This window comes from Vibrio diabolicus (genome assembly GCF_011801455.1).
In the GTDB taxonomy this organism is placed as follows: Bacteria; Pseudomonadota; Gammaproteobacteria; order Enterobacterales; family Vibrionaceae; genus Vibrio; species Vibrio diabolicus.
In genome coordinates this window covers 57,672-115,342 of the sequence record NZ_CP042451.1, presented here as the reverse complement: position 1 = coordinate 115,342, position 57,671 = coordinate 57,672, and the positions used below count along the sequence as shown (strand labels likewise).

The 57,671-nt window shown below is 47.0% G+C and carries 41 protein-coding genes, 9 tRNA genes, 6 rRNA genes and 1 riboswitch (1 of these 57 only partly in view); of the genes, 17 read left to right on the top strand and 39 right to left on the bottom strand.

Annotation, left to right across the window (positions count from 1 at the left end):
- The 3 genes from dapF to lptM form a co-directional block, all read right to left on the bottom strand.
- Window positions 1-556, bottom strand: the 5' portion of a protein-coding gene (dapF, locus tag FR741_RS00580) for a diaminopimelate epimerase (protein WP_006743008.1). The gene continues 275 nt to the left of window position 1, outside the view; 556 of the gene's 831 nt are visible here — the first part of the coding sequence; it begins with the start codon at window positions 554-556; its stop codon lies beyond the left edge, outside the window.
- A gap of 10 nt (window positions 557-566) precedes the next feature.
- Window positions 567-1,820 carry a diaminopimelate decarboxylase gene (gene lysA, locus FR741_RS00575; RefSeq protein WP_006743007.1) on the bottom strand — a complete coding sequence of 418 codons (1,254 nt, stop codon included), beginning with the start codon at window positions 1,818-1,820 and terminating at the stop codon, window positions 567-569.
- A gap of 61 nt (window positions 1,821-1,881) precedes the next feature.
- Window positions 1,882-1,998 carry an LPS translocon maturation chaperone LptM gene (gene lptM / locus FR741_RS23770; RefSeq protein WP_005378746.1) on the bottom strand — a complete coding sequence of 39 codons (117 nt, stop codon included), beginning with the start codon at window positions 1,996-1,998 and terminating at the stop codon, window positions 1,882-1,884.
- Between the two features lie 74 nt (window positions 1,999-2,072).
- Here lptM and cyaY point away from each other — a divergent pair, with 74 nt between their 5' ends.
- The gene (gene cyaY / locus FR741_RS00565; protein ID WP_012841286.1) at window positions 2,073-2,387 is read left to right on the top strand and encodes an iron donor protein CyaY; all 315 of its coding nucleotides are present in this window, start codon (window positions 2,073-2,075) and stop codon (window positions 2,385-2,387) included.
- A 69-nt stretch (window positions 2,388-2,456) separates the two neighbouring features.
- On the opposite strand, the gene FR741_RS00560 is transcribed toward cyaY, so the two are convergent.
- On the bottom strand, window positions 2,457-4,985 hold the full coding sequence (locus FR741_RS00560) for a class I adenylate cyclase (RefSeq protein ID WP_005393844.1): 2,529 nt from the start codon (window positions 4,983-4,985) through the stop codon (window positions 2,457-2,459).
- Between the two features lie 346 nt (window positions 4,986-5,331).
- Between FR741_RS00560 and hemC the strand changes: the two genes are divergently transcribed.
- The 4 genes from hemC to FR741_RS00540 are packed head-to-tail and all read left to right on the top strand — an operon-like array spanning window position 5,332 to window position 9,411.
- Entirely contained in the window at window positions 5,332-6,270 is a 939-nt protein-coding gene (gene hemC / locus FR741_RS00555) for a hydroxymethylbilane synthase (protein WP_005393847.1), read from the top strand.
- Between the two features lie 2 nt (window positions 6,271-6,272).
- Window positions 6,273-7,001, top strand: coding sequence for a uroporphyrinogen-III synthase (locus tag FR741_RS00550; protein ID WP_046874396.1), 729 nt, complete (start codon window positions 6,273-6,275; stop codon window positions 6,999-7,001).
- A gap of 17 nt (window positions 7,002-7,018) precedes the next feature.
- A complete protein-coding gene (locus FR741_RS00545; protein WP_134648313.1) occupies window positions 7,019-8,230 on the top strand; it encodes a uroporphyrinogen-III C-methyltransferase in 1,212 nt (403 codons plus the stop codon).
- The gene (locus FR741_RS00540; protein ID WP_005393852.1) at window positions 8,230-9,411 is read left to right on the top strand and encodes a heme biosynthesis protein HemY; all 1,182 of its coding nucleotides are present in this window, start codon (window positions 8,230-8,232) and stop codon (window positions 9,409-9,411) included. The genes FR741_RS00545 and FR741_RS00540 overlap by 1 nt, the downstream gene beginning before the upstream one ends.
- 769 nt (window positions 9,412-10,180) lie before the next feature.
- Here the strand turns inward: FR741_RS00540 and FR741_RS00535 are convergent.
- The 12 genes from FR741_RS00535 to trxA all read right to left on the bottom strand — a co-directional run bounded on the left by FR741_RS00535 (window position 10,181) and on the right by trxA (window position 21,810).
- A tRNA-Ser gene (locus tag FR741_RS00535) sits at window positions 10,181-10,271 on the bottom strand.
- A gap of 70 nt (window positions 10,272-10,341) precedes the next feature.
- Window positions 10,342-10,458: ribosomal RNA gene (rrf, locus tag FR741_RS00530) — 5S ribosomal RNA — on the bottom strand.
- Window positions 10,459-10,551: 93 nt separating this feature from the next.
- A 23S ribosomal RNA gene (locus tag FR741_RS00525) occupies window positions 10,552-13,441 on the bottom strand.
- Window positions 13,442-13,705: 264 nt separating this feature from the next.
- Window positions 13,706-13,781, bottom strand: a tRNA-Ala gene (locus tag FR741_RS00520).
- Window positions 13,782-13,823: 42 nt separating this feature from the next.
- Window positions 13,824-13,900, bottom strand: a tRNA-Ile gene (locus FR741_RS00515).
- Between the two features lie 66 nt (window positions 13,901-13,966).
- Window positions 13,967-15,519: ribosomal RNA gene (locus tag FR741_RS00510) — 16S ribosomal RNA — on the bottom strand.
- Together the 16S, 23S and 5S rRNA genes with 3 tRNA genes alongside form the textbook arrangement of a ribosomal RNA operon.
- Window positions 15,520-15,990: 471 nt before the next feature.
- Window positions 15,991-16,704 (bottom strand): NAD(P)H-flavin reductase, encoded by a 714-nt coding sequence (gene fre, locus FR741_RS00505; RefSeq protein WP_074190854.1) that lies wholly within the window; start codon window positions 16,702-16,704, stop codon window positions 15,991-15,993.
- A gap of 14 nt (window positions 16,705-16,718) precedes the next feature.
- On the bottom strand, window positions 16,719-16,988 hold the full coding sequence (locus FR741_RS00500) for a 2Fe-2S iron-sulfur cluster-binding protein (RefSeq protein WP_012841284.1): 270 nt from the start codon (window positions 16,986-16,988) through the stop codon (window positions 16,719-16,721).
- A complete protein-coding gene (ubiD, locus tag FR741_RS00495; protein WP_167426133.1) occupies window positions 16,985-18,838 on the bottom strand; it encodes a 4-hydroxy-3-polyprenylbenzoate decarboxylase in 1,854 nt (617 codons plus the stop codon). The genes FR741_RS00500 and ubiD overlap by 4 nt, the downstream gene beginning before the upstream one ends.
- A 92-nt stretch (window positions 18,839-18,930) precedes the next feature.
- The gene (locus FR741_RS00490; RefSeq protein ID WP_167426132.1) at window positions 18,931-19,923 is read right to left on the bottom strand and encodes a hypothetical protein; all 993 of its coding nucleotides are present in this window, start codon (window positions 19,921-19,923) and stop codon (window positions 18,931-18,933) included.
- A 104-nt stretch (window positions 19,924-20,027) separates the two neighbouring features.
- Window positions 20,028-21,287 carry a transcription termination factor Rho gene (rho, locus tag FR741_RS00485; RefSeq protein WP_005378757.1) on the bottom strand — a complete coding sequence of 420 codons (1,260 nt, stop codon included), beginning with the start codon at window positions 21,285-21,287 and terminating at the stop codon, window positions 20,028-20,030.
- Window positions 21,288-21,483: 196 nt separating this feature from the next.
- On the bottom strand, window positions 21,484-21,810 hold the full coding sequence (trxA, locus tag FR741_RS00480; protein ID WP_004745500.1) for a thioredoxin TrxA: 327 nt from the start codon (window positions 21,808-21,810) through the stop codon (window positions 21,484-21,486).
- Window positions 21,811-21,921: 111 nt separating this feature from the next.
- Here trxA and rhlB point away from each other — a divergent pair, with 111 nt between their 5' ends.
- Both rhlB and gppA read left to right on the top strand, forming a co-directional pair.
- Window positions 21,922-23,241 (top strand): ATP-dependent RNA helicase RhlB, encoded by a 1,320-nt coding sequence (gene rhlB, locus FR741_RS00475; protein ID WP_005397003.1) that lies wholly within the window; start codon window positions 21,922-21,924, stop codon window positions 23,239-23,241.
- A gap of 19 nt (window positions 23,242-23,260) precedes the next feature.
- Window positions 23,261-24,754, top strand: coding sequence for a guanosine-5'-triphosphate,3'-diphosphate diphosphatase (gppA, locus tag FR741_RS00470; RefSeq protein ID WP_167426131.1), 1,494 nt, complete (start codon window positions 23,261-23,263; stop codon window positions 24,752-24,754).
- A 180-nt stretch (window positions 24,755-24,934) separates the two neighbouring features.
- Here gppA and FR741_RS00465 read toward each other — a convergent pair whose 3' ends face one another.
- From FR741_RS00465 to recQ, 3 genes are all read right to left on the bottom strand, one after another.
- Window positions 24,935-25,603, bottom strand: coding sequence for a 7-cyano-7-deazaguanine/7-aminomethyl-7-deazaguanine transporter (locus FR741_RS00465; RefSeq protein ID WP_005397008.1), 669 nt, complete (start codon window positions 25,601-25,603; stop codon window positions 24,935-24,937).
- Window positions 25,604-25,885: 282 nt separating this feature from the next.
- On the bottom strand, window positions 25,886-26,191 hold the full coding sequence (locus FR741_RS00460) for a DUF3630 family protein (RefSeq protein ID WP_047010220.1): 306 nt from the start codon (window positions 26,189-26,191) through the stop codon (window positions 25,886-25,888).
- A gap of 9 nt (window positions 26,192-26,200) precedes the next feature.
- Entirely contained in the window at window positions 26,201-28,036 is a 1,836-nt protein-coding gene (recQ, locus tag FR741_RS00455; protein ID WP_005397012.1) for an ATP-dependent DNA helicase RecQ, read from the bottom strand.
- Between the two features lie 174 nt (window positions 28,037-28,210).
- Here recQ and rarD point away from each other — a divergent pair, with 174 nt between their 5' ends.
- The 4 genes from rarD (at window position 28,211) to ggt (ending at window position 32,637) form a co-directional block, all read left to right on the top strand.
- Window positions 28,211-29,128: an EamA family transporter RarD gene (gene rarD, locus FR741_RS00450; RefSeq protein WP_167426130.1), complete on the top strand. Its 918-nt coding sequence runs from the start codon at window positions 28,211-28,213 to the stop codon at window positions 29,126-29,128.
- Window positions 29,129-29,201: 73 nt separating this feature from the next.
- Entirely contained in the window at window positions 29,202-29,999 is a 798-nt protein-coding gene (locus tag FR741_RS00445; protein ID WP_167426129.1) for an AraC family transcriptional regulator, read from the top strand.
- A 101-nt stretch (window positions 30,000-30,100) separates the two neighbouring features.
- A complete protein-coding gene (locus FR741_RS00440; RefSeq protein ID WP_006743073.1) occupies window positions 30,101-30,772 on the top strand; it encodes a LysE family translocator in 672 nt (223 codons plus the stop codon).
- A 98-nt stretch (window positions 30,773-30,870) separates the two neighbouring features.
- On the top strand, window positions 30,871-32,637 hold the full coding sequence (gene ggt / locus FR741_RS00435; protein WP_167426128.1) for a gamma-glutamyltransferase: 1,767 nt from the start codon (window positions 30,871-30,873) through the stop codon (window positions 32,635-32,637).
- 758 nt (window positions 32,638-33,395) lie between these two features.
- On the opposite strand, the gene uvrD is transcribed toward ggt, so the two are convergent.
- Window positions 33,396-35,570 carry a DNA helicase II gene (gene uvrD, locus FR741_RS00430; RefSeq protein ID WP_005397027.1) on the bottom strand — a complete coding sequence of 725 codons (2,175 nt, stop codon included), beginning with the start codon at window positions 35,568-35,570 and terminating at the stop codon, window positions 33,396-33,398.
- 280 nt (window positions 35,571-35,850) lie between these two features.
- Between uvrD and FR741_RS00425 the strand changes: the two genes are divergently transcribed.
- From FR741_RS00425 to FR741_RS00410, 4 genes are all read left to right on the top strand, one after another.
- Window positions 35,851-36,111 (top strand): BufA1 family periplasmic bufferin-type metallophore, encoded by a 261-nt coding sequence (locus FR741_RS00425; protein WP_031780600.1) that lies wholly within the window; start codon window positions 35,851-35,853, stop codon window positions 36,109-36,111.
- Between the two features lie 82 nt (window positions 36,112-36,193).
- Window positions 36,194-37,063 carry an MNIO family bufferin maturase gene (gene bufB / locus FR741_RS00420; RefSeq protein WP_047010215.1) on the top strand — a complete coding sequence of 290 codons (870 nt, stop codon included), beginning with the start codon at window positions 36,194-36,196 and terminating at the stop codon, window positions 37,061-37,063.
- Window positions 37,060-37,818 carry an HvfC/BufC family peptide modification chaperone gene (locus FR741_RS00415; RefSeq protein ID WP_167426127.1) on the top strand — a complete coding sequence of 253 codons (759 nt, stop codon included), beginning with the start codon at window positions 37,060-37,062 and terminating at the stop codon, window positions 37,816-37,818. Before bufB ends, FR741_RS00415 begins: the two co-directional genes overlap by 4 nt.
- A 10-nt stretch (window positions 37,819-37,828) precedes the next feature.
- Window positions 37,829-38,284 carry a DoxX family protein gene (locus FR741_RS00410; protein ID WP_012841278.1) on the top strand — a complete coding sequence of 152 codons (456 nt, stop codon included), beginning with the start codon at window positions 37,829-37,831 and terminating at the stop codon, window positions 38,282-38,284.
- 27 nt (window positions 38,285-38,311) lie between these two features.
- On the opposite strand, the gene tsrA is transcribed toward FR741_RS00410, so the two are convergent.
- On the bottom strand, window positions 38,312-38,596 hold the full coding sequence (gene tsrA / locus FR741_RS00405) for an H-NS-like global regulator TsrA (RefSeq protein WP_005397034.1): 285 nt from the start codon (window positions 38,594-38,596) through the stop codon (window positions 38,312-38,314).
- A gap of 91 nt (window positions 38,597-38,687) precedes the next feature.
- Window positions 38,688-39,848, bottom strand: coding sequence for a multidrug effflux MFS transporter (locus tag FR741_RS00400; RefSeq protein ID WP_031780601.1), 1,161 nt, complete (start codon window positions 39,846-39,848; stop codon window positions 38,688-38,690).
- A gap of 140 nt (window positions 39,849-39,988) precedes the next feature.
- On the opposite strand from FR741_RS00400, the gene FR741_RS00395 reads away from it, so the two are divergent.
- Both FR741_RS00395 and FR741_RS00390 read left to right on the top strand, forming a co-directional pair.
- Window positions 39,989-40,930: a LysR family transcriptional regulator gene (locus tag FR741_RS00395; RefSeq protein WP_005397044.1), complete on the top strand. Its 942-nt coding sequence runs from the start codon at window positions 39,989-39,991 to the stop codon at window positions 40,928-40,930.
- Window positions 40,931-41,132: 202 nt separating this feature from the next.
- Window positions 41,133-42,923 carry an aminopeptidase P family protein gene (locus tag FR741_RS00390; protein ID WP_167426126.1) on the top strand — a complete coding sequence of 597 codons (1,791 nt, stop codon included), beginning with the start codon at window positions 41,133-41,135 and terminating at the stop codon, window positions 42,921-42,923.
- Window positions 42,924-43,044: 121 nt separating this feature from the next.
- Here FR741_RS00390 and thiH read toward each other — a convergent pair whose 3' ends face one another.
- From thiH to FR741_RS00305, 17 genes are all read right to left on the bottom strand, one after another.
- Window positions 43,045-44,157 (bottom strand): 2-iminoacetate synthase ThiH, encoded by a 1,113-nt coding sequence (thiH, locus tag FR741_RS00385; RefSeq protein ID WP_167426125.1) that lies wholly within the window; start codon window positions 44,155-44,157, stop codon window positions 43,045-43,047.
- A 34-nt stretch (window positions 44,158-44,191) separates the two neighbouring features.
- The gene (locus FR741_RS00380) at window positions 44,192-44,959 is read right to left on the bottom strand and encodes a thiazole synthase (RefSeq protein WP_167426124.1); all 768 of its coding nucleotides are present in this window, start codon (window positions 44,957-44,959) and stop codon (window positions 44,192-44,194) included.
- Between the two features lie 5 nt (window positions 44,960-44,964).
- Window positions 44,965-45,219 carry a sulfur carrier protein ThiS gene (gene thiS, locus FR741_RS00375; protein WP_124009022.1) on the bottom strand — a complete coding sequence of 85 codons (255 nt, stop codon included), beginning with the start codon at window positions 45,217-45,219 and terminating at the stop codon, window positions 44,965-44,967.
- Window positions 45,220-45,257: 38 nt separating this feature from the next.
- A complete protein-coding gene (gene thiF / locus FR741_RS00370; RefSeq protein WP_167426123.1) occupies window positions 45,258-46,031 on the bottom strand; it encodes a thiazole biosynthesis adenylyltransferase ThiF in 774 nt (257 codons plus the stop codon).
- Window positions 46,018-47,433: a thiamine phosphate synthase gene (locus FR741_RS00365; RefSeq protein WP_167426122.1), complete on the bottom strand. Its 1,416-nt coding sequence runs from the start codon at window positions 47,431-47,433 to the stop codon at window positions 46,018-46,020. The genes thiF and FR741_RS00365 overlap by 14 nt, the downstream gene beginning before the upstream one ends.
- A complete protein-coding gene (gene thiC / locus FR741_RS00360; protein ID WP_005397069.1) occupies window positions 47,433-49,373 on the bottom strand; it encodes a phosphomethylpyrimidine synthase ThiC in 1,941 nt (646 codons plus the stop codon). The genes FR741_RS00365 and thiC overlap by 1 nt, the downstream gene beginning before the upstream one ends.
- A 164-nt stretch (window positions 49,374-49,537) precedes the next feature.
- Window positions 49,538-49,636: riboswitch (TPP riboswitch) on the bottom strand.
- A 60-nt stretch (window positions 49,637-49,696) separates the two neighbouring features.
- Complete coding sequence (gene crcB, locus FR741_RS00355) at window positions 49,697-50,080, bottom strand: fluoride efflux transporter CrcB (protein ID WP_145533217.1); 384 nt, start codon at window positions 50,078-50,080, stop codon at window positions 49,697-49,699.
- A gap of 123 nt (window positions 50,081-50,203) precedes the next feature.
- Window positions 50,204-51,586: a multicopper oxidase family protein gene (locus tag FR741_RS00350; protein WP_167426121.1), complete on the bottom strand. Its 1,383-nt coding sequence runs from the start codon at window positions 51,584-51,586 to the stop codon at window positions 50,204-50,206.
- A 219-nt stretch (window positions 51,587-51,805) separates the two neighbouring features.
- Window positions 51,806-51,882: transfer RNA gene (locus FR741_RS00345), tRNA-Trp, on the bottom strand.
- 61 nt (window positions 51,883-51,943) lie between these two features.
- Window positions 51,944-52,020: transfer RNA gene (locus FR741_RS00340), tRNA-Asp, on the bottom strand.
- Window positions 52,021-52,066: 46 nt separating this feature from the next.
- Window positions 52,067-52,183: ribosomal RNA gene (gene rrf / locus FR741_RS00335) — 5S ribosomal RNA — on the bottom strand.
- A gap of 85 nt (window positions 52,184-52,268) precedes the next feature.
- Window positions 52,269-55,159: ribosomal RNA gene (locus FR741_RS00330) — 23S ribosomal RNA — on the bottom strand.
- Between the two features lie 266 nt (window positions 55,160-55,425).
- A tRNA-Val gene (locus tag FR741_RS00325) sits at window positions 55,426-55,501 on the bottom strand.
- Window positions 55,502-55,515: 14 nt separating this feature from the next.
- Window positions 55,516-55,591: transfer RNA gene (locus FR741_RS00320), tRNA-Ala, on the bottom strand.
- A gap of 32 nt (window positions 55,592-55,623) precedes the next feature.
- A tRNA-Lys gene (locus FR741_RS00315) sits at window positions 55,624-55,699 on the bottom strand.
- Between the two features lie 2 nt (window positions 55,700-55,701).
- A tRNA-Glu gene (locus FR741_RS00310) sits at window positions 55,702-55,777 on the bottom strand.
- 90 nt (window positions 55,778-55,867) lie between these two features.
- Window positions 55,868-57,420 (bottom strand): 16S ribosomal RNA (locus FR741_RS00305).
- Window positions 57,421-57,671 lie beyond the last annotated feature (251 nt).

Genomic DNA, 57,671 nt, shown 5'->3' with positions numbered 1-57,671 from the left:
GCTCGTGCGACTCAAGCAGCGGGCCTAATGTATCGACATCAGCAGTATCCACGTCATCGACCACCGTCACCACATGCGGGTTACCCATGCTTACCGCGCCACAGAACAGCGTTTTTTCACCAGCGCGCATGATGTAGGTTTTCTCTTTTTGCTTGGCTTTAAAAGGAATTTTGTTCGGCTCAAACTCTGGAACGCCCATGTTGACCGTCACTTCTCCATCATCTTCGATGTTGAGAATCATCTTTCCTTTTTTGGTGCTTACGCTGATGCTGTATTTATTGGTCAACCCTTTTAAGCGAACAAAACGCGCGAAGCAGCGCGCGCCATTCCCGCACTGCTCGACTTCACTACCATCGGCATTGAAAATCCGATAATGGAAATCAGTTTCAGGGTCGTAAGGGGCTTCTACCACGAGCAATTGGTCAAAACCAACGCCGGTATGACGATCCGCCAAACGGCGGATCAGGTCTTGCGAGAAAAACACGTTCTGGGTAATACAGTCGACGACCATGAAGTCGTTGCCCAAACCGTGCATTTTGGAAAAGTGGAAATGCATTTGTTGTGTGTTACTCCGGTAGAATCTGTTCCAGCTGCCACAAACTGGTCAGCTCCTCACGCTGGCGAACTAAGTGGCTTTGTTTACCATCCACCATTACTTCTGCCGCTCGGGTACGAGTATTGTAGTTCGAAGACATCACAAAACCATAGGCACCTGCTGAACGAACCGCGAGTAGATCACCTTCTTGCAAAACGAGTGCGCGATCTTTACCCAAGAAGTCGCCGGTTTCACAAATAGGGCCAACCAAATCGTAAGTCTGTGCTTCACCCGTGCGCGGCGAAACTGGCACGATATCTTGCCATGCTTGGTATAGTGCAGGACGCATCAAGTCGTTCATTGCCGCATCGATGATGGCAAAGTTCTTGTGCTCAGTATGTTTTAAAAACTCAACACGCGTTAGCAAGATACCTGCATTCGCAGCAATTGCTCGGCCCGGCTCAAAAATCAGCTCCAAGTCTTGGTGATTTTCAAGACGACCAAGTAACGCTTTGGCGTAATCTGAAGGCTGAGGTGGTAATTCATCACGATAGACCACACCCAAACCGCCGCCGACATCAAGGTGACGAATGTTAATGCCTTGCGCTTTTAAATCATCAATCAGGGCTAATAAACGGTCTGTCGCGTCGATAAATGGGTCGATATTGGTCAGCTGAGAACCAATGTGGCAGTCGATGCCTTGCACATTCAAGTTCGGCAGGCTTTGCGCGAATTTATAAACATCTGGCGCACGATCAAATGCAATGCCGAATTTATTGTCGCGAAGACCAGTCGAAATGTAAGGGTGTGTTTTCGCGTCGACATCTGGATTGATACGCAGAGAAATTGGCGCAATCACACCAAGCTCACCCGCAACCTTATTCAAACGTTCTAGCTCAGGCTCAGATTCAACGTTGAAACATTTGATACCTAGCTCAAGAGCACGCTTCATTTCTGCAGGTGTTTTCCCAACACCAGAGAAGACGACTTTCTTCGGATCACCGCCTGCGGCAATCACACGCTCAAGTTCACCACCTGATACGATATCAAAGCCCGAACCCAAACGCGCCAGTGCGTTCAATACGCCTAGGTTTGAGTTCGCTTTCACCGCGTAGCAAACTAGATGAGGATGTTGACCCACAGCACTATCAAACGCCTTCCAGTGGCGCTCTAGCGTGGCTCGAGAATATACGTAAAGAGGAGTGCCATATTGCTCTGCAAGAGCTTGAAGTGGGACGTCTTCGGCCCAAAGCTGGCCATCATCCTGATAGTTGAAGTAATCCAAAATTCGCTTCCCTTATTTTATTCGACTGCTGAACCCTAATTTCACCCTAAGGCGCGGTTATTTATTGTGATTGCTCATTCTGTTGAGTGTCATCTGGAATGTATAGTGAGCCAGACTGGCCACATCCCGCTAACGTCGCGGCAACCATCACAAACAACACAGTAACTAATTTTTTCATTTCGCATATCGTGATTATTGAATCAATGCCCCCTATAATCGCACCACACTCAGGAAAAGCAATAGGATAGACGGATGAACGATACTGAATTTCATCAACTGGTGGATGCGCAGATGCAAATCATCGAAGAATCCATCGATGATTCAGGCGCAGACATTGATTACGAAGTCACTGGCAACGTAATGACATTGGAATTTGAAGACCGCAGCCAAATCATCATTAACCGCCAAGAGCCGATGCATGAGATCTGGCTAGCGTCCAAATCTGGTGGTTTCCACTTCAAGCTTATTGAAGATAAATGGACCTGCTCAAAAACGGGCATGGAGCTATTTGAAATGGTGAAGCAAGAGTGTGAAAAGCACGCGGGCGAAGCCATTGATTGGGCATAATGCTGGTCAATCGTCACCAAAACAAAAAGAGCACTTCGGTGCTCTTTTTGTTTTTTGATACGGGTTTAATTACGCGTTCACCGCTTTCGTCGGACGATGCGGCGAGCAACCATCATTACGATAAGGGATGATATAAGCATTGCCCTCTTCAGGATGGATAATCTGGTAGTACTGCGGCAGGTTAAAGTTGATAAATTTCGACGCAACACGACTGTCATCTTTAACTGATGTGTAAAAGCTGTTCACGGACGAAATCATCTCGTCTTTGGAGCCACTGAATTGGTGATACACTTCAACTTGGTTTGACTCATCCAACACATAAATATTGAAGCCATCTTCATTATCTTCAAAGAAGAACTGCACCAGACCTTCACTGGCAAAACCATCCACCGCTTCTGGCATTTGATACTCTTGCTCACGATCGAGCATTAATAGCGGCGAGCCTTTAAGTTTGTTAGTAGAAATGCTGCGATAGAAATCAATGGAGTTTTCTAACTTCTGCACCGACACGCCACGACGTTCAAAGAACAGCCCGTAAGTTTGGTTACCGAGGCGCATCGCTTTAAAGCGGCGACGTTTTTCTTGCTCTACTGGCTTCAAGCGTAAGTCGATACATTCCGCTAAAAGCTGGTAGACCATATTACGCATAACACCACGCATGTTCTTCGCATAACAGAACACATCCACCGATTCTGGTGGCAACGCGTCTTGGTGCATTTTGCCCAGAATAGTTTTCAGTGCGTCCAGCATCGCCGTTTCCCCTTTGAAATGCAGCGTACGCACTTCATGCCAGGAGTTACGGTAAACCAAGTCGACACTGCCGACTAAGTTTTTATGTTCCGGACCAAAACTGAAGATATCGGTATTTTTCACATCCACTTTCAGTGAACGGCCCGAAAGCTCTGACGTAGGATCATTTTCAAAGTTGATGAACATCGCTAGCTGGCTGATCTCACATGGGCTAGCTAATGCCTGCATCGTCGGACGGCGCTTACGCAGCGCAAAGGTATTTCGTAAGTCGCTCACCATTTGGTAGAACTTATCGATATCCAGTTGTGCTTCACGCACCACCGCGTGCAAACGAGTCGACTCGGTGATTAAACCATTAAAGAATGCCCAAGAGACTAACTTGCTCAAGTATTCATGATGTTCTAAGTATGGCTGCCCCAAAATGCGGTGCGCGATCAGAGGTTGTTTATAGAGATACCAACCAGACTTGTTCACACCACCATCTTTCACTTCGATGAAGCTTAAATCCGGTTCATGCAAATCAGGGGAAATCTGCGGGTTGAGCAACGTCACTTTGCCCGGCAATACTTCAAAAGCGGCGTAAAGCTTACGAGCCAAAATACTGATGTCTTGCGGGCTGATAGCGGAGGTAATGTCGTTGCGACGCGCAAATTGAATCAAATTACGGTAGCTCTGCATCAACGCATCCAGCAACGCATGATGCACCACTTTTACCTGTTCAACTTTCCAGTTGCGGCGATCATCGAGCTCAGCAACAACGCTGGCATCCCAATCCCATTTTGCAATCATGTCGCTCAGCGCTTCACGGCGCCAAGCCACTGAACCAACATCCGGTTCACGCGACAACTTTTCATGGGTTTTGAGATAGAAGCAACGGCGCACCAAATCCAAACGAGTGTCGTCTTGGATTCGCTCTAAATAGCGAGTCACTTTTTCCAGCATTAAGTAGTACGCATCCATACCGTAGAGATCTGGCTCATGGGCAAAGAAACGACGTTTGGTGTCGATGCTTAGCAGCTGCGTATGCGGGTATTCCCACGAATAAGCTTCAAGCAGAATGGCTTTTAATACCGATTTGTAGGGAGAATCGATACTTTTGTATAGCTGCCACAAGTTCGAGCCGAAGTACTCTTCAGCAGGAATGCGGTTCAATTTACCAAAGTCGATCCATTCACTACAGTCAATGTAACCTTCACTGCACAATTGAGAAACGTACTCGTCGTAACACTCTTCCATTTCTGGCGGCACTATTTGCCATAATAAACGCTGTCCAGCAATACGCACCGCGCTGCGATAGAATTCATCAAGCAAAAGTAAGTGCTGAGATGAGCCACAGTTATCACCCGTCATCTCTTCAGAATGGTTGCTTCTAAAGCGTTCTTCATCCATTAAGAAGAAGTTCGCCTCCACCCCTTGGCTTTGTGCCCAGTCGGTGATCAGCAAGCATTTATTGGTCAGCAATTCTCGCTCGTCACAATCCATATCTGGCGAAATACACACCCAAATATCTAAATCACTAGAAGTACTTTGACCAATTGATGAGGTACTACCCATGGTGTATAAGCCCAAGATAGCCGGTTTCTCTGCCGTCTTAAGTGGCTGACCAATCGCGAGTTGAATGTCATCAATGAATTGCTGTTGAATGCTATTTAGCGCCAGCCCATGTACACCAAACGGGACATCGGCATCGTAATAGCCAGGAATCACAGGGTGGTTGTAGTTCAACAAGGCAGGAATCAAGTGGAAGACTTGCTGGCTTTGCGAATCCATAAGCGCCAGCGCGCGATCAACTCGCTGCTGATTCAAATTATCTAGTCGCTGAATGATTTTTTGGGTGTAAGCCTGCAAGGGGAATTCCTTGGTTGAACAATCACGAAAATCTGCTGACGTTTTAAACCAAAACGGCCTAAAAACGTGATCAATTTAACACTTTTATTGGTGCGGGTAAAGTTTCACGCCCACGCACCACTCAGGGTGCAAAACCATACTTTAGTCACAAAATTAATCGCGCGGTAGTGTCGCTCTTATTACCTATTACTAATAATAGTCCTTAGTCTAATTGAGAATCCAGTCACACTATTTTCATAACGTCATGTAATTCCATTCATAGCTCTCAGAGATAACGAACTAACAGTAAGCATTTCTTGATGAGAATGGTAGGATAAACCCAAATCCAAACAGCATTGAGAAGATCATGACACAATCCACACCTATTCGCATTGCAACTCGAAAAAGCCCTCTTGCTTTATGGCAAGCTTACTTTGTCAAAGACGCCCTTCAAGCCGCTCACCCTGGTTTGGAAGTCGAGTTAGTAACCATGGTGACCAAAGGTGACGTGATTTTAGATACACCGCTAGCAAAAGTTGGCGGCAAAGGCTTATTCGTAAAAGAGCTTGAAGTCGCAATGCTAGAAGGCCGTGCAGACCTTGCCGTTCACTCAATGAAGGACGTGCCCGTCGATTTCCCGGAAGGTCTTGGCCTCGTGACCATTTGTGAACGTGAAGACCCTCGTGATGCTTTCGTCTCCAATACCTATAGCAACATTGATGAACTCCCTCAAGGTGCCGTGGTTGGTACTTGCAGTTTGCGCCGTCAATGCCAACTGAAAGAATATCGTCCAGACATCATCATTAAAGAGCTTCGCGGTAATGTGGGCACTCGCCTTGGTAAACTAGATGCGGGTGAATACGATGCGATAATTCTTGCTGCGGCTGGCCTTAAACGATTGAAGCTTGAAGAACGCATTCGTAGCTTTATCGAGCCAGAGCAATCATTACCTGCGGTAGGCCAAGGTGCTGTCGGTATTGAGTGCCGCCTTGACGATGAAAGGCTGCTTAAGCTACTTGAGCCACTTAACCACCAAGACACCGTAGACCGCGTTTTGTGTGAGCGCGCAATGAACCTGACGCTAGAAGGCGGCTGTCAGGTACCTATCGGCAGCTATGCCCTGCTAGATGGCGATAACATTTGGCTACGCGCATTAGTTGGCGAACCAGATGGCAGCGAAATTGTTCGTGGTGAAATCCGTGGCCATCGTAAAGACGGCGAAACGTTAGGAGTGCAGTTAGCCAATGAACTACTGGATAACGGCGCTCGTGAAATCCTAACTAAGCTGTACGCAGATCACGAATAATCATGGCAGTGTTGGTCACTCGGCCGGGAGAGCAAGGCAACGCGCTTTGCTCTCTGCTCGAAAGGCACGGCATTTCCGCATATCACCATCCTCTGATCGACATTGTCGCCGATCTCACGGACACGCACCTCTCTAAACACCTGCATCAAGCTCAAATTGTTATCGCTGTTAGTCGACATGCCGTGCAATGTGCACAGCAAATCTTAGCCAGCAACGAGACATCATGGCCGAAACAAGCCATTTACCTTGCCGTTGGTCAAAAAACAGCACACTATTTAAGCAAATGTACCCAACAGAAAGTACACTATCCCCAAGTCAGTGATAGTGAACATTTATTGCGACTGCCAGAGCTCAATAATGTGGCCCAACAACAGGTTCTTATCCTTCGTGGGAACGGTGGAAGAGAGCTGATCAAAGATGCATTGGTGAGACGTGGCGCAAAAGTTCACTATAGTGAGACTTACAAGAGAGAATTCATCCCATTCGATCCAGTAAGCTGTGTCTCACTATGGAAAACCCTACAAATTGACCAGATCATCGTCACCAGTGGTGAGCAACTGGATTATTTGTGCAGCCAATTGACGTCAGAGCAATTGACTTGGCTTAATCAACAAGAGTTGTATATCCCCAGTCAGCGTATCGCTGACATCGCACTTCAAAGGGGGTTCACTCGGGTGAGATGCACGGGAAGCGCATCCAACCAGGAATTACTGGCGGCTCTCCAGCCCTAGCTACACAGGATATAGGCATGACAAGTAAAAATAACGACCAAAAAAATAACGATAAAAACCTTTCCGAAGAAACCTCATCGGCACCGCTAGCCGAAAAAAGCACATCGCAGCAGGATGCGGCCCCTAAAAAAGAACAGCCAAAAGTGGCCGAGCCCCCAAAAACAGCCGAGCCAACCAAAGTCGAATTTGAAGAAAAACAAGGTAAGCGCGGAGTTAAACTAGGCACAGTCGCTATCATCTTATCGATTATTTTTGGCGGTGGCCTCGCATACAAGCTGCATCAGCAGCAAGCCGATTACCAAGCGCAGATCGCCCAACTAAAAAGTCAGCTAGAAAGCACTCAAGCTTCCATGAAGCAAGAGCTCAGCCGGGTACAAGAAGAAACCATCGAGAAAGCAACGACCGTGACACACAAAGCGGAAGTGGTACTTGGACAGCAACAGAAGAGCATTGAAAGCTTACAGCTTGCCGTTGCCGATGTGAAAGGTCGCCGACCAAACGACTGGCTACTTGCTGAAGCCGATTACCTCGTCAAATTAGCAGGTCGTAAACTGTTCTTAGAGCATGACGTAGAAAGCGCAACTCAACTAATGGAAAGTGCTGATCAACGCATTGCCGCACTGAATGACCCTAGCCTCGTCAAACTACGTAAAGCAATGGCGAACGATATCACCAAACTTCGTACTATCCCGCTGATTGACCGTGATGGATTGGTACTACGCTTAACTGCTCTGCAACAGCAAGTAGACAAGCTACCACTCGCCAATGCACTACTCCCAGAAGCAGAAGTCGTAGAGAACACTGAAGTGTCTGAAGATATTGCAAACTGGCAAGATAACTTAATGACCTCTCTGAAGGACTTTTCAGAAAACTTCATTACGTTCCGCACGCGCGATGGTAACGTCATTCCACTGCTTTCTCCTGAGCAACACTTTTACCTAAAAGAAAACATCAAAGCCAAATTGGAGACCGCAATAAAAGCGGTGTACCAAGAGCAAGGTGAAATTTACACCACGTCTCTAAAAACGGCCGATAAATGGGCATTAGCTTTCTTCAACCAAGACGATAATTCCGTTAAAGAGTTCAACAAAACTGTTAACCAGTTAAGCCAGCAAAACATTCAAGTGGAATACCCAACGAAACTGCAAAGTCAGTCTCAACTATCAGATGTCATCCGTGAGCGCCTACGTCGCGAAGTCACAACGATGACAGGTATGGAGGATAAGTAATGTTTCGTCTTATTTTCCTATTTGTTGTACTAGGTGCAGGACTATTTGTTGGCACTCAATTTTCTGGTCAGCAAGGCTATGTACTCATCTCCATCGCTGAGAAAACGATCGAGATGAGCGTAACGACATTGGTCGTATTCGTTATCGCAGCACTCGCAGGCCTTTTTCTACTTGAGTACCTAATTAAAAAGCTAGTTTACGCAAGTTCTACAACATGGAACTACTTCAGCGTGCGCAAAATGCGCCATTCCCGTCGATACACCAATGAAGGCATTATTAAACTCCTAGAAGGAGACTGGAAAGGTGCCGAGAAAAAAGTGACTCGTTGGGCGAATCATCACGACATGCCACTACTTTGTTACTTAGTTGCGTCTGAAGCTGCACAAGGTCAAGGTGATAAAGCAAAACGTGATCACTACCTAGAGCTAGCAAGCCAGCAAGAGAATGCTCATCTCGCAGTAGAGCTAACTCGTGCTAAACAGTTTATTCGCGATAACGAGTTCGAGGCTGCTTTCGATACTTTGCAATCGTTAAAAGGTCAGTATGCGAGTAATTCGATTGTATTGAACTTGCTGAAAACAACGTACATGCAGCTAAAATTGTGGCAACCTCTTATTGACCTCTTGCCACAACTCACCAAAGCAAAACTCATCACGGAAGAAGAACACGCAGAGCTGATTCAAAAGGCGCAATGCGGCTTACTCCATGAAGTGGCACAGCAGCAAGGTAGCGAAGGGCTTATTTCTCATTGGAATGGCCTTGCACGCAAAGTAAAACAAGACACACACCTAGTCGCCTGTTTTGCTCGTGAGTTGATAGCCCGGAAAGCAGATGCTGAAGCCTTTACTGTGCTAAAAGAAGCATTGAAAAAGCAACCGGCTCCTGAGCTTTATCAACTACTGCCAGATCTAAACCTGCCAGATATCCACCCTGTAGTGGTTTTCTTAGAGGGAGTAGTGAAGAAAGAGCCAGATAACGCCGCTGCGCATAGCGCATTAGCGCACTTCTATTTCCGTCAAGAGAAGTGGCAAGAAGCCCAAGACCACTTTGAGATCGCCTTAAAGCTTCGCTCTGACGTCTCTGATTATGCATTCCTAGCAGATACACTAGAGAAGCAGAATCTAACTAAAGCCGCTCACGAAGTCTCTCGTAAAGCTCTCACGCTCGTCCAGAACGACTAAGTAGCGGTCATTTAACCAAGCCGGCAGTTTACTGTCGGCTTTTTTATTGCCTGTCATTTATCAACACTCCACAAACCTGCAATATCCACTAGAGCTAATGCCCTGCAATCGCCTGAACTTCATTAGGAGGCCCCAGCAAAGCTTCTTTAGTTCGTTCCCAGCAGCACTCCATTAAGCTCACCAAAAGCCTCTAAAAGCCTCTAAAAGCCTCTAAAAGCCTCTAAAAGCCTCTAAAAGATAGCTTGCTCACTTTCTTCAAGGCGAACAACCAAATATAAGTTTCTAGGAAGGAACTCTACTAGCAAAATGCAGATAACTTGAAATAGTGTAGGAAGCAAAATAGGTACATAAGCTCCGATACTCTCCATTCTCTTCAATGAAGGACTGTCCTATACAATACTTAGACCGTGTTTATTGTACCAACTAGAGCAAGATAGCGAAGAGCCATTAGGTAACACTAAGAGCGCTAACGCACGTAATATAGAGTAAAGGCACGTCCCTTGTTAACAGAAACACTTCACCCTTAGAGGTAGGAATGCCAATACTCAAACTTGATGGCTCTCGTTAGAAGATAAAGTTATGAACTTCTGTCGCTGCACAACCCGTGGATAGCGAGAACGCGCTTAAAGCAAGGCTTCTCAAGTGACATAGTGCAGGGATACCTAGTCCGGGGATACGATCAGCTAAGGGATTGATTCCAGTCCCTAACGAATTTCCAAGCGTCAGAAACGAATAAAGCCTCGCTATTTCTAGCGAGGCTTCTGAATAGTGGCGGAGAGATAGGGATTTGAACCCTAGATACGCTATTAACGTATGCCGGTTTTCAAGACCGGTGCTTTCAACCACTCAGCCATCTCTCCACAAATTGTCATCAAAAGATTAGTACACTGATGATGTTGTTACTTGTCTATGCAAATAACGATATTTAAAGCCTGGCGATGTCCTACTCTCACATGGGGAAGCCCCACACTACCATCGGCGCTATTTCGTTTCACTTCTGAGTTCGGCATGGAAATCAGGTGGGTCCAAAACGCTATGGTCGCCAAGCAAATTCTTTAATCTGGAAAGCTGTTTCTTAATTCTCGTTACTACACATTCAATGTTCTTTCATTGAGTCCATCAAAACCCCTTGGGTGTTGTATGGTTAAGCCTCACGGGCAATTAGTACAGGTTAGCTCAACGCCTCACAACGCTTACACACCCTGCCTATCAACGTCGTAGTCTACGACAACCCTTTAGGATACTTAAAGTATCAGGGAGAACTCATCTCAAGGCTCGCTTCCCGCTTAGATGCTTTCAGCGGTTATCGATCCCGAACTTAGCTACCGGGCAATGCGTCTGGCGACACAACCCGAACACCAGAGGTTCGTCCACTCCGGTCCTCTCGTACTAGGAGCAGCCCCTTTCAATTCTCCAACGCCCACGGCAGATAGGGACCGAACTGTCTCACGACGTTCTAAACCCAGCTCGCGTACCACTTTAAATGGCGAACAGCCATACCCTTGGGACCGACTTCAGCCCCAGGATGTGATGAGCCGACATCGAGGTGCCAAACACCGCCGTCGATATGAACTCTTGGGCGGTATCAGCCTGTTATCCCCGGAGTACCTTTTATCCGTTGAGCGATGGCCCTTCCATTCAGAACCACCGGATCACTATGACCTGCTTTCGCACCTGCTCGAATTGTCATTCTCGCAGTCAAGCGGGCTTATGCCATTGCACTAACCTCACGATGTCCAACCGTGATTAGCCCACCTTCGTGCTCCTCCGTTACGCTTTGGGAGGAGACCGCCCCAGTCAAACTACCCACCAGGCACTGTCCGCAACCCCGATGAGGGGTCGACGTTAGAACATCAACACTACAAGGGTGGTATTTCAAGGACGGCTCCACGCAATCTAGCGACTGCGCTTCAAAGCCTCCCACCTATCCTACACATGTAGGGTCAATGTTCAGTGCCAAGCTGTAGTAAAGGTTCACGGGGTCTTTCCGTCTAGCCGCGGGTACACTGCATCTTCACAGCGATTTCAATTTCACTGAGTCTCGGGTGGAGACAGCGTGGCCATCATTACGCCATTCGTGCAGGTCGGAACTTACCCGACAAGGAATTTCGCTACCTTAGGACCGTTATAGTTACGGCCGCCGTTTACCGGGGCTTCGATCAAGAGCTTCGACCGAAGTCTAACCCCATCAATTAACCTTCCGGCACCGGGCAGGCGTCACACCGTATACGTCATCTTGCGATTTTGCACAGTGCTGTGTTTTTAATAAACAGTTGCAGCCACCTGGTATCTGCGACTCTCAATAGCTCCATCCGCGAGGGACTTCACCGTCGAGAGCGTACCTTCTCCCGAAGTTACGGTACCATTTTGCCTAGTTCCTTCACCCGAGTTCTCTCAAGCGCCTTGGTATTCTCTACCCGACCACCTGTGTCGGTTTGGGGTACGATTCCTTACAATCTGAAGCTTAGAGGCTTTTCCTGGAAGCATGGCATCAATGACTTCACATCCGTAGATGCTCGACGTCGTGTCTCAGCCTTAAAAAGAGCCGGATTTACCTAACTCTTAAGCCTACGCACTTGAACCTGGACAACCGTCGCCAGGCCCACCTAGCCTTCTCCGTCCCCCCATCGCAATTGTAAGAAGTACGGGAATATTAACCCGTTTCCCATCGACTACGCCTTTCGGCCTCGCCTTAGGGGTCGACTTACCCTGCCCCGATTAACGTTGGACAGGAACCCTTGGTCTTCCGGCGAGGAGGTTTTTCACCCCCTTTATCGTTACTCATGTCAGCATTCGCACTTCTGATACGTCCAGCATGCGTTACCACACACCTTCAACCGCTTACAGAACGCTCCCCTACCCAATGCACTAAAGTGCATTGCCGCAGCTTCGGTTTACTACTTAGCCCCGTTACATCTTCCGCGCAGGCCGACTCGACCAGTGAGCTATTACGCTTTCTTTAAATGATGGCTGCTTCTAAGCCAACATCCTGGCTGTCTGAGCCTTCCCACATCGTTTCCCACTTAGTAGTAATTTGGGACCTTAGCTGGCGGTCTGGGTTGTTTCCCTCTCCACGACGGACGTTAGCACCCGCCGTGTGTCTCCCGGATAGTACTTACTGGTATTCGGAGTTTGCAAAGGGTTGGTAAGTCGGGATGACCCCCTAGCCTTAACAGTGCTCTACCCCCAGTAGTATTCGTCCGAGGCGCTACCTAAATAGCTTTCGGGGAGAACCAGCTATCTCCAGGTTTGATTGGCCTTTCACCCCTAGCCACAAGTCATCCGCTAATTTTTCAACATTAGTCGGTTCGGTCCTCCAGTTGATGTTACTCAACCTTCAACCTGCCCATGGCTAGATCACCTGGTTTCGGGTCTATATCCAGAGACTGAACGCCCAGTTAAGACTCGGTTTCCCTACGGCTCCCCTAGATGGTTAACCTTGCCACTGAATATAAGTCGCTGACCCATTATACAAAAGGTACGCAGTCACAGGACAAGCCTGCTCCTACTGCTTGTACGTACACGGTTTCAGGTTCTATTTCACTCCCCTCACAGGGGTTCTTTTCGCCTTTCCCTCACGGTACTGGTTCACTATCGGTCAGTCAGTAGTATTTAGCCTTGGAGGATGGTCCCCCCATATTCAGACAGGATATCACGTGTCCCGCCCTACTCGATTTCACTGAATATGCGTCGTCAGTTACGGGGCTATCACCCTGTATCGCCAAGCTTTCCAGCTTGTTCACCTAACGCCTATAAAGCTTAAGGGCTAGTCCAATTTCGCTCGCCGCTACTTTCGGAATCTCGGTTGATTTCTTTTCCTCGGGGTACTTAGATGTTTCAGTTCCCCCGGTTCGCCTCGTTATGCTATGTATTCACATAACGATACTTACTTATGTAAGTGGGTTTCCCCATTCGGAAATCCCAGACTCAAGTGGCTTTTACTGCCTAATCTGGGCTTATCGCAAGTTAATACGTCCTTCATCGCCTCTGACTGCCAAGGCATCCACCGTGTACGCTTAGTCACTTAACCATACAACCCGAAGGAGTTTCGAGTTGATGTTCAAATCACCAAAGTTGTCTCTCATTATTTGAATGAGCGAGAGACATATCGATTTTGCCGGACTCAAATTCCAAGAACACTTGAATGTGTTTTTAGTTGTATTCCATAAGGAATACTTTGAGAACTTTACAAACAACAATAAATTGTTGTTTTGTCAGCTTTCCAAATTGTTAAAGAGCTAGATTTTCTGATGAAAACCATTTTTAAAGATTCTTTTTCAAGAACACTTAAAGATGGTGGAGCTATGCGGGATCGAACCGCAGACCTCCTGCGTGCAAGGCAGGCGCTCTCCCAGCTGAGCTATAGCCCCATCAAGGTGTCGATACTGTAGCCAATCCCTTAGTAAGGAAATTGGTGGGTCTGAGTGGACTCGAACCACCGACCTCTCGCTTATCAGGCGAACGCTCTAACCACCTGAGCTACAGACCCAGTATCGTCTCTTTACTTCATAAACCGTATCAATCTGTGTGAACACTCATCGCAATAATCATCGTATAAGGAGGTGATCCAGCGCCAGGTTCCCCTAGCGCTACCTTGTTACGACTTCACCCCAGTCATGAACCACAAAGTGGTAAGCGTCCCCCCGAAGGTTAAACTACCTACTTCTTTTGCAGCCCACTCCCATGGTGTGACGGGCGGTGTGTACAAGGCCCGGGAACGTATTCACCGTGGCATTCTGATCCACGATTACTAGCGATTCCGACTTCATGGAGTCGAGTTGCAGACTCCAATCCGGACTACGACGCACTTTTTGGGATTCGCTCACTCTCGCAAGTTGGCCGCCCTCTGTATGCGCCATTGTAGCACGTGTGTAGCCCTACTCGTAAGGGCCATGATGACTTGACGTCGTCCCCACCTTCCTCCGGTTTATCACCGGCAGTCTCCCTGGAGTTCCCGACATTACTCGCTGGCAAACAAGGATAAGGGTTGCGCTCGTTGCGGGACTTAACCCAACATTTCACAACACGAGCTGACGACAGCCATGCAGCACCTGTCTCAGAGTTCCCGAAGGCACCAATCCATCTCTGGAAAGTTCTCTGGATGTCAAGAGTAGGTAAGGTTCTTCGCGTTGCATCGAATTAAACCACATGCTCCACCGCTTGTGCGGGCCCCCGTCAATTCATTTGAGTTTTAATCTTGCGACCGTACTCCCCAGGCGGTCTACTTAACGCGTTAGCTCCGAAAGCCACGGCTCAAGGCCACAACCTCCAAGTAGACATCGTTTACGGCGTGGACTACCAGGGTATCTAATCCTGTTTGCTCCCCACGCTTTCGCATCTGAGTGTCAGTATCTGTCCAGGGGGCCGCCTTCGCCACCGGTATTCCTTCAGATCTCTACGCATTTCACCGCTACACCTGAAATTCTACCCCCCTCTACAGTACTCTAGTCTGCCAGTTTCAAATGCTATTCCGAGGTTGAGCCCCGGGCTTTCACATCTGACTTAACAAACCACCTGCATGCGCTTTACGCCCAGTAATTCCGATTAACGCTCGCACCCTCCGTATTACCGCGGCTGCTGGCACGGAGTTAGCCGGTGCTTCTTCTGTCGCTAACGTCAAACGATGCAGCTATTAACTACAACGCCTTCCTCACGACTGAAAGTGCTTTACAACCCGAAGGCCTTCTTCACACACGCGGCATGGCTGCATCAGGCTTGCGCCCATTGTGCAATATTCCCCACTGCTGCCTCCCGTAGGAGTCTGGACCGTGTCTCAGTTCCAGTGTGGCTGATCATCCTCTCAGACCAGCTAGGGATCGTCGCCTTGGTGAGCCCTTACCTCACCAACTAGCTAATCCCACCTAGGCATATCCTGACGCGAGAGGCCCGAAGGTCCCCCTCTTTGGCCCGTAGGCATCATGCGGTATTAGCCATCGTTTCCAATGGTTATCCCCCACATCAGGGCAATTTCCTAGGCATTACTCACCCGTCCGCCGCTCGACGCCGTTATCGTTCCCCGAAGGTTCAGACAACTCGTTTCCGCTCGACTTGCATGTGTTAGGCCTGCCGCCAGCGTTCAATCTGAGCCATGATCAAACTCTTCAATTTAAGATTTTGTTCGGCTCAATGAATACTGAACATTACATAAGTAATGTTTGAATTGACTGTGCTGAATCCGAAGATTCAATGGTCACTTCGTTTCATTGAAACCTAATTTGAAACCGAAGTTTCTAATTGGATTATCATCAACGAGTGCCCACACAGATTGATAGGTCTATATTGTTAAAGAGCTTGCTTTGCGAGAAGCTTTTCTCTCAAAGCGGAGGTGCATTCTAGCGATTTAATTGACAGTGTCAAACACTTTTTCAATTTTATTTTCGTAGAAGCATTTTACCTCTCCGACTCTGCTGAAGCCTTATCGCGTCTGCCGTGTCGGTGGATGCGCATTATAGGGAACTCAGATCCGTTCGCAACCCTTTTTTGGAAAAAAATGGAAAAAACTGACTGTTCGATGACTATTTCATCAAAAAAGCAAAAAAGAGGGTAAAAAACCCTCTTTTTCAGCCTCAAAAGTCGTATTTAAATGAATGCGTACGCGTCTGCGAACATACGTTCGCTCTTCGCTTTCTTGTTCTGAGTGAACTGTTCACGTGCTGCTCCAGCCATTTCGAAACGACCTGCAATATAGATATCGTAGTTTTCTAAGCTTTCGAAATCTTCACTCACCGCTTGTAGCACGTTACCAACCTTACCTTGCCAATCAGCAGGTGCTTCTTCTACTACTGGAACAAAGTGAACGTTAGTAAACTTATCGGCGATCTCGATCAGTTCTTCTTTTGCATAAAGTTGGCAGTTATCGCGCGCACCCCAATATAGATAGATAGGGTTGGTTTTATTCTGCGCGACGCAGTGATCCAGAATCGAGCGCACGTAACTAAAACCTGTACCACCAGCAATTAATAATAGTGGACGTTCACTTTCTTCTTGAACCCAAGCGTCACCATGCGGGGCATCAATTTCAATCTGACCATCAGTTTCAAGCGCCGCTTGCATTGCTTCGACAACTTCTTGAGCGTAAGCGTTGTGTTCCGCCGCACCGATATGCAGTTCAAGTTCACCTTCATGACGGCAAGGGCTGCTCGCGATAGAGAAAGGACGTTTGTCTTTTTCACCCATCACCACCATTAGGTACTGACCCGCTTTAAAAGGTACTGGTGATTCTGGATGAAGAAGGATTTGGTAAGTATTACAAGCTAACGGCTGAATAGACTTTACTTTACATTGGATGGTCATGGTGTTCCTCTCGCTTACTCATCAAAAGTAAGCACTAAATTACTTTCTGTATAGGCTTGGCAAGGGAATATCCAACCTTGCTGTTGCTCTTTTTCGGTTAGCATCGGTTCGAGGTGGTAATTCACCTCGCCCGTTAGCTTTTTACACATGCACATGGCGCAAGCGCCAACTTGGCAACGGTGTGGGAAGCGAATATTGTTGTTGAGCGCAGCTTCCAACACCGTCTCCCCTTCTTTTACTGGAAACGTAACGTCCATTGGTAGAAGGTGGACTTGATGACTCATAGAATACCTAACTGGTCCCAAATCTCATCGACTTTAGCCACAAGTTTAGGATCTTTTTTGATAGGCGTACCCCACTCGCGCGTGACTTCAGATTCGAACTTGTTGGTCGCATCCAATCCTAATTTGGATGAACACTCAGTCTTACCACGCACTTGAATGGTGTCTCTATCTGGGTCCATTCGAGTTGTCACAGCCCAAATGATGTCATTCCAATCTCGTGCATTAACGTCATCGTCGCACAAAATGATGAATTTGTTATCCGTGTACTGAGCAAAGAAGCCCCATAGATATTCCATCAATTCTTGGGATTGACCAGCTTGGTCTTTCTTCATAGTCACGACAGCAAATTGGTTGTTTGCTGTAACTGGAAGATAGACGTCAACAATCTCAGGGCGTTGCTGTTTTAATGCATCCAGATCCGCTTCGTTAATCGCTTTATTGTCACGCTCAGTAACCTTGGTTCGTGTCGCGAGTTCAGCATCCCATTTAATGGTCGCATCCAAGCCCATCTTAGAGCCAAGCCCAACCACTGGCGAAGCAAAGTCGAGCGAGTCGATTGGCGTGTTGTCTATCATCAAGGTATCACGTACAGGATCCATATGCTCTGACATGGCTTTGACGACATCATTCCAATCTCGCGCGTTTACCGATTCATCGCACACAATAACAAACTTGGTGTACATGAATTGACGTAAGAAAGACCACACGCCCATCATTACGCGCTTGGCATGTCCTGGGTACTGCTTCTTCATGGTGACGACTGCCATTCGGTACGAACAACCTTCTGGCGGTAGATAGAAGTCTTCAATCTCTGGGAATTGTTTCTGCAGAATCGGCACAAACACTTCGTTTAATGCCACACCCAATACAGCTGGTTCATCTGGCGGACGGCCTGTGTAGGTGCTGTGATAAATAGGGTCTTTACGCATAGTAATGTGCGTAATGGTAAACACGTGGTGCTTTTCTTTTTCGTTGTAGTAGCCAGTGTGATCGCCATAAGGACCTTCATCAGCAAACTCGTTCGGGTCGATATAGCCTTCCATCACGATTTCAGCGCTCGCTGGCACTTCCAAATCATTACTAACTGACTTCACGACTTCAGTTTTGCTGCCACGTAGTAAACCTGCAAATGCGTATTCCGATAACGTATCTGGCACTGGCGTTACTGCGCCAAGAATGGTTGCGGGGTCTGCACCAAACGCAACCGAAACTGGGAAAGGTTTACCTGGATTGGTTTCCATCCAATCACGTAGGTCAAGCGCACCACCACGATGAGCTAACCAACGCATTATGATTTTGTTCTTGGCGATTTTCTGTTGGCGGTAAATACCTAGGTTCTGACGTTTCTTGTTTGGACCTTTGGTCACGGTTAAGCCCCACGTAAGCAGTGGTGCAACGTCTTCCGCCCAGCAACTCATTACCGGGATTTTGTCCAAGTCGACTTCATCACCTTGCCACACAATCTCTTGGCACGATGCTTTTCTTAAGCGCTTGGCTGGCATGTTCAATACTTGCTTGAACACTGGCAATTTTTCCAATGCGTCTTTGAAGCCTTTTGGTGGCTCAGGTTCTTTCAAATAAGCCAGCAGCTTACCGACTTCTCTTAATTCTTTAACATCTTCACGTCCCATACCAATCGCGACACGCTCTGGTGTACCAAATAGGTTGGTCAAAACAGGTACGTCGTAGCCAATTGGGTTCTCAAACAACAGCGCAGGGCCACCAGCACGCAAGGTGCGGTCACTGATTTCTGTCATTTCGTAAGCGGGATCGACAGGGTGAGCAATGCGTTTAAGTCGACCTTTCTGTTCTAGGTGGTCGATAAATTCGCGTAAATCCTTAAAACTCATAGGCCTTCATGACTGGCTGATTAAACTGTCCGCAGTATAACAAATAGGAGGACGCTAAGATCCTCCTATTTTGTGTGGGTATGTGAGCCAGATTACTTTAATACTTGCTCTATCTGCCGAGTCTTCACTTGATGGTTGTTAGAGACTAACTCTTCCAACCAGGTTTGATGCCCTTGCTGCGCCAGCTCTCGAGCGACCATGGTAGCTTCTTCCGATAGTGCCATTTTGCTCACTAGAAACTGTTTCACTTGCGGAGATAAAGGGTTGGACTTTGTAAGTAGACTAATGGCTTCTGGTTTGAGTGACGGATTGACGGTGGAGTTCATCAATTGCTGAATTGAAAAAACGTCCCCAACCGTAGCTAAACGCTCGAGTTCGGACTGGCTGTTGTAATCCGCTCTCATCCGCCAGAGTAAGTTGTACACTTCCTCATCTTGACTTACTTGCGCTAATCTCACGATCACGGCTGTCGATGGTAGCCAACTGGTCACATTCGCTTTGGTTAACTGAGTGGTTAATGCGGCAAGCGCATTCGGTGATAAGCTGTCCAACTCTCGAATCAAAAGTGCTTCACGCGCCTGGGCTTGTTGAGATTGCCCTGTAAGCCATTGCTTTAAGTCGAGCTCTTTTCGCTCAGCTTGTAGTACAAAGTCCAAGGTACTTTGGTCTTGCTTCCAACGCTTAATCAAGCGGCTCGCAATGGCAGGAAAGTTAAAGGCAGGCACACTAAACTCATACCCGTCCCCTCGCTCTAGAACCTGATAAGTAGGAGTCATACGGATCTGAGACTCAACAAACAGAGCCATTCTAGGCGTGAGAATCACATCTTGCTTCTCAAGCTTTTCCAATAACCGAAAACGCACGACCTCTTGTTGAGGTAAAGCTAGTCGATCAAGGGAAAATTTAAGCGAGTCGACTTCATCCCTGACAACGTAATCAAGCAGTTCAGAGACTTTAGCCTGTATTTGAGTATCCTGAAGCCACTGTTCTACTGCAGACTCCTGCATTTCCTTGGCAGATAACGTCGCGGGTAGTGTGATAAGTGACAAGCTCAGGAGTAATGACGACAACATTCCTTGTTGCATGTTAACCTCCCGATAACATTTTCCTCATTCTGATGCTTCCATCGGGAGAAAGCAACAAAAAAGCCACCGTTAACGGTGGCTTTTTTAGAATCAAGACTCAGCTATTACTGACGACGCATCGCATCGAAGAACTCATCGTTGGTCTTCGTCATCGCTAGCTTATCAATGAGGAATTCCATCGCGTCGATTTCGCCCATTGGGTGAACGATCTTACGCAGAATCCACATTTTCTGTAGTTCATCAGTCTTCGTCAGTAGCTCTTCACGACGTGTACCTGAACGGTTGAAGTCAATCGCAGGGAATACACGCTTCTCAGCAATCTTACGGTTCAAGTGCAGTTCCATGTTACCTGTACCCTTGAACTCTTCGTAGATAACTTCATCCATTTTAGAACCAGTATCTACTAGTGCCGTTGCGATGATCGTTAGGCTACCGCCCTCTTCAACATTACGTGCTGCACCAAAGAAACGCTTAGGACGGTGTAGTGCGTTTGCATCCACACCACCTGTCAGTACTTTACCTGATGAAGGTACTACGGTGTTGTAAGCACGAGCGAGACGAGTGATAGAGTCAAGCAGGATAACCACGTCTTTCTTGTGTTCAACAAGACGTTTCGCTTTCTCGATTACCATTTCCGCTACTTGTACGTGACGAGATGCTGGCTCATCGAAAGTCGACGCGACTACTTCACCTTTAACTAGACGCTGCATCTCTGTTACTTCTTCTGGACGTTCGTCGATAAGAAGTACCATCAACTCACACTCTGGGTGGTTGTATGCGATGCTTTGAGCAATATTTTGCAGAAGCATTGTCTTACCCGCTTTTGGCGGAGCAACAATCAGACCACGTTGACCTTTACCGATAGGCGATGCCAAATCTAAAACACGTGCTGTGATGTCTTCTGTAGAACCGTTACCACGCTCCATTACCATGCGTTCATTTGCATGCAGAGGGGTAAGGTTTTCAAATAGGATCTTGTTACGAGCGTTGTCTGGTTTGTCGTCGTTAACGGTATTGACTTTTAGAAGGGCAAAGTAGCGTTCACCGTCTTTTGGTGGACGAATTTTACCAGCGATAGAGTCACCAGTACGTAGGTTAAAGCGACGAATCTGACTTGGTGATACGTAGATATCGTCCGGACCCGCAAGGTATGAACTATCTGCACTGCGTAGGAAACCAAAGCCGTCTTGCAGAATTTCCAGAACCCCATCGCCAAAGATGTCTTCGCCGCCTTTAGCGTGCGCTTTTAAAATCGCGAAGATGATGTCTTGTTTTCTTAAGCGAGCTAGGTTCTCTAATCCTAAGCTTTCGCCCAGTTTTACAAGGTCAGACACAGGTCTGTTCTTCAGTTCGGTAAGGTTCATGGTGGTGGATTCTTGTTTAGTCAAAATAAGATCTGTTTTCTAGTTAAGATGGATTTGGTCTCAGGATCGACCAAGAAGAGAAATTTGTTCAATTAACGCGCGATAAGTTAGCACTAATTAGTATTCTAGTCCAGAGTTAGAAAAACAAAACCGTGCGTTGTTACTTTGCACGGTTTTATCTGTAATCACTTGGTGATTATAAGTTTGCGTCCAAAAACTCTTTTAGTTGAGTTTTAGACAGAGCACCAACTTTCGTTGCCGCTACGTTGCCGTCTTTGAATAGCAGTAGCGTTGGAATGCCGCGAATACCAAACTTAGGTGGTGTACCTGCGTTATGGTCGATGTTTAGTTTACCGATAGTGAGTTTGCCTTCGTACTCGTCTGCGATTTCGTCCAGAATAGGAGCGATCATTTTACAAGGACCACACCATTCTGCCCAGAAATCCACTAGAACCGGGCCTGCAGCGTTGATTACATCGTTTTCAAAACCGTCATCAGTTAGCTGCAAAATCTTATCACTCATCTTCCACTCCAATGTGTTTTTCGAAACTGGTTGGATGATAACCAGTAATTAGATGCCCTATTGGAATGTATTTACTTTCGTATTGCAAGCTTTAGCTGATATTCTATAGCCATGAAAAAGACGCATATCACAGAGCAAAAGTTCGCCGATTTGGGCTTAAAGCCCCAAGTTATTGAAGGATTGGACAAAAAAGGGTTCGAATTTTGTACCCCTATCCAAGCCTTGGCGTTGCCGGTCCTGCTCACCGGCCAAGACATCGCAGGCCAGGCCCAAACGGGTACTGGTAAAACGCTCGCGTTTCTTACTGCTACATTCAACCACCTTCTGACGACACCGGAGCATGAAGGTCGTAAACCTACGCAGCCACGCGCCATCATTATGGCGCCAACACGTGAGCTTGCTATTCAGATTTACAATGATGCAGAAGCATTAACTGAGAGCACTGGTCTAAAAACCGCTTTGGCTTACGGTGGTGAAAGCTACGATAAGCAATTGAATAAGCTGCAAGATGGTGTCGATATTCTGATTGGTACGACAGGTCGTATCATCGATTTCTACAAACAGCGCGTATTCAACCTTAACAACATTCAAGCCGTTGTTCTGGATGAAGCCGACCGCATGTTCGATCTTGGCTTTATTAAAGACATTCGCTTCTTGTTCCGTCGTATGCCTGAACCAAAAGAGCGTTTGAACATGCTGTTCTCAGCGACGCTTTCTTACCGTGTTCAAGAACTGGCATTTGAGCACATGAACACCCCTGAGCATGTTGTGGTAGAGCCAGAACAGAAAACTGGTCACCGCATTCAGGAAGAACTTTTCTACCCTTCTAACGAAGATAAAATGGCCCTCCTTCAAACTTTGATTGAAGAAGAATGGCCAGATCGCGCCATCATTTTTGCGAACACGAAACACAAGTGTGAATCGGTTTGGGGTCACCTGGCTGCCGATGGACACCGTGTCGGTCTTCTTACTGGTGATGTACCGCAGAAGAAACGTGAAAAGATTCTTGAGCAATTCACCAAAGGTGATGTCGACATTCTTGTTGCAACTGACGTTGCTGCGCGTGGTCTGCACATTCCTCAAGTGACGCACGTTTTCAACTATGACCTTCCTGACGACTGTGAAGATTACGTTCACCGTATTGGCCGTACCGGTCGTGCTGGTGCAAGCGGTCACTCGATCAGTTTTGCTTGTGAAGAGTACGCAATTAACCTGCCTGCAATCGAAGAATACATTGAGCACACTATCCCAGTTTCAGAATACGATTCGTCAGCGCTGATCCAAGATCTGCCAGCGCCAATTCGTATGCGTGCGCCACGCAACCAACAGCGTCGTACGAATACTGGCGGTACTCGTTCAGGTTCAGGTAACCGCAAGCCGCAAGGACGTCGTCCGCGCCAACCGCGTCAATCGGCACCAAAACAATCGTAAAAGGAAACTGAGTTCGTTTATGAGTCAAGCAGGATCATCGCCGCTATACGCCGCCATCGACCTCGGGTCGAACAGTTTTCACATGCTCGTTGTGCGTCATATCGATGGCAGCGTTCAAACAATGGCTAAAATTAAGCGCAAGGTTCGTCTAGCAGCGGGCCTAGATGAACATAATTCTCTTAGTATGGAAGCTATGCAGCGAGGATGGGACTGCTTAAGTCTATTTGCGGAACGCTTGCAGGATATTCCTAAACAAAACATTCGTATTGTAGGCACAGCCACTTTACGTACCGCCACGAATGTAGATGTGTTTCTGGAGAAAGCGAACCAGATTCTTGGTCAACCAATCGACGTTATCTCCGGTGAAGAAGAAGCGGCCACTATCTATAAAGGTGTCGCACACACTTCTGGAGGCAGCGGTCGCCGTCTTGTGGTCGATATTGGTGGCGCAAGTACAGAACTCATCATCGGTGAAGGTTTCGAAGCCAAAGCACTGACCAGTTTAAAAATGGGTTGTGTGACTTGGCTGGAAAACTTCTTTAAAGATCGCCAGTTGAATGCGCGTAACTTTGACGCAGCAATTGAAGGCGCGAAGCAGACAATCCAGCCAATTCTAGAGCGCTATACAGAAATCGGTTGGGATGTGTGCGTTGGCGCATCAGGCACCGTTCAGGCATTGCAAGAGATAATGCTAGCGCAAGGTATGGACGAAGTAATCACTCACTCCAAATTGAAACGCCTGCAGAAGCAAGCCATGTTAGCCGATCATTTAGAAGAGCTCGACATTGAAGGCTTAACGCTTGAGCGTGCATTAGTGTTCCCTAGTGGCTTATCTATTTTGATTGCCGTTTTTGAATTACTGGAAATCGACGCGATGACACTCGCGGGCGGCGCACTACGTGAAGGCTTAGTCTACGAGATGGTTGAAGAGCTACGTCAAGAAGACATCCGTGCTCGCACAATTGCCAGCGTACAAAATCGTTATCAGCTCGATCACCAATACGGTGAACAAGTTGCGACACTGGCAAGCAAACTGTTGGAGCAAGCCGGCGGCGATGAGTGGATTACGGAACCTCAAGGCAAGATATTGCTTGAAACCGCCGCAAAGCTGCATGAAATCGGCTTAACGATCGATTTCAAAAAAGGCGGTGAGCACAGTGCTTACTTACTCCAGAATCTGGATTTACCTGGCTACACTCGCGCGCAGAAGTTCTTTCTTGGTGAGATTGCCCGTCGTTATCGAGAACAACTCACCTCACTGCCTGAGCAACATGCGTTATCAGGCTCAAGTGCCAAGCGCGTACTGCGGTTGTTGCGCTTAGCGGTGTTGTTGACTCACCGTCGCAACCAAAACTTAGAGCCAAACGTCGTATTAACGGCTGAAGGTGACAACCTAACATTAAACATTGATGCACAGTGGCTAGCGGCCAACCCGTTGACCGCCGCTGAGCTAGAAATCGAATCCAACCGTCAAACTGATATCGGTTGGCCATTAACGATTACCTCTGATTAATGGTTGTTATCCCATGACAAAGGCTCCTTCTGGAGCCTTTTTAATACCCGTTATTATCCTATGTACAACTCATAGAGTTTTGAGACACCGATGATCTAAATACTCATTTCGCTGTACATTCGCTTTAGAAACAACAAAGCCGCTATCAAAAGCGGCTTTGTTGCTATTAACTGATGAAAACTATGCCGTCGTCGTAACTTTAAAGTTAGGGTTCACTGCCGTTAGCTTCTTAATTAAGTAATTCAGTAGTACGCCGTACATAGGCACAAACAGACCAAGACTAATCACTAACTTAAAGCCGTAGTCCACCAGCGCGATTTCCGTCCAATGTTCCGCCATAAATGGATCTGGACTTTGGTAGAACGCAATCGCGAAGAAGGCGATGGTATCCAGTGCATTACCAAAAAGAGTTGAACACGTTGGGGCCACCCACCACTGTTTCATTTGGCGTAGGCGGTTGAACACGTGCACATCCATAATCTGACCAAGTAGATACGCCATGAAGCTAGCAATCGCGATACGAGCAACGAATAAGTTAAATTCCCCTAAGTGACCAAAACCTTGGAACTGCCCCTCGAAGAACACCACCGATAAGAAGTAAGAGACAGCCAAAGCAGGCAACATTACTAAGAAAATGATCTTACGCGCCAACTGAGCACCGAAAATACGTACGGTTAAATCCGTCGCAAGGAAAATAAATGGGAAGGTGAATGCACCCCAGGTGGTATGTAAGCCAAAGATAGTAAACGGTAGCTGAACTAGGTAATTGCTGGATGCAATAATGACTAGATGAAATAAAACCAGATAGATAAGGGCGTTGCGCTGCTGCGCAGGGGTAAAGTTACTCATGCGATACCTTTTTAGTTTGGTTTGGGGGCGAGGGAACCCAAATCGAGCGTTTTCTACAGAGAAAAGCACTCTTACCAACAATGTAAAAAATGACGATTAAACTAGCTTAACTCATTCAGAGTAAAGCGGTGGGCGATTATACATTAACCTATTTTACTCACAAGCGGTGTTTTATACGCAAACGTTTCTTCGCGAACATCACGTCAAAACCAAGGGCTTTGATGCAAAAATAAGAAAGGGTGTTTCATGTGAAACACCCTTTAAAGAATAGATAACTTGAATTTAGAAGCCGCGTTGGAACAATCCGGCTAAATAGTCGAGCTCTTCCCTACTCTCTTCTATTGTTAGCGCTTCAAACCAAATCGCTTCGCTGTAGTGCTCCGCTTTCATAAACAAGCGGCAGCCTTCAAAATCGATCAACCAAGAGTGAATATCCGCATCCCACTGTTTTTCTACCACAGACGCAGATAATAATTTCACCAAACGCTCACCCAATGCCGGAAAAGTATCGAGGTCGAAGCTTGGAGCGGTAATAATAAGACGCCCTTCTTCAACAATGTAATCAGCGAGACCAAATTCCTTGTGCATATGGATTCCTTATCCGTGGTGAGTAATGTGTTCTTGGATCAGATCCAAGAATGGATCGGCGTATTTTTCTAGTTTACGTTGACCAACGCCACTAACCGCTAACATTTCGCCGTATGACGTTGGCAGCATTTCTGCCATATCAATCAAGGTCGCATCACTGAATACCACGTATGGTGGCAAACCGTCTTCATCGGCGATCGACTTACGTAGCTTACGTAATTTGGCAAACAACTTCTTATCGTAGTTTTTGCTGGTCAGTTTATCCGACTTCGCGGCACGTGCTGCGGTATCTAAACGTGGAACTGCAAGTTCTAAAGACACATCACCACGTAGTAATGGACGTGCTTCTTCGGTTAATTGCAACGTCGAGTTACGAGTGATGTTTTGAAATAGCAGCCCTTTATGAATTAACTGGCGGAAGATACTTACCCAGTAATCATGGCTGTGATCACGACCAATGCCGTAAGTCGAAATTTTATCGTGGCCATGTTCGCGCACACGAATGTTTTGCATCCCACGCAGCACCTCAACCACATACGTCATACCAAAACTTTGGTTAACGCGGTAAACACACGACAACGCTTTGCGCGCTTCTTCGGTCGCATCAAAGTGTTTTGGTGGGTCCAGGCAGATATCGCAGTTACCACACGGCTTTTCGCGATACTCTCCAAAATAGTTGAGCAGTACCTGACGACGACAGGTTTGCGCTTCCGCAAAAGCACTCATCGCATTGAGTTTGTGGCTTTCTACCTGCTTCTGCGGTCCATCATCTTTTTCATCCAACATACGACGCAACCAACTGATGTCGGCTGGGTCATACAACATCATCGCCTCGGCAGGCAGGCCATCTCGCCCTGCTCGACCAGTTTCCTGATAATAGGACTCGATGTTACGTGGAATATCAAAATGCACAACAAAGCGCACGTTTGGCTTATTGATACCCATGCCGAATGCAACCGTCGCAACGACGATTTGAATGTCATCACGTTGAAAAGCTTCCTGAACGTAAGCTCGCTCTTCAGTATCCATTCCTGCATGATAACCAGCAGCGCGGATATGGTTGTTGCATAGCTTCTCGGTCACCATTTCAACTTTCTTACGACTGCCGCAATAAATAATGCCGCAGCTTCCCTTTTGGGTGGCTAGATAGCGAATGATTTGAGAAACCGGTTTGTGCTTTTCTACCAAGGTGTAACGAATGTTGGGACGATCAAAGCTTCCTAGATACACCTGAGGCTCATGTAAGCGTAAGCGTTCTAGAATATCACGACGCGTCGCATCATCGGCAGTGGCAGTGAGTGCCATAAAGGGCACATGCGAAAAGTGTTGCTTTAACTGACCTAACGCCGCGTATTCTGGGCGAAAATCATGTCCCCACTGAGAGATACAATGTGCTTCATCCACGGCGATCATAGATAAGGGTAAGTTTTCTAAACGCTCAATAAAGTCACGCATTAACACGCGCTCTGGCGAGACATACACTAGCTTAAGCTGACCAGAGTGCATGCGATTATACACACTCAGTAGCTCTTCTCGATTCATGGTCGAGTTCACACACTCCGCTGCTACACCATTGGCTTTCAGTTGATCAACTTGGTCTTTCATCAATGAAATCAGCGGTGAAATCACCAAGGTAATCCCTGAGCGCACTAACGCCGGAATTTGGTAACAGAGAGATTTACCGCCACCAGTCGGCATGATGACCAAGCTGTCTTTGCCTTCGATAGCGGCTTCAATAACTTCTTGCTGACCATCACGAAACGTCTGGTAACCGAATACTTCCTCCAACACACGTTGAGGCGTTACAGGCGTATCTGATTGTTCGGCTAGCAAGGTTGAGGTCATGAATAATCTCAGATTGAGTGATCGTAGAAATGCTTTTGCATGCCCAAGCACACAAAGTGAGGGCACATTGTAATGGGGTTTCGTGGTGAATAAAACCGCAAATTGCTAGGTGTTTCGCATCACGACTCGTATACTGATTTTCTGCTCTATAAACACACAATTAGGTGACACCTCATGACACCAGAAGACGAACAACAACGCGCTCGGCAAGGTATCTTGCTGGCGATTGGTGCCTATACCATGTGGGGCATTGCGCCGATGTATTTTAAATCCATCGCACAAGTATCCCCTTTGGAGATTCTGAGCCACCGGGTGATTTGGTCTTTCTTTTTGCTTGCCGCACTCCTTCACTTTGGCCGTCACTGGCGCTCGGTTTACTACATCGCGAAAGACAAAACGAAGATCGCTTACCTGATCGCAAGTTCTGTATTAATTGGCGGAAACTGGCTGATTTTCATCTGGGCGGTCAATTCCAATCATATGCTTGACGCGAGCTTAGGCTATTACATTAACCCATTAATCAATGTCTTGCTCGGCATGGTCTTTTTGGGAGAACGACTTCGTAAGTTGCAATGGTTTGCTGTCGTATTAGCGGGCTGTGGTGTACTGGTCCAATTGATTGTATTCGGCTCCGTGCCCGTTGTTGCGATGGCGTTAGCAATGAGTTTCGGCTTCTATGGCCTCTTAAGGAAGAAAGTCAGTGTCGATGCAAAAACAGGATTGTTTATCGAAACATTACTTCTTCTGCCTGTCGCCGCCTTGTATCTGCTGTTTATTGCAGAAACCCCAACGTCGAATATGCTCACTAACCCGTTAGCATTAAATAGCTTGTTGATTGCAGCAGGGGTGATTACCACACTGCCCCTACTTTGTTTTACGGGTGCGGCAACAAGACTCAAATTATCAACATTGGGCTTTTTCCAGTATATTGGCCCAAGCTTGATGTTCTTACTTGCAGTACTGATGTATGGCGAACCCTTTACCATGGATAAAGCGATTACCTTTGCCTTTATTTGGGGAGCGCTAGTCGTATTTAGCTTTGATGGACTGCGCAACAACCGTCGCTCACGCCGAATCGTTCAGCCACAGTGATCGTTTTTTACAAGACAAGTTAGAAATTGCCAGATAAGCTTGGTCATAATGTGACCAAGCTTTTTTGTATGTAATGGAACAGATTCAATACTACGCAACCGACCATGATCAGCTGAGCCTGATCGAGGCGAAATACCAGAAGTTTGCCTTCCAAAGGCACTATCATCTGGACTTTCACCTCGGTCTGATCACGCATGGCACGCAAAAGTTCCAATATCAAGGCTGTAGCCATCAAGTGGGTCATGGGCAAATCGTAATTATGCCGCCAGATGAACTGCACGACGGGCACTCTAAGCTCGAAAGTGGCTATGAAGTGAATGTATTTGCGATCGAGCCGCGCCTACTCAGCGATCTTGCCGATCTTAGTCAAAATGGTCAAATAATCCGCTTTAATGAATTGATCATCTCCGATCCACAGATATTTTCACAACTTAGTAACTTGCATGCTCTTCTTCGCCGCGAGAACCTCAGCCAACTCACCAAAGATTGCCTTCCTTTTGAAGGATTTAATCAACTTTTTGATCGCTACGGATCACTCGCGAGGCAAAAAGTGGTTCCGCTTGGAAAACAGTCTTTGCATACCTTAAAAGATTACTTAATGGCGAATCTCGACCAAACAGTTCGTTTAGATGCACTATCAGAGCTCTGTCAACTGAGCCCCACGCAATTTCAACGCCATTTCAAAGCGCAAACGGGGATGACTCCCTACGCTTGGTTTGCTCGCTTGCGATTAGAGCAAGGAATGAAACTACTCCAAGCAGGATGGTGTGGTACGGACGTCGCCTATCAAGTGGGTTTTTATGATCAGGCCCACTTTAGTAAAGCGTTTAAACAAACCTATGGCGTCTCGCCTTCACAAGTGGCACGCTAATATCTCATACGCGGTGGTATTCAGTACTGCTAGTTTTTTACAAGCACTACCGAATAAGAATCACGACAATAGCTCATATCCACTATGTTTTGAGATGTGTTATGAATGAATCGACTATCCTTTTAACGCTTGCCAGTATCCACTTCATTGCTTTAATGAGCCCAGGTCCGGATTTTGCGCTTGTGGTACAAAATGCCACCCGTCATGGCCGTCAAACTGGCTTATACATTGCGCTTGGCTTATCAGTCGGTATTTTGCTGCATTCTTTATTCAGCCTAACGGGGGTGAGCTATTTAGTTCACCAGCATCCTCTGCTCTACTCCGTCTTACAATTGCTTGGGGGCAGCTATCTGTTGTATTTGGGTATCGGTGCACTGCGCGGCGTGATCGCGACGATCAAAAAACCACTTTCTGATCAGCCAAGCAAAAACAGTAACCTTGTGATCGGTAATAAACGTCAGGCGTTTACCAAGGGGTTCGCAACCAATATTCTCAACCCCAAAGCCTTAGTATTTTTTGTGAGTTTAATGTCGAGCCTTGTCCCAGTGGGCATGTCGGTGACAGGAAAAGGAATTGCTCTGGTGATTTTGTTTGGTTTGTCGCTACTCTGGTTTTCTAGCCTTGCATGGATGCTGTCAACGCAGCGCTTGCAAACAAGATTGCAGCAAGCCGGCATTTATATAGATGGTTTATGTGGTGTGGTATTTACCCTAGTTGGCAGCAGTATTTTAGTGCAAACCTTCCGCTCCTTTCTCGATAACTCTCTGATTTAAAAGCGTCGCACACTCGACATTTCTTTAATAGGAAACTCGACGACTATCTCCGTGGCTGCCAAGCTGAATAACCTTTGTTGGCAACATGGAGAGTCATCATGCAATGGACATTTAACCGACTCGTACTCTCGGGTCTTTTTCTTACTTCCCCTTTCACCTTCACTGGACAAGCCTTCGCTAACCAAGCTGCAGATTCGGTCGCACCAGAGCACAGCACTGGCATTGAGCAAAAGCAGCTGGTCAAAGCTAAAGATTATATGGTTACCGCTGCTAACCCACTGGCGACCCAAGCGGGTGCAGACGTACTTGAGCAAGGCGGGAATGCGATAGATGCCATGGTCGCGGTGCAATTGATGCTTGGCTTAGTTGAACCCCAGTCATCAGGTATTGGTGGCGGTGCGTTCTTAGTGTATTGGGATAGCGAAAAGCAAAAACTGACCACTTACGACGGACGTGAAACCGCCCCCCTCGCCGTAACGCCAAAGCTATTTTTAGATGAGAACGGTCAGCCATTGCAATTCTACGATGCCGTGGTTGGAGGACGCTCTGTCGCAACACCAGGCACCGTGAAACTATTGTGGGATACCCACCAGAAATACGGCAAGCTGGAATGGAAAAAGATCATTCAGCCTGTTATCTCGCTTGCGGAGCAAGGATTCAAAGTCAGTCCTCGCCTAGCAAGCTTGATAGAAAAAGACGCCGAGCGTTTATCACGCTTTCCAGTAACAAAAGCCTATTTCTTTAACTCGGATGGCTCGCCAAAAACCGAAGGTACGCTATTAAAAAACCCTGAATACGCACAAACGCTGAGTGCTATTGCTAAGCAAGGCGCCCAAGCCTTCTACCATGGGGACATAGCCAGAGACATTATCAAGACGGTACAAAACGCGCCGGGCAACCCCGGCGTATTAGCCCAACCCGACTTTGATACCTACCAAATCAGACAACGTGAGCCGGTTTGTGCAGCATACCAAAGCTATGACATTTGCGGCATGGGACCACCAAGCTCTGGCGCGCTCACCATTGGTCAGATTTTGGCGATCACTGAACAGTACGATCTCAAAGGCTGGGGGGCTAACAGCATTAAATCTTGGCAAGTACTCGCCGATGCATCGCGTCTAGCGTTTGCTGACCGTGGTAAATACATGGCAGACCAAGATTACGTGCCGATGCCAACGCAAGGCTTGCTTGATGAAAGCTACCTCCAGCAGCGAGCAGAGCTGATCCATGTCGGCAAAGCACTAAGCAAAGTTGAAGCGGGCAATCCTCCGTGGTCGCACGCAATGAACTTAAGCATGGACGAATCCATTGAACTCCCTTCCACCAGCCATTTCAATATCGTCGATAAGCAAGGCAATGTGGTTTCCATGACGACCACCATTGAGAATGCGTTTGGCTCACGCTTAATGGTGCGTGGCTTCTTGCTCAATAATGAACTGACCGATTTTTCTTTCCGTACTCATAACGACGGAATCCCAATCGCCAACCGCATAGAACCAGGCAAACGTCCACGATCTTCAATGGCCCCGACCATTATGATGAAAGATAACAAACCTTACATGGCGATAGGTTCTCCGGGTGGCAGTCGAATCATCGGTTACGTGGCGCAAACCATCATTGCCCACACGCAATGGGATATGGATATCCAACAAGCAATCAATCAACCACGATTACTCGACCGTTTTGGCACCTTAGATATTGAACAAGGTACCGCTGCAGAAGGCTTACAGCCAGAGCTGGAGAAGATGGGCTTTAAAACCAATGTTCGTGATTTGAATTCTGGACTGCATGCGATACGCATAACAAAAGATGGACTAGAAGGTGCCGCAGATCCTCGTCGAGAAGGAGCAGCAATCGGCAAATAGGCCTGTTTTGCTCGACTCCTTGTGCGAGATCTCTCACAAGGAGTGGAGCAAACCTCTCTTTTTTAATGGTAAAACAGCCCACAAACAAACATAAGATATTGAATAATATAAATATGTTTGTTTTTCAAACGCTTTTGATTGAGAAAAATTTGGGCTTCGACCATTGTTGAGAATCGTGAAGAGCGTAATATGAACCTTGTCGGAAGGATGCTGACACGGAACAGGAAACACCACGGATTTGGTGAACTTCAGGAAGAAGAAACGGGTATTCAGGATGAATAGTCGGGCATGGATTGCAAAACTGGACATTGAACGGAATCAATAGCAACTAGGACGGTTGCTACTAAGGACGGGAAATGGACACCTCTGGACGAGGAAAGGACTGAACATCAGGATGATGTCATGGACACCGCTCAGGGAACAAGTGATGAGAGCTAACGAGGATGGTTAGCAGGCCAGGATAAGGTCAAGGACACCGCTAGGAAGGCGACGAAAGGATTAAGCTGAAGGAATGCAGCACGCTATCAAGGATTTGATGCATGGAGCACTTTTAGTAGCTGGATTGCTGCGAGTAAGACTATAACCCCGACGGGCGTAAGCCCTCGGGGTTTTTCTTTGCTAAAGATAAGCGATTTAGACTAAGAGCCTTTTCGAATAGCGTCATTTAGCTCCCTATCTTTCAGCATTTTGTTGATTCAAAACAGCCAAAACAGAAAGAGCCACCGAAGCAGCTCTTATGTTCATTTTTTCACAAAGCCCTACAGCTTCTCCAGTCTCGCGTAAGCGGTGACTAACCATTTAATGCCTTCACCATTGAAAGCAATCTGCACTCGGCTTTGTGGGCCACTGCCCTCAAAGTTAATGATCGTTCCTTCACCAAATTTCGGATGCATCACACGAGAACCTAGTGAAAAACCAGTCTCATTGAAGTTTTCTTTTACTGCGGTTTGGCTAAAACGTCCACTACTTGAAGGGCGACTCACTTGCGCCTTCATGCGCACTTCATCCAAACACGTTTCTGGTAATTCACGAATAAAGCGCGATGGTTTGTGGTATTTGTCCTGGCCATATAGGCGACGCATTTCCGCGTAAGTAATGTAGAGCTTTTGCATCGCGCGCGTCATACCCACATAACACAGACGGCGCTCTTCTTCTAAGCGCCCTGCCTCTTCAGCGGACATCTGGCTTGGGAACATACCTTCTTCCACACCGACCATGAATACCAATGGGAATTCCAAACCTTTCGCACTGTGAAGCGTCATCAGTTGGACTGCATCTTCAAATTCGTCCGCCTGACCTTCGCCCGCTTCCAGAGCCGCATGCGTTAAAAATGCCGTCAGCAGAGACATTTCTTCCGCTTCTTCTGGTTTTTCGAATTGGCGAGTGGCGGTAACCAGCTCCTCCAAGTTTTCTATGCGAGCTTTAGACTTTTCGCCCTTCTCTTGTTCATACATCGCAAACAAACCCGAGTACTTGATCACGTGGTCCGTTTGCTCGTGCAATGGCATTTCTAGTGTATCGTCTTCCAGCGCGGTGATTAATTCGACAAAACGACTTAACGCACCAGCTGCTCGACCCGTTAATACTTGCTCATCGAGCATTGCCAGACTGGCTTCCCACATAGTGCACCCTCTATCACGAGCTGCACGACGGATAGTCTCTAGCGTCTTATCACCCAGACCACGTGTTGGGGTATTCACGACACGTTCAAACGCGGCATCATCATTGCGGTTCGCCATCAAACGCAAGTAGCTCAACGCATCTCTGATTTCTTGACGCTCGAAGAATCGCATGCCTCCGTAAATACGGTACGGTAAGCCTGCCTGAATTAATGCTTCTTCCAAAACACGAGATTGCGCGTTGTTGCGATACAGCATCGCAGCATCATTCAATGCGCCGCCATTCTCTTGCCACTCTTTGATTTTATTGACCGCAAAGCGCGCTTCGTCAAGCTCGTTATAAGCGCTGTAAACCGAGATCGGCTCTCCCACATTGCCATCCGTCCACAGCTCTTTACCCATGCGTTCAGTGTTGTTCGCAATCAAGGTATTAGACGCTTCAAGAATCGTCTTCGTCGAACGATAGTTTTGTTCGAGACGAATGGTGTTCACGCTCGGAAACTCCAGCGTGAACTTCTCAATGTTCTCGACTTTTGCACCGCGCCAACCATAAATTGACTGGTCGTCGTCACCAACAATCATCACGTGACAATCTGGGCCAGCCATCATGCGTAGCCAAGCGTATTGAATGTTGTTGGTGTCTTGGAATTCGTCAACCAAGATATGCTTAAAGCGTGCTTGGTAGTGTTCACGCACAAACTTGTTGTCACGCAGTAGCTCATGCGCGCGCAGCAAAATTTCCGCAAAGTCCACTAAGCCAGCACGATCACACGCTTCTTGGTAAGCGGTATACAGCTGCAAATAAGTTTTGGTCACTGGATCGTGATAAGCGTCGATATGCGATGGGCGTAATCCTTCGTCCTTCTTACCATTAATCCACCATGAAACTTGGCGTGCAGGCCACTGCTTTTCATCCAAGTTTTGTGCTTTGATCAAACGCTTTAACAAGCGCTGCTGATCATCGCTGTCTATGATTTGGAAATCTTCCGGTAGCTTGGCATCAAGATAGTGTGCACGCAAAATGCGGTGACAAATACCGTGGAAAGTCCCATTCCACATGCCAGATGCACTGCCCATCATCAACTCTTCAATACGACCACGCATTTCTGCTGCCGCTTTATTGGTGAAGGTGACCGACATGATCGAGAAAGGAGAAGCTTGCTCGACTGACATAAGCCAAGCGATACGGTGAACAAGAACGCGAGTCTTACCACTCCCTGCACCAGCAAGGACAAGTAAGTTTTCTAGAGGAGCTGCAACGGCTTCACGCTGTTTATCGTTTAGACCGTCGAGTAATAGAGATGGATCCATCATGATGAGCTACTGGTTATTTATACATAAAAACCGATTATAACCTAAACAGCTGGGTGCTGTTTAGACAAAACTTGATAAAAAATTCGTTGTTTTTTTAATCTTTCATTCAAAGAGTTAACGAAGGTAATCACTCCAAAACCATTCGCGAGAGTTATTTTTATGAAAGTTTTTCTGCCTCATCTCTATCTTTTAATTTAAGCAAGTGGATAAAGGTTGTACGCCAAACGGCGAATCGACTTGCCGAATGAAAGTAAAAGGAAATCACTCAGAGGAAATTATGATGAAAAAATCGAATCTTGCTGTTACTGCTGCTGTTACTGGACTTCTTGCTCTTGGTGGCACCATGCTCACCGCAGCCCCTGCTGTCGCAGCAGAAAAAGAAAAGTGTTATGGCGTGGCGAAAGCCGGTAAAAATGACTGCGCAACGAAAAACAGCTCTTGCGCGGGCACCTCTAAAGAAGACAACCAAAAAGATGCTTTTGTTGTCGTTCCTAAAGGATTGTGTGACAAATTGGCTGGCGGTAGCACCAGCGGCTCATAACTCAACATCACAAGTTTCTGTGGGGCGCGTTGCACTTTAACCAACGCCCCCAGTTACTCGCCAATCAGAAAAGGAGTTTCACGTGAAACATCACTCTTTCCATCCTCTTGCTGGCGTCGGATTACGCTCCCCTCATCTCGATTATTTTAGCCAACACAAACCTGAGCTGTCGTGGTTAGAAATCCACAGCGAGAACTACTTTCAGCCCAACTCAGTAGAGCACCATCAACTGCAAGCATTACGCGAGCACTACCACATCAGCTGCCACGGTATTGGTTTGTCACTGGGCTCGGTGGAGCGTGTGAATACGAAACATTTAGCACACCTAAAAGCATTGATAAATACAATTGACCCGCTCTTCGTCTCTGACCATTTAAGCTGGAGTGAAAATGGTGGTCACTACTTCAATGATCTACTTCCCTTGCCTTACACGGAAGAAGCGCTGCAAGTATTCACTCGTAACGTGCTTGAAGTGCAAGAATACCTACAACGTGAAATCTTAATTGAGAACCCATCTAGTTATGTGAAGTTTCACCATTCAACCATCAGCGAATGGGATTTTCTTACCGAAGTGCAAAAGCGCACCGACTGTCGTTTATTACTCGACTTAAATAACGTATATGTTTCCGCCTTCAATCACGGTTTTGATTGCGACACATACCTAGATGCGATTCCAGCCGACAAAGTCGACGAGATTCATTTGGCAGGTTTTACTATTAAGCCGTTGGATAAAGGTGAGATTTGGATTGATACCCATAGCCGTCCCGTCAGTGATGAAGTATGGCAGCTGTTCGTCAGTTGGACACAAAAACACGGCCCTCGCCATACGCTGATTGAATGGGATTTGGATATTCCTGCACCAGAAATCCTCCTTGGCGAAGCAGAAAAAGCATCCTCACTATTGCAGCAAAACCATTTGATTGACCAAAAGAGCAAAAGGAAAGCGTCATGAATCTTGCGACCTTGCAGAGTCAATTTGCTAAAGCCCTACATTATCAAGCGCTCGGTGAAGAATGCGATATTGTGAGTGACAAGTTTACCGCAGATGAACGCATACAGATTTACCGCAATAACTTTATCATCAGCTTGAGTGAGGTATTGGCAGCGACCTACCCAATGGTTGAAGCCTTAGTTGGAAAAGAGTGCTTCGATCAAATTGCTCGCCAACACGTACTTTCTCACCCCTTAGCTGAAGGTAATGTCGTACATTATGGTGCTGGCTTTCAAGATACGATTATGCAGTTTAGTCAGGTCATGACCCAAGCTCCGTACGCACCTGAAGTCGCAAGATTTGAATGGCATATGGACTTAGCTCGACAAATACAGAATGAGAAAGTCGAAAAGCCAAATCGAGTCCCTTTATATGAACTTGCCCAAGTGACGGAAGAACAACAACCTCAATTGGTGTTTCATTTGCGCACTGGCAGCCGTAGCTTTGACTCAAACTACGCCGTATTTGATCTCTTTCATGCGATTCAACACCAAGATTTTGAACAGCTCAATATGAATCAATTACAGCGAGGTGTCATCTCGATTCAAGCCAATGGAGAAGCTCAATGTCACGCACTCGATACCGATGTTTTTCAACTGCTGCAATGTTTAGAGCAGAAGCAGAGTTTGAGCGAAATACCCGAAGCTTTGCTCGTTCACCTTAATAGCATCACGGCACTCGATCTCGTTGACGGCTTTACATTGAAATCAATCTAAGGAGCTCTCTATGACGAATACGGTTAAAAACTTAGTCAATCGTTACGACGACTTGATCAATACCTTACAAGCTGGCTTTGTCCCTTTACTACTTCTCTTTTGTCGCTTGTGGGTTGCATGGGTGTTCTTCAATTCAGGGTTAATCAAAGTTTCTTCTTGGGATAGCACGCTGTATCTATTCGAATTGGAATACCAAGTGCCACTTTTGCCTTGGGAGTTAGCGGCCTACATGGGAACGGCTGCCGAGTTAATTCTGCCAGTATTTTTAGCGTTGGGATTAATTACCCGCCCGATGGCAGCGATTCTGTTTGTATTTAATATCATCGCGGTCATCTCTTACCCGGTACTGTGGGAAAAAGGGTTCTATGACCATCAGTTGTGGGGATTCATGATTTTAGTGGTCATCGTATGGGGACCGGGAGTTATCTCTATTGACCATGTTATAAAGAACAAGTTGACGCGATAAAAAAATCCCCGCAGTGGCGGGGACTTTTTATTGTTTATTTAAGTAAGCAAGAAGCTCATCAGCTGAGATGCCCTGTTGAGCAAGATCTTTTGCCAACAGCTCAACTTGTTCACCTTTGCGCGACTCAATCACTTGCTGGAATTGGTACACGATATCACGCAAAATTGGCAGAGGTACTTGTTTAGCCGCACTACGAATACGCTCGGAGCTTTGATTACCCAGCTCATTAAGCAACTTGCCAAACATCACCTTTTCTGGTGAATCTTCCATTTGCTCTAGAATACGAGCCATTTCATACGTGGTTAACGACATTACTTTTTGAGTTCCGTTATGGTGTCAGGAAAAGTCTGAACGACAAATATACACGCCTTACTTACATTGGAAAATACTAAATTACACTGATTTACGCTTTCGCAAAGCTTGAATGCCAGTTCTTACCTGCTTTTGTAAACAGAACCACCAACGCAGGCAACAGCACCCACATATGAATTGCGATCAGTGTTTGAGGTTCCAAAGATAAACGCTGCAACGTACCAACCAACAAACCAGAGCCACTCATTTGGAACAACCCAAGCAGTGCCGCAGCCGTACCCGCTTTGTCACCAAACGGTTCCAATGCTTTTCCTGCTGCTGCACCCAGAATGAATGCAAAACCCACTGACGACATGAAAATAGGTAGCATAAAAGAAAGCGCGGTATTCTGACCATTCATCACTAGCATGATCACACCTGCGAGGCCCAGAGTCGAGATCCCCGTAACTAAGGTGTTGTGCGTGCCAACGCGCTCCATAAACTTAGGTGCAAGCATACAAGCCGCAATATTGATCACTGCATTTACACCAAACCAGAAGGTGAACTCATTCATCGACAACCCCATCCCTGTCATCAATACCGATGGCGCCGAGGTGACATACGCGAGAATAACCGCCATTGCCATTAAACACAGTGAAGCATGGAAGACAAAAGATGGCGTACTAAGCACTGCCCAGTAACGGCTGAGCTTAAACACGGCTTGCTTTTCCGTTGATGGGTTAGTCTCTTTCATCATGAAAAACATCAATGAACCGGACACAACGGCAAAGCCAGCCATAAAGCTGAAGTTAGCTCGCCAATCAAATTGCTGAGTTAACCAGCTACCTAGAATTGGAGCTAAAGCCGGAATGAAACAAATCGCACCGTTAAGGTAACTGATCATTTTGCCGCTTTTTTCCGGGCCAAAGATATCGCGAACTGTTGCAAAGGCTGCTACCGATGTCGCACACGCACCTAAGCCTTGTAGCAGTCGGGAAACCAACATCCACTCAATATTTTGAGCACTCCACGCCAATAAAGCGCTCATCGCGTAAATGGTGATACCGCCCAATGCAACAGTTCGACGTCCGAGTTTATCTGCCAAAGGGCCAGCAAACAGTTGCCCTACACCCATCGCAAATAAGAACCAAGTGATCGTATCTTGTGCTAGCGCATTATCGACCTGAAAAGTGGAAGCAATAAGAGGTAAAGCAGGTAGATAAATATCAATCGCAAGAGGACTGAAAAGAACCAAAAGGGTCAATAACGCCATCTGTTTTTTACTATTAGAAAACTGGCTAGGCACACAACACTCCGAATTGGATAAAGAACTTTGGATAGAGCTTAATCATCTGATGATATGAATGGAAATGATGTATAATCATGAGCATTATTCCTTAGAGGAAATTCACCGTGAACGTCGAAAAACTGGCTCGTATCGATTTAAATCTATTGGTCTGTTTTAAAGTTTTGATAGAAGAGTTAAATGTCACCCGAGCCGCCCACCGACTGTGCTTGAGTCAGTCTGCCGTGAGCAAATCACTGGCTAAACTGCGCATCCAATTTGATGACCCGCTTTTCACCCGAAACTCGCATGGATTGACGCCAACACCACGCGCTTTGTTTCTTAAGCCGAAACTGGATCTGTTGATAAACCAGTTAGAAGTACTGACTCAACCAGAAGAGTTCTCTCCACAAAGTAGCGAATACCGTTTTCAAATAGCAGCGGTTGAAAGTGTTTACCCTTTAATTCTGCCTCATTTCTTACCGGCGATTTTTCAGCAAGCCCCAGGGGTGACGATCAGCACTCACCCTTGGTCCGATAATACTTTTAAAATGCTGCAACGTGGCGAGCTAGACTTAGGCTTAACTGGAAAAGACATCGATATTAATGATGCCAAGCTGACTCTGCTGCCACCCGATGACATATGCGAACTGGAAATTTATCGAGATCACCAGATGTGTATTATTCGCAAAAATCACCCAGCATTAAAACAACCTTGGAACCTCGAAGCGTATCTCGCCCTGCGTCACGTACAAGTGCGTTGTGACGGCAACGACCGTTGGCTGTTAGATTATCGCCTTGCCGATATTGGAGCCGACCGCGATATTGCCGTCACCGTTCCGGACTTTAATAGTGCCGCAAGTTTATGTTCCTACACTGACTTTATTTTTACCGCCCCAAGCCATTTTGTGCAGCTCGCTGCTAAACAGCTTGATTTGGTCGTACTACCACTCCCACTAGAATTTCCACCTATGGCTTACACTTTATTCTGGCACCGAGACAGAGAAAACGACCCTGCATTGGGTTGGCTACGTGCGATGATCACACAAAAAACCGATCACCTTAGATAAAAATACCGCTCTCAATTTGCGCTTAGCGGGTAAAATGAGTAGCTTAACTGTCGTAGTCCTTTTTGGCTCATCTATGGCCTAGTTGTACTCCGACTCAACCTAAGTCATTGCAAACTTGCGTTGATCATAAACTGCATGAAGCAGAAGGAAACAGCTCCCACACCTGAGCATGAAGGAGCGGTAATTTGAAGGAATAAAACAGATGCACAACGAAACTCTCAGCCGCGTGAATGCGATTCGCGAATGGCTTGTACAACATAATATTGATGCCCTACTGGTTCCGCACGAGGACGAGTATTTGGGCGAATACGTCCCAGCGCACAACGAGCGCTTACATTGGTTAACAGGCTTTACTGGTTCTGCTGGTGCTGCGGTAATCACCAAAGACAAAGCCGCTATCTTTGTTGATGGCCGCTATACCGTTCAAGTCACCAAACAAGTCCCTGGTGACCTATTTGAATATCGTCACCTTATTGAAGAATCAGCTTTAGATTGGGTTCTAGACAACCTGCCAACAAACGCATCTGTCGCAATCGATCCTCGTATGCACAGCTCAGCTTGGCTAGACATGGCACAAGCTAAACTAGCTGGAAAGCTTGAGCTAAATATTCTGACCAATAACCCAATTGATGAGTTGTGGCATGACCGCCCAGCGCCTGTTGTCTCTGATGTTCGCCTAATGCCAACAGAAGCCGTCGGTCAATCAAGTGAGAGTAAGCGTCAAGAGATCGCCCAACTGGTAAAAAAAGCGGGTGCAGATAGCGCTGTGATCACAGCACTAGATTCTATTTGTTGGCTGCTGAATGTACGTGGTTTAGATGTATCACGCCTACCAGTTCTGCTTTCTCACGCGATTCTGCACTCAGATTCAAGCGTGGAATACTTCCTCGATCCTGCTCGTTTACCTGCTGATTTTGACGCTCACGTAGGCACCGGTGTGACCGTTCACCACCCAGAAGCACTTCAATCTCGCCTTGAAGCCATGACAGGTAAAAAGGTATTAGTTGACCCTGCAATCAGTAACGCTTGGTTTAAGCTAGTACTACAAAACTCTGGTGCGTCCGTGATTGCAGCAGCAGACCCATGTCTGATGCCAAAAGCGGCGAAGAACGCGGTTGAAATCGCAGGCATGAAGGCGTGTCATATCCGTGATGGCGTGGCAATGAGCAAGTTCCTATGTTGGTTAGATGCGGAAGTTGCTGCTGGTAACCTGCATGACGAAGCGACATTAGCAGACAAACTGGAAGCATTTCGTAGCGAAGACCCTACGCTAATGGATCTCAGCTTCGATACCATTTCAGCGGCAGGCGGTAACGCGGCCATGTGTCACTACAATCACGAGAACCAACCTGAACCTGGCAAGCTAGAGCTGAACACACTTTACCTTGTGGACTCAGGCGGTCAGTACCTCGATGGCACTACCGACATCACGCGTACAATTGCGATCGGTCAGCCTTCACAAGAGATGATTAAACAATTCACTCTCGCGCTAAAAGGCCACATCGGTGTTGCTCGTGCACGTTTCCCGAAAGGCACACGTGGTTACCAAATCGATACTCTAGCTCGTCAGCACCTATGGGCGGAAGGTTACGATTACGATCACGGTACTGGTCACGGTGTTGGTCACTTCCTAAGTGTGCATGAAGGCCCAGCAAGCATTTCGAAGAAGCAAATTGATGTGCCTCTATTAGAAGGTATGGTGCTATCAAACGAGCCAGGTTACTACCGTGCAGATGCGTTTGGTATCCGTATTGAGAACCTAGAGCTTGTTGTTGAAACACCGACTAACGGTGACTTCCCTGTCCTGTCATTTGAGTCGCTAACACGCTGCCCAATAGACAAACGCAACATCAACGTTGATATGCTAACTCGTCCAGAACTTGCTTGGCTGAATGATTACCACCAGAAAGTATGGGATGAGATCAGCCCGCTAGTCGAAGGTGATGTTAAAGAGTGGCTTCGTCAGGCAACGCTACCTGTAGCACACAGCTAGAAGCTAGAAGCTAGAAGCTAGAAGCTAAAAAAAAGTAGAGGGTTGATGTTTTGCATCAACCCTCTTTCTTTTCCTATGTTTCACGTGAAACATAACGATGACCAGTGGCTTTATTTGTTGCTTAACCAGAATACGCCGAGTGCCAGTCTCGCCATACTGGGTCAAAGCCTTTGGCTCTAATCATATCTTCCACAGAACTAGCACTTCGCTCATCACTGATCTCAAACTGCTCGAGCTCAACATCATCCATCGCATAACCACCCGGCTGAGTTTTCGATGCTGCAGATATACTGGTAATGCCTAAAGGCAATGAGTTGTCTCTAAACTTCGGTGACTCACGAGTCGATAATGACAACTCCACTTCTGGATTCAACAAACGATAAGCGCAAATCAACTGCACAAGCTGCTTATCCGTCATGACTGATTTGGGTTGGAGCGCACCCTCGCAAGGACGTAAACGCGGGAAAGAAATCGAGTAACGAGTCTGCCAATACGTGCGCTCAAGATAGTCCAAGTGCGCTGCCACATAAAAACAATCTGTACGCCACTCTTCCAATCCTATCAAAGCGCCAATACCGATCTTATCGATGCCTGCTTTTGCAAGACGATCGGGTGTATCCAATCGGTATTCGAAATCCATCTTATTGCCACGTAAATGGTGCTCAGCATAAGTCGAAGGATGATACGTTTCTTGATAAACCATCACCGCATCCAAACCCAATGTCTTTAGCTCAGCGTATTCGTCTTGATCAAGTGGCTGTACTTCCATCGCCAAATAGTTAAAACGTTGCTTAATCATCGGCACCATTTCGCGGAAGTATTTCATGCCCACTTTGGTTTCGTGTTCACCAGTCACCAGCAATACGCTATCGAACTTCATGCGTTTAATGGCTTCAACTTCTGCAGCCACTTCGTCCCTATTCAAGGTACGACGCTTGATCTTGTTCTCCATCGAGAAGCCACAATAAGTACAAGCATTGGCGCACAAATTAGAAAGGTACAATGGAATGTAAAGCGACATGGTATTACCAAACCGCTTGCGAGTTGCTGAGTATGACAGCTGAGCCATTTGCTCTAAATATGCTTCAGCCGCTGGTGAAATTAGCGCTTTAAAGTCTTCCAAATCACGCTTGGGTTTATTCAATGCTCGCTCGACATCTTGTGCCGTTTTCGCGTAGATCGACATCGAAATGTCATCCCAATTCAGCTGCTTAAATTGTTCAACGAAGCTCATGTTTTCCTCGCTTAATAGCTAAACCAATCTAGGATTAAAGCTCATCTAGGAATGACGTTAGTGGACTCGACGCAACCGCATGAGAAACCTTACCCGCAAGTCCGGCTTCATAAGCCATACGCCCCGACTCTACCGCCAACTTAAATGCCTTCGCTATCGCAACGGGATCGCTCGAAGCTGCAATCGCAGTATTGACGAGCACGGCATCCGCGCCCATTTCCATCGCACGCGCGGCATGTGAAGGAGCACCAATACCCGCATCGACAACGACAGGAACATTAGCTTGGTCGATAATGATCTCTAGGAAATCATGAGAAACTATCCCTTTGTTAGAACCGATCGGCGCGCCTAATGGCATGACCGCAGCACAGCCTACTTCTTCCAATCGTTTACACAGAACTGGGTCAGCATGACAATAAGGAAGCACAATGAAGCCTTCACGAACCAGTTCCTCAGCGGCTGCAAGTGTCTCAATTGGATCGGGCATCAAGTACTTCGGGTCTGGATGAATTTCCAGTTTTAACCAGTTAGTACCTAATGCTTCTCGCGCCAGTTGTGCCGCAAACACAGCATCTTTAGCATTCTTTGCACCTGAAGTGTTCGGCAATAAGTTCACCCCAGCTTGTACTAACGGCAGCAAAATATCGTCTTGTTGGTCGTTCACATCCACACGCTTCAACGCCATGGTCGCAAGTTGACAACCCGACACTTGAATCGCTTCTGCCATTAGTCGGCTGTTGGCAAACTTCCCTGTTCCTGTGAACAGTCTAGATTCGAATTGTTTATCACCAATTTTAAGCATCGACTTTAACCCCCTGCGATCGCTTGAAACAAAGAGATGCTATCTCCCTGTGAAAGAACTGTGCTAGCCCACTCACTGCGCGGCACAACATGGTTATTAATTGCAAAAACACAGCCCATTTCAGGCAGCGCAAATTGGCTAATGATTTGCTGTAGATTCGACTCACTGGCAACTTGATGTGACTGGTCATTGATGACAATCGTGATCACATCTAAGTCAGCATCGGTCACTTGTGTTGTTTGTTGTTCTGATAACGTCATTGCTTCCAACTCTCTTAATTCTGCCCATTATTCGTAAGCTAAATCTGAGCACACACTTGGCACTGTTTGTCTTTGCTTATCGCCATGGTTTGCCATTGCATTTTCAATCCATCAAACAGATGTAACTTAGCAGTCTCAACATGAAACTTTCCCGTCGCCAGTTTTTGAATTGCCGCTATCGCTTGGTAGTTGCCAAGTGTGCCCACCACCGGACCGACGACACCGCTGTCACTGCACTTTTGAGTTTGTGGTAATTCGTCAAACGGATACAAACAGCGGTAACAGGCTTTGCTTTCTGCTAGTTGTCCACTCGGTTTTTGGTAATCAAAAACAGCAAATTGCCCTTGCCAACCAATTGCCGCCGCTGAGATGAGGGGTGTATTTTGCTCGAAACAAACTTGGTTAATTAACTGGCGCGTTGGCATGTTATCGGTGCAGTCCAACACCACATCCGCTAGCATCACCTCAAGCTGCAGCTGTGCTTTGTCTAATCGTTTATTGAGAGCACGAACTTGAACCATAGAATTAAGTTCATTGAGTTGCTTTACAGTCGCTTCTGTTTTCGCAACTTGGAGGTCTTGTTCACGATAAATGATCTGACGTTGTAGGTTACTGCTATCAACTTCATCGTCATCGACCACAACCAATTTACCAACACCCGCTGATGCCAAGTACAAACTCGCTGCGCTCCCTAACCCACCACAACCGATGATCAGCACATGCGATTTGCTCAAACGCTCTTGCCCACTTTCAGCAATTTCAGGCAGAGCTACTTGGCGTTGATAGCGAAGGAACTGCTTATCCGTGAGCATGCTCGCCTCTCTTGGTATGCGCTAATTCACTATTCTGATCAGTAAACGTTAGCTGTCTTTCCTTCATCAGTTGTGCAAAAAACTCGATAACGGACTGAGGTGATTCTGCCAAGGTAATAGCACGCACAACTGCCAAGCTAGAAACACCTGTTCGCCAAACTTGGTCTGCATTAGATTGGTCAATGCCACCAATCGCGACCGTCGGAAAACCAAGCACATCGTCACTAACTGCTTTGTCTTTTGAAGGACGGAAAGCCGACTCTGTGTTTCTATAAGGAATGCTATCAATCAGCTTTTGATACAGTGCCAAGCGCACCAAACCTTGTGGTTTCGATGGCATCTGTTTTGTGGTGGTTGGGAAAATATGCCCTAGCGCGATGTAGCTAGGATGAATTTGTACGATGCGCAGTAGTTCGTAATAACCATGAGTAGAAAGACCAAGACGAATGCCGGCTTTAGTTAGCTGAGCCAAATTCGACTCTTCTATGTCTTCTTGTCCTAGGTGAACGCCATAAGCGCCATGCTTGATTGCCAACTGCCAATAGTCATTGATGAACACTTGAGCTTGATACTGACGACCTAACTCAATTGCTCTAATGATCTGTTGTTCCAAATCGGCTTGTTGTGGGTTCTTGATTCGTAGTTGAATAGTGTTGATGCCTAGTGGCAGTAAACGCTCAATCCAAGCAACGTCATCAACGACTGGGTAGAGCCCTAGACTTTGCTTAGTTAGAGTTGGAAAGCTAACGCTCTCACCTTGCGCAGACCAACCAACTTGAATACCGAGTCGGTTATCTTCCAGTACTGGTGTGGGGAAATCATCAAATTGGTTAGCCCACTGAGTTGATTGTTCCTCGTCAAGGTTGCCATTCGATAGTGTTTCACGTGAAACATTCGCTTGTTGGGTTAGCATTCCTCGAGCAAGTGTTAACGCATCTTCGATAGGAAAATCGAGTACTGTCAGCGCTACTATCCAAGCAAGGTGATGTTCGGGATCGAACATTGCGTTGGGTTTGGACTTAACGGAAAGCGCTCTCACTTCGTCGTTAAAGGGGTGACGCCAGATATCAAGCTGATGCACTTTCTCCTTTTTATCGGAAACCTGAGTATCAGCAATACCAATATAAATCGCTTTCGACGGTTGCTTAGCACACGCTTCTACCGACAAAGTAGAGCGGTAATAAAGCACAAATAAACTCTCATGTTCAGAGTCATATCCATCAATGAGATCAGTCGTTATGTGTGTGGTCTGTTGGTCGCGAACAAGCTGAATAGATTGAGTTGGGCTCACGCCCAACTCAATGTCTTCGATTATAAAACCCTGTTCTTTCGCCAACAACAAACATTGCTGAACTAAACCTGTCAGTTCAATCAATGATGACGGAATAAGGATTTTGCTCATTAGTCACTTACCTCGGCATGTGCTGCTGGGTGGTATAACTCAGAACCTGACTCTCTAAATTCTTGCGATTTCTGACGCATCCCCTCAAGAGGATCATCAAGCATCTTGATCGAGATAGCTTGGTCCGCAGCAACTTGCTCAGTATCTTTCGCGTATTCTCGAACCTCTTGCGAAATCTTCATCGAGCAGAACTTTGGTCCGCACATCGAACAGAAGTGAGCAACTTTTCCCGACTCTTGAGGCAAGGTTTCATCATGGAAAGCGCGCGCGGTTTCTGGGTCAAGTGACAAGTTGAATTGGTCTTCCCAGCGGAATTCAAAACGTGCTTTAGAAAGCGCGTTATCACGAACTTGTGCGCCAGGGTGCCCTTTAGCCAAATCAGCAGCGTGAGCAGCAAGCTTGTAAGTGATCATGCCTACCTTCACGTCTTCTTTGTTTGGTAAGCCAAGATGCTCTTTAGGTGTTACGTAACAAAGCATCGCACAGCCATACCAGCCAATCATGGCAGCGCCAATTCCTGACGTAATATGGTCGTAACCAGGAGCGACGTCTGTCGTCAGTGGACCAAGGGTGTAGAACGGAGCTTCATGGCAGTGCTCTAGCTGCTCTTCCATGTTCTCTTTGATCATGTGCATTGGAACATGGCCAGGACCTTCGATAATCACCTGTACGTCGTATTCCCACGCAACCTTAGTCAACTCACCAAGAGTACGAAGCTCCGCAAATTGCGCTTCGTCATTAGCATCGGCAACCGAACCAGGGCGCAGACCATCACCGAGAGAAAGTGCCACATCATACTTGGCACAGATTTCACAGATCTCTCGGAAGTGGGTGTATAAGAAGCTTTCTTGGTGATGCGCTAAACACCATTTCGCGATGATAGAACCACCACGAGAGACGATGCCAGTAACACGCTTTGCAGTCATTGGCACATAGCGAAGTAGTAAACCGGCATGGATAGTGAAGTAATCAACGCCCTGCTCTGCTTGCTCAATCAGAGTATCGCGCATCACTTCCCAGTTAAGGTTTTCGGCAACTCCATTCACTTTTTCCAGCGCTTGATACATAGGTACGGTACCGATCGGAACCGGGCTGTTACGCAGAATCCACTCGCGAGTTTCGTGGATGTTACGTCCAGTAGAGAGATCCATAACGGTATCCCCACCCCAGCGTGTCGCCCAAACGAGCTTCTCAACTTCTTCCTCAATCGAAGACGTCACCGATGAGTTACCGATATTGGCGTTCACTTTGACCAAAAAGTTACGTCCAATGATCATTGGTTCGGATTCTGGGTGGTTGATATTAGAAGGGATAATCGCGCGACCTTCGGCAACTTCTTTGCGAACAAACTCGGCGGTAATGTCTTTTGGAAGATTAGCTCCAAAGCTTTGACCAGGATGCTGTTGATTCAGCACATCATCACGGTACTTGGCACGACCCATGTTTTCACGCAGCGCGATGAATTCCATTTCTGGGGTGATAATACCTTTGCGAGCATAGTGCAGTTGAGTGACGCATTGCCCATCTTTGGCACGTCGAATACGTGGTAGATTACCGTAACGAAGATCGTCTAGTGTTTCGTCTTCTAAGCGTTCTTTGGTGTACACCGAGCTTACTTCATCGAGTAACTCTGTGTCACCTCGCTCTTCAATCCAGCTTTCTCTTAGCTTTGGTAAGCCGCTATAAAGGTCAATATCGTAGTTCGGATCAGTATAAACACCTGACGTATCGTAGACTCGGACGGCTTCATTCGGCTCGAAAATAGGCGCTTCTTTTGTGCCACCAATCAGACTATCTGCTAGCGCTATTTCACGCATAGGTACACGAACATCTGGACGTGAACCTTCTACATATACTTTTGTGGAATTTGGGTACGGCTGTACCGAGAGTGTTTCAATAAACTGTTTTGCTTCCAGTCTCGCTTGTTTGCGACTCGACATAGCATTTTTCCTTGCTTTGTTATACTAGATAAAAAGTAATTGGATAAAAATGCTTGGCGGATAGATGCGACAAGAGGAGTCAAATTAAGGCTAAATAAAGCTTAAGTAATTTGCCTATAACAACATTCGACTATTTGATAGGTCAACCAGAAAGAACTCCGGTATAAATATCTTCTCTTGTTCCCTTCGCAGATTCTAATCTGATCAGGTTCAACGGATCCCGAATTAACGGTCTCAGCCTTATGGCACTCCGACAAGTGATATCAGTATATAAAAACGGCCTGGTTAAACCAAGCCGACCTGTTTAATTTTTAACTACTTTGCTAGCTGCGCATCAATAATTGGAAACCGATCCACGCAGCAGAGATGCTCAGCACCACATTTAATAAAATATTTAACCCCATCTTAAGAAACGCACCTTGCTGCATAAGTAAAACATTATCCATAGAAAAGGTGGAAAACGTCGTCAGTGCCCCTAAAAAGCCCAAACCAATCACTTGTCGCCAAGGTTCTGTTGCCAACAGTTCATTGTCGAACGCAGCAATCAACAAGCCCATGATAAATGAACCAACCACATTAACAGTTAGCGTACCGTATGGAAAACCACGCCCCAATAAAATGACACACAGTTCAGATATCAAGTAACGAGAACACGCACCGAAAGCACCACCTAGTGCAATAAAACCAAGAATGGAAAACTGCCCCATAATTCCCCCAACACTATTGATGACGATATTGTAACCAAAACTAAAGCAATATTGATGGTGAAATTTTAGAATTCGACAACGTATTGCATTTAAAACACGCTGAGATTAAAAAAGTTACAGGAGTCACTTTACTTCAATATACCCCATCAAACCGGTTTTCATGTGCTCAATAACATGGCAGTGATACATCCAACGTCCAGGGTTATTAGCAACAAAGGCAGCTTTGGCACTGCCATTTTTTCCAAGTAAAACCGTATCGGTATGGAACGGTTCGTCGAGTTTCTTCCCATCTAACTCAAGAACAGTAAATGTATGCCCATGAAGATGAATAGGATGATGATATTGAGTAACGTTCTTCAAATTGAAGATATAGGTTTTTCCAAGCTCCAATGTTGAAAGTGGCGCAGGGATATTATCTATGCTCATTCCCTCCCAAGCCCGTTTGTTCATCAGCCAGAATTTAGGTATCGCTTTGCCCGATTTATCGACGGGAGTGATCGCCCCCTCCCATTCAAACACATAATCGATTTGCTTCGCATTTTCCAAATCAAGATCAGGCACAGGGTTGAGAGGCAATAAAGGCAGTTTCTTGTTGCTTGGCAGGTCAGACTCAACAACTTCAAACTCACACAAAGAGAATGGGAAGCGCCCTTTCATTTGACGCACATAAACACGCTCTCCAGCCTTCGGAGCAATCAATCCGATATCCAATCTCATTCCCGGACCAATTTTGTGTTGAGTGAGCCTATAAGGCGTTTTAACTGGATTGCCATCGATGGCAATAACCCAAGCCTCTGTGCCTTCAATCGCGATCGGATAGGTAATGGTGTTATCGACATTAGCAATTCTTAATCGCGTAGTCGCGTTCTGCTTCAGCGTATAAACAGGCTCATGAATACCATTGACGCTACTCCACTCTCCTGGCGTTCCCATACGTGCACTCAAGCGCGGCACCATTAGATTCTTCCACTGTCCTTGCTTGTCTAAATGCCAATGCTTGAGGACGACTTCATGCTCTTCATCAAACTGAACAGGCTCAGCCTCTTCAACAATTATTAGCCCAACCAACCCCATACCAAGCTGCTTAACACTGTTCATGTGTGGGTGATACCAAAACGTACCTGCATCTGGCGGGGTAAACTCATACGTAAAAGTCTCTCCGGGCATTATAGGAGCCTGGCTTAAAAACGGAACTCCATCCATTTCAATAGGAATCCTCAAGCCATGCCAATGAATCGTCGTCGGCTCTGATAGCTTATTGATGAAGTTGATTGTTACCTTTTCCCCTTGTCGGCAACGAATTATCGGTGCAGGTATACGCCCATTAAAAGCTAATACCTCAGTATTGAAACCGGGCACTAGTTCAGCCGTAGAAGGCTCTGCAGTGATATCGTATATATACTGCCCCTGCTTATTAGTACTCCTAGATAGAGAACATGCAGGTAGAACAGTAAGCGCGGAGATCGCTAAGGATGATTGAAGGAAGCGTCGACGAGATATATCCATACATAGTTACCCATTAATCCAGATCGGTTAAGTGTAACTAAATATAAATAATGATTCTCATTTATTGCTAACATTTCGGAGCACTTGGTTATAACGACTAGTCTAATAGGTTGGTGAGTTAATAAATACTTACAAAGAGCAGCAGGCAGCAGAAAGGCATATAGGTGGGATGCAAGCAGATACAAAAAAGGCTCTGACCTAAGTCAGAGCCTCGATATATGGCAGGGGTGGAGAGATTCGAACTCCCAACACGCGGATTTGGAATCCGCTGCTCTGCCAATTGGAGCTACACCCCTGTAGAATTCTTATATTCTAGATTTGACAAAACCTCGCATGGGCGAGGTTGTCGATATTAAGTGGCGGAGTGGACGGGACTCGAACCCGCGACCCCCGGCGTGACAGGCCGGTATTCTAACCAACTGAACTACCACTCCGCAGTGGTATCACTCGCTTGTAATCAGCAAGTGTCCATAATTTAAAGCCTGGCGATGTCCTACTCTCACATGGGGAAGCCCCACACTACCATCGGCGCTATTTCGTTTCACTTCTGAGTTCGGCATGGAAGTCAGGTGGGTCCAAAACGCTATGGTCGCCAAGCAAATTCTTTAATTCGGAAAGCTGTTTTCGTTCTTACACATTCAATGTTCTTTCATTGAGTCCATCAAAACCCCTTGGGTGTTGTATGGTTAAGCCTCACGGGCAATTAGTACAGGTTAGCTCAACGCCTCACAACGCTTACACACCCTGCCTATCAACGTCGTAGTCTACGACAACCCTTTAGGATACTTAAAGTATCAGGGAGAACTCATCTCAAGGCTCGCTTCCCGCTTAGATGCTTTCAGCGGTTATCGATCCCGAACTTAGCTACCGGGCAATGCGTCTGGCGACACAACCCGAACACCAGAGGTTCGTCCACTCCGGTCCTCTCGTACTAGGAGCAGCCCCTTTCAATTCTCCAACGCCCACGGCAGATAGGGACCGAACTGTCTCACGACGTTCTAAACCCAGCTCGCGTACCACTTTAAATGGCGAACAGCCATACCCTTGGGACCGACTTCAGCCCCAGGATGTGATGAGCCGACATCGAGGTGCCAAACACCGCCGTCGATATGAACTCTTGGGCGGTATCAGCCTGTTATCCCCGGAGTACCTTTTATCCGTTGAGCGATGGCCCTTCCATTCAGAACCACCGGATCACTATGACCTGCTTTCGCACCTGCTCGAATTGTCATTCTCGCAGTCAAGCGGGCTTATGCCATTGCACTAACCTCACGATGTCCAACCGTGATTAGCCCACCTTCGTGCTCCTCCGTTACGCTTTGGGAGGAGACCGCCCCAGTCAAACTACCCACCAGGCACTGTCCGCAACCCCGATAAGGGGCCAACGTTAGAACATCAACACTACAAGGGTGGTATTTCAAGGACGGCTCCACCGATACTGGCGTACCGGTTTCAAAGCCTCCCACCTATCCTACACATGTAGGGTCAATGTTCAGTGCCAAGCTGTAGTAAAGGTTCACGGGGTCTTTCCGTCTAGCCGCGGGTACACTGCATCTTCACAGCGATTTCAATTTCACTGAGTCTCGGGTGGAGACAGCGTGGCCATCATTACGCCATTCGTGCAGGTCGGAACTTACCCGACAAGGAATTTCGCTACCTTAGGACCGTTATAGTTACGGCCGCCGTTTACCGGGGCTTCGATCAAGAGCTTCGACCGAAGTCTAACCCCATCAATTAACCTTCCGGCACCGGGCAGGCGTCACACCGTATACGTCATCTTGCGATTTTGCACAGTGCTGTGTTTTTAATAAACAGTTGCAGCCACCTGGTATCTGCGACTCTCAATAGCTCCATCCGCGAGGGACTTCACCGTCGAGAGCGTACCTTCTCCCGAAGTTACGGTACCATTTTGCCTAGTTCCTTCACCCGAGTTCTCTCAAGCGCCTTGGTATTCTCTACCCGACCACCTGTGTCGGTTTGGGGTACGATTCCTTACAATCTGAAGCTTAGAGGCTTTTCCTGGAAGCATGGCATCAATGACTTCACATCCGTAGATGCTCGACGTCGTGTCTCAGCCTTAAAGAGAGCCGGATTTACCTAACTCTCAAGCCTACGCACTTGAACCTGGACAACCGTCGCCAGGCCCACCTAGCCTTCTCCGTCCCCCCATCGCAATTGTAAGAAGTACGGGAATATTAACCCGTTTCCCATCGACTACGCCTTTCGGCCTCGCCTTAGGGGTCGACTTACCCTGCCCCGATTAACGTTGGACAGGAACCCTTGGTCTTCCGGCGAGGAGGTTTTTCACCCCCTTTATCGTTACTCATGTCAGCATTCGCACTTCTGATACGTCCAGCATGCGTTACCACACACCTTCAACCGCTTACAGAACGCTCCCCTACCCAATGCACTAAAGTGCATTGCCGCAGCTTCGGTTTACTACTTAGCCCCGTTACATCTTCCGCGCAGGCCGACTCGACCAGTGAGCTATTACGCTTTCTTTAAATGATGGCTGCTTCTAAGCCAACATCCTGGCTGTCTGAGCCTTCCCACATCGTTTCCCACTTAGTAGTAATTTGGGACCTTAGCTGGCGGTCTGGGTTGTTTCCCTCTCCACGACGGACGTTAGCACCCGCCGTGTGTCTCCCGGATAGTACTTACTGGTATTCGGAGTTTGCAAAGGGTTGGTAAGTCGGGATGACCCCCTAGCCTTAACAGTGCTCTACCCCCAGTAGTATTCGTCCGAGGCGCTACCTAAATAGCTTTCGGGGAGAACCAGCTATCTCCAGGTTTGATTGGCCTTTCACCCCTAGCCACAAGTCATCCGCTAATTTTTCAACATTAGTCGGTTCGGTCCTCCAGTTGATGTTACTCAACCTTCAACCTGCCCATGGCTAGATCACCTGGTTTCGGGTCTATATCCAGAGACTGAACGCCCAGTTAAGACTCGGTTTCCCTACGGCTCCCCTAGATGGTTAACCTTGCCACTGAATATAAGTCGCTGACCCATTATACAAAAGGTACGCAGTCACAGGACAAAGCCTGCTCCTACTGCTTGTACGTACACGGTTTCAGGTTCTATTTCACTCCCCTCACAGGGGTTCTTTTCGCCTTTCCCTCACGGTACTGGTTCACTATCGGTCAGTCAGTAGTATTTAGCCTTGGAGGATGGTCCCCCCATATTCAGACAGGATATCACGTGTCCCGCCCTACTCGATTTCACTGAATATGCGTCGTCAGTTACGGGGCTATCACCCTGTATCGCCAAGCTTTCCAGCTTGTTCACCTAACGCCTATAAAGCTTAAGGGCTAGTCCAATTTCGCTCGCCGCTACTTTCGGAATCTCGGTTGATTTCTTTTCCTCGGGGTACTTAGATGTTTCAGTTCCCCCGGTTCGCCTCGTTATGCTATGTATTCACATAACGATACTTACTTATGTAAGTGGGTTTCCCCATTCGGAAATCCCAGACTCAAGTGGCTTTTACTGCCTAATCTGGGCTTATCGCAAGTTAATACGTCCTTCATCGCCTCTGACTGCCAAGGCATCCACCGTGTACGCTTAGTCACTTAACCATACAACCCGAAGGAGTTTCGAGTTGATGTTCAAATCACCAAAGTTGTCTCTCATTATTTGAATGAGCGAGAGACATATCGATTTTGCCGGACTCAAATTCCAAGAACACTTGAATGTGTTATTAGTTGTATTCATAAATGAATACTTTGAGAACTTTACAAACAACAATAAATTGTTGTTTTGTCAGCTTTCCAAATTGTTAAAGAGCTAATCACTTCTAATGAAGTAACCATTTTTAAAAGCACTCATTGAATGCGCTTAAAGATGGTGGGCGATACCGGGCTCGAACCAGTGACCCCCTGCTTGTAAGGCAGGTGCTCTCCCAACTGAGCTAATCGCCCATTGTTTCAAAATATGGTGGAGCTATGCGGGATCGAACCGCAGACCTCCTGCGTGCAAGGCAGGCGCTCTCCCAGCTGAGCTATAGCCCCATATTTTGAGTTTTAATTCCTAATGGAAGGAATGGTGGGTCGTGCAGGATTCGAACCTGCGACCAATTGATTAAAAGTCAACTGCTCTACCAACTGAGCTAACGACCCAATGGTATCCCGTAGGGGAGTCGAACCCCTGTTACCGCCGTGAAAGGGCGGTGTCCTAGGCCTCTAGACGAACGGGACACTAAGTTGAACATCTTGGGAGATGTTCTATCTCTTAAACTTCATAAACCGTATCAATCTGTGTGAACACTCATCGCAATAATCATCGTATAAGGAGGTGATCCAGCGCCAGGTTCCCCTAGCGCTACCTTGTTACGACTTCACCCCAGTCATGAACCACAAAGTGGTAAGCGTCCCCCCGAAGGTTAAACTACCTACTTCTTTTGCAGCCCACTCCCATGGTGTGACGGGCGGTGTGTACAAGGCCCGGGAACGTATTCACCGTGGCATTCTGATCCACGATTACTAGCGATTCCGACTTCATGGAGTCGAGTTGCAGACTCCAATCCGGACTACGACGCACTTTTTGGGATTCGCTCACTTTCGCAAGTTGGCCGCCCTCTGTATGCGCCATTGTAGCACGTGTGTAGCCCTACTCGTAAGGGCCATGATGACTTGACGTCGTCCCCACCTTCCTCCGGTTTATCACCGGCAGTCTCCCTGGAGTTCCCGACATTACTCGCTGGCAAACAAGGATAAGGGTTGCGCTCGTTGCGGGACTTAACCCAACATTTCACAACACGAGCTGACGACAGCCATGCAGCACCTGTCTCAGAGTTCCCGAAGGCACCAATCCATCTCTGGAAAGTTCTCTGGATGTCAAGAGTAGGTAAGGTTCTTCGCGTTGCATCGAATTAAACCACATGCTCCACCGCTTGTGCGGGCCCCCGTCAATTCATTTGAGTTTTAATCTTGCGACCGTACTCCCCAGGCGGTCTACTTAACGCGTTAGCTCCGAAAGCCACGGCTCAAGGCCACAACCTCCAAGTAGACATCGTTTACGGCGTGGACTACCAGGGTATCTAATCCTGTTTGCTCCCCACGCTTTCGCATCTGAGTGTCAGTATCTGTCCAGGGGGCCGCCTTCGCCACCGGTATTCCTTCAGATCTCTACGCATTTCACCGCTACACCTGAAATTCTACCCCCCTCTACAGTACTCTAGTCTGCCAGTTTCAAATGCTATTCCGAGGTTGAGCCCCGGGCTTTCACATCTGACTTAACAAACCACCTGCATGCGCTTTACGCCCAGTAATTCCGATTAACGCTCGCACCCTCCGTATTACCGCGGCTGCTGGCACGGAGTTAGCCGGTGCTTCTTCTGTCGCTAACGTCAAACAACGCCGCTATTAACGACGCCGCCTTCCTCACGACTGAAAGTACTTTACAACCCGAAGGCCTTCTTCATACACGCGGCATGGCTGCATCAGGCTTGCGCCCATTGTGCAATATTCCCCACTGCTGCCTCCCGTAGGAGTCTGGACCGTGTCTCAGTTCCAGTGTGGCTGATCATCCTCTCAGACCAGCTAGGGATCGTCGCCTTGGTGAGCCCTTACCTCACCAACTAGCTAATCCCACCTAGGCATATCCTGACGCGAGAGGCCCGAAGGTCCCCCTCTTTGGCCCGTAGGCATCATGCGGTATTAGCCATCGTTTCCAATGGTTATCCCCCACATCAGGGCAATTTCCTAGGCATTACTCACCCGTCCGCCGCTCGACGCCGTTATCGTTCCCCGAAGGTTCAGATAACTCGTTTCCGCTCGACTTGCATGTGTTAGGCCTGCCGCCAGCGTTCAATCTGAGCCATGATCAAACTCTTCAATTTAAGATTTTGTTCGGCTCAATGAATACTGAACATTCCTTTGCTAATAAATAGCTAAAGTAATGTTTGAATTGACTGTGCTGAGTCCGAAGACTCAATGGTCACTTCGTTTCATTGAAACCTAATTTGAAACCGAAGTTTCTAATTGGATTATCATCAACGAGTGCCCACACAGATTGATAGGTCTATATTGTTAAAGAGCTTTTCCTGCTGAGCTTTGCTCAAAACAGGACGGCCATTTTAGCGAGTTAAAG

Coding starts and splice junctions, on each gene's coding strand:
- lptM (WP_005378746.1), bottom strand. CDS start 1,998: ATGAAAAAATTAGTTACTGTGTTGTTTGTGATGGTTGCCGCGACGTTA.
- cyaY (WP_012841286.1), top strand. CDS start 2,073: ATGAACGATACTGAATTTCATCAACTGGTGGATGCGCAGATGCAAATC.
- hemC (WP_005393847.1), top strand. CDS start 5,332: ATGACACAATCCACACCTATTCGCATTGCAACTCGAAAAAGCCCTCTT.
- FR741_RS00550 (WP_046874396.1), top strand. CDS start 6,273: ATGGCAGTGTTGGTCACTCGGCCGGGAGAGCAAGGCAACGCGCTTTGC.
- FR741_RS00545 (WP_134648313.1), top strand. CDS start 7,019: ATGACAAGTAAAAATAACGACCAAAAAAATAACGATAAAAACCTTTCC.
- FR741_RS00540 (WP_005393852.1), top strand. CDS start 8,230: ATGTTTCGTCTTATTTTCCTATTTGTTGTACTAGGTGCAGGACTATTT.
- fre (WP_074190854.1), bottom strand. CDS start 16,704: ATGACCATCCAATGTAAAGTAAAGTCTATTCAGCCGTTAGCTTGTAAT.
- FR741_RS00500 (WP_012841284.1), bottom strand. CDS start 16,988: ATGAGTCATCAAGTCCACCTTCTACCAATGGACGTTACGTTTCCAGTA.
- ubiD (WP_167426133.1), bottom strand. CDS start 18,838: ATGAGTTTTAAGGATTTACGCGAATTTATCGACCACCTAGAACAGAAA.
- FR741_RS00490 (WP_167426132.1), bottom strand. CDS start 19,923: ATGCAACAAGGAATGTTGTCGTCATTACTCCTGAGCTTGTCACTTATC.
- rho (WP_005378757.1), bottom strand. CDS start 21,287: ATGAACCTTACCGAACTGAAGAACAGACCTGTGTCTGACCTTGTAAAA.
- trxA (WP_004745500.1), bottom strand. CDS start 21,810: ATGAGTGATAAGATTTTGCAGCTAACTGATGACGGTTTTGAAAACGAT.
- rhlB (WP_005397003.1), top strand. CDS start 21,922: ATGAAAAAGACGCATATCACAGAGCAAAAGTTCGCCGATTTGGGCTTA.
- gppA (WP_167426131.1), top strand. CDS start 23,261: ATGAGTCAAGCAGGATCATCGCCGCTATACGCCGCCATCGACCTCGGG.
- FR741_RS00465 (WP_005397008.1), bottom strand. CDS start 25,603: ATGAGTAACTTTACCCCTGCGCAGCAGCGCAACGCCCTTATCTATCTG.
- FR741_RS00460 (WP_047010220.1), bottom strand. CDS start 26,191: ATGCACAAGGAATTTGGTCTCGCTGATTACATTGTTGAAGAAGGGCGT.
- recQ (WP_005397012.1), bottom strand. CDS start 28,036: ATGACCTCAACCTTGCTAGCCGAACAATCAGATACGCCTGTAACGCCT.
- rarD (WP_167426130.1), top strand. CDS start 28,211: ATGACACCAGAAGACGAACAACAACGCGCTCGGCAAGGTATCTTGCTG.
- FR741_RS00445 (WP_167426129.1), top strand. CDS start 29,202: ATGGAACAGATTCAATACTACGCAACCGACCATGATCAGCTGAGCCTG.
- FR741_RS00440 (WP_006743073.1), top strand. CDS start 30,101: ATGAATGAATCGACTATCCTTTTAACGCTTGCCAGTATCCACTTCATT.
- ggt (WP_167426128.1), top strand. CDS start 30,871: ATGCAATGGACATTTAACCGACTCGTACTCTCGGGTCTTTTTCTTACT.
- uvrD (WP_005397027.1), bottom strand. CDS start 35,570: ATGATGGATCCATCTCTATTACTCGACGGTCTAAACGATAAACAGCGT.
- FR741_RS00425 (WP_031780600.1), top strand. CDS start 35,851: ATGAAAAAATCGAATCTTGCTGTTACTGCTGCTGTTACTGGACTTCTT.
- FR741_RS00415 (WP_167426127.1), top strand. CDS start 37,060: ATGAATCTTGCGACCTTGCAGAGTCAATTTGCTAAAGCCCTACATTAT.
- FR741_RS00410 (WP_012841278.1), top strand. CDS start 37,829: ATGACGAATACGGTTAAAAACTTAGTCAATCGTTACGACGACTTGATC.
- tsrA (WP_005397034.1), bottom strand. CDS start 38,596: ATGTCGTTAACCACGTATGAAATGGCTCGTATTCTAGAGCAAATGGAA.
- FR741_RS00400 (WP_031780601.1), bottom strand. CDS start 39,848: ATGGCGTTATTGACCCTTTTGGTTCTTTTCAGTCCTCTTGCGATTGAT.
- FR741_RS00390 (WP_167426126.1), top strand. CDS start 41,133: ATGCACAACGAAACTCTCAGCCGCGTGAATGCGATTCGCGAATGGCTT.
- thiH (WP_167426125.1), bottom strand. CDS start 44,157: ATGAGCTTCGTTGAACAATTTAAGCAGCTGAATTGGGATGACATTTCG.
- FR741_RS00380 (WP_167426124.1), bottom strand. CDS start 44,959: ATGCTTAAAATTGGTGATAAACAATTCGAATCTAGACTGTTCACAGGA.
- thiS (WP_124009022.1), bottom strand. CDS start 45,219: ATGACGTTATCAGAACAACAAACAACACAAGTGACCGATGCTGACTTA.
- thiF (WP_167426123.1), bottom strand. CDS start 46,031: ATGCTCACGGATAAGCAGTTCCTTCGCTATCAACGCCAAGTAGCTCTG.
- FR741_RS00365 (WP_167426122.1), bottom strand. CDS start 47,433: ATGAGCAAAATCCTTATTCCGTCATCATTGATTGAACTGACAGGTTTA.
- thiC (WP_005397069.1), bottom strand. CDS start 49,373: ATGTCGAGTCGCAAACAAGCGAGACTGGAAGCAAAACAGTTTATTGAA.
- crcB (WP_145533217.1), bottom strand. CDS start 50,080: ATGGGGCAGTTTTCCATTCTTGGTTTTATTGCACTAGGTGGTGCTTTC.
- FR741_RS00350 (WP_167426121.1), bottom strand. CDS start 51,586: ATGGATATATCTCGTCGACGCTTCCTTCAATCATCCTTAGCGATCTCC.